The following is a 56,392-nucleotide window of genomic DNA, read 5'->3' as shown; positions in this document are numbered from 1 at the left end:
CGCCGATCGCGCCTGGTCACGACCACGGCGCTGCCGGCCACGGCCGCGCTGGCCGCTCTCCCTGCCGGACTCCTCGGTGGTCTCGGTCGCCGTGGACGATGCCGAATCGGCCGCGTTCGTGGCGGCGGGCGCGGAATCGGCGGGGGCCGTCTTCGCCGGGGCGGGAGCCTCGGTGGGCGCGGCCGAAGCCGCGGGCGTCACGTCGAGGGTCGCCTGCTCGGCCTTGGCCGGCGCCGCGGAAGCGGCGGACTTGGCGGGGGCATCGGCTTTGGCGGGGGTGTCGGCCTTGGCGGTTACCGCGGACTTGGCCTCGCTCTTGGCGGGCTTTTCCGCCTTGGCTGCCGCCGCCCTTCCGGCGGCCTGATTCTCCTTGATGGCGGCGATGAGATCGCCCTTGCGCATCCCGGAGGTGCCTCGGATACCGAGCTCCCCCGCAAGCGCGCGCAACTGCGGCAACAACATTCCAGTCAGCCCCGATCGTGCGACGTCGGTGTGTTCGCTCATCTTCGAAATCTGTCCGGATTCACTTTCGCGGTCGCCCGTCGGGTTCGATTCCACGCCGGGTGTCGCGAGCAGGTCCGTATCTGTCACGGAAATCCTTTCCTTCCCTCGATCGCCGTGTGCTGTTTCGAGGGTTCGTCCCGCAGCCCGGGCATTCTGCCGGACTGGGATGCGTCCGTCCGGGCGCTGTGTGCCGTATCACCTGCTCCGCCGGACCGGCGGCTTCTCCACCATTGGTGAAAGGTGGGGAGAGATCATTCCAGTTGCGCAGCTACGCAGCACCCCCATGGCCTGGAGGCTCGAGCCTGGAGCCTGCTGGAGCGATTGCCCTGATGAAGCACCGGCGTCTGATGCGCACGATGTACGGACTTGCCCAGGATAGCTGTCCATTGCGAATCTCGGCAAGACAGACTCGCCGTCAGTCGACCAGGACACCTTCGGCGATTCCCGGCTCCACCACGCGCAGGCCGTCGGCCGCCGCCAGTTCGCGCAGTTCCGCTGGAAATTCGCTGGTACCCAGGGCCAGGATGGTCGGGCCCGCCCCGGAGACGGTGGCCGCGATCCCCGCCGTGCGCAGGCGGGTGATCCAGGCCGTGGTCAGCGGTAGCGCGGGGGCACGCTGGGCCTGGTGCAGACGGTCCGCGGTGGCCGGCATCAGCAGGTCGGGACGCTGCGTCAGCGCCACCACGGCCAGCGCGGCGCGGCTGACGTTGAACGCGGCGTCGCCGTGCGGCACGACGTCGGGCAGCAGGCCGCGGGTGTGCGCGGTGGACGAGCGCTCCTCGGGGATCAGCACGATCGGACGCACCGCGGGATGGGCCTCGAGCCGCACCGCGCGGTAGGTGCGGCCGTGGTATTCGGTGCCCGGAGCCTCGTCCGCCGGACGCTCGCTCTCGGTCCACGAGACCACGATCCCGCCGAGCACACTGGCCGCCGCGTTGTCCGGATGACCCTCGAATTCCGCGGCCAGCTGGACCATTCGGTCGGCCGGTGTGGCCAGCGCCGGGTCCAGTTTCGCGGCGAGGGCGCACCCCGCGGCGAGTCCGCCGACCACCGCCGAGGCCGAGGAGCCCAGCCCGCGCGAATGTGGAATCACGTTGCGGCACACCACATCGAGGCCGTCGGCCCACACACCGGCCGACTCCAGGCCGCGCTCGATCGCGCGGACCACGAGATGTGAAGGGCCCCATGGCACATCGTCGGCGCCCTCGCCCTCGACCCGGACGGTGAGCCCGGAATCGGTGGTGCGCACCTGGATCTCGTCGTAGATCCCCAATGCCATACCGAGCGAGTCGAACCCGGGACCGAGGTTCGCTGTGGACGCGGGTACCCGCGCGGTCACGGTCAGACCGGCGGGCAGCGTCGCGCTCATGAGCTGGCTCTCGCGCGAATTCAACTCAGGCCAGCTCTAGTTCGGCGGCGACCGCGACCGGGTCGACCGAGATCGGCTGCACCTGCGGCATGCCCGACAGCGCGGTGTCGGGGTCCTTCAGGCCGTTGCCGGTCACGGTGCACACCACGGTGAGCCCGGAGTCCAGCCAGCCCTCCTTGCGGGCGGCGAGCACACCGGCCACACCGGCCGCCGACGCGGGCTCGACGAACACGCCCTCGGTGGCCGCGACGAGGCGGTACGCGTCGAGGATCTCCTCGTCGGTGGCGGCGCGGAACGCGCCACCCGACTGCTCCTTGGCCTCGACGGCGCCGTTCCAGGAGGCGGGCGCGCCGATCCGGATCGCGGTCGCGATGGTCTCGGGGTCCTTCACCGGTGCGCCGTTGACCAGCGGGGCAGCGCCCGCGGCCTGCACGCCGAGCATGCGCGGCAGCGCGCCGGTGACGCCGTCGGCGTAGTACTCCCGGTAGCCACGCCAGTACGCGGTGATGTTGCCCGCGTTGCCCACGGGAAGGGCGTGCACGTCGGGCGCCTTGCCGAGCACGTCGCAGATCTCGAAGGCCGCGGTCTTCTGGCCCTCGATGCGCGCCGGGTTCACCGAGTTCACCAGGCCGACGCTGGGGAAATCGGCGGTGACCTTGCGGGCGAGTTCGAGGCAGTCGTCGAAGTTGCCCTGCACCTGGATGATCTTCGCGCCGAGCATGACCGCCTGGGCCAGCTTGCCCATCGCGATCTTGCCCTGCGGGATCAGCACGGCGCAGCTCATGCCCGCGCGGGTGGCGTACGCTGCGGCGGATGCCGAGGTGTTGCCCGTGGACGCGCACAGCACCGCTTGCTGGCCGCGGTACTTGGCGTCGGTCATCGCCATCGTCATGCCGCGGTCCTTGAACGAACCGGTCGGGTTCAGGCCCTCGACCTTGAGGTACACGTCGCACCCGGTGATTTCGGACAGGTGCGGCGCGGGCACCAGGGGCGTGCCGCCCTCGAACAACGTGACCGGCTCCCAGTCGGCCGCGCCCGCGAGCCGGTCGCGGTAAGCCGCGATCAGGCCCGGCCAGCGGGAATGCACTCCTGCCTGGGGCGCGACGCCCGTCGTACGGCCCCCCGGCTCCCGGCCGCCACCCCTCATGGAGTCGCTGCGCGACGCTGTGGTCATTCTTCGGTGCCTTCCAATCTCAGAACGCTGGTCACAGATGTGACGGATGCCATTTCCGCCAGGGCGGCCACGGTGTCCGCGAGCGCCGACTCCACTGCGTGGTGGGTCACCACGACGAGGCGCGCACCCGAGCCGTGCCCTTCTTGACGGACGGTCGAGATGCTCACCCCGTGATTGGCGAATTCGCCCGCCACCGCCGCCAGAACCCCGGGACGGTCCTCGACCTGGAGGTTGACGTGATAGCGGGTGGGCGTATCGCCGATCGGCGCGATCGGTAGCTCAGCATAAACCGATTCGCCGGGAGCGCGACCCCCGTAGAACTTGTTCCGGGCCGCCATCACCAGATCGCCGAGGACGGCGGAAGCGGTCGGAGCGCCGCCTGCGCCCTGCCCGTAGAACATCAGCCGCCCGGCGTTCTCCGCCTCGACGACGACCGCGTTGAAGGCTCCGGTCACCGCGGCAAGCGGGTGCTTGCGCGGAATGAGCGCGGGGTAGACGCGCACCGAGACGCGCTCTTTGCCGCCGTCCTCCGGTCCCGGCTCGCCGGGACCCGCGTCCACCCGCTCGCAGATGGCCAGCAGTTTGACCGTGCAGTCGAGCGCCGAGGCGGTCTCCAGATCCTCGGCGGAGATCCGCGAGATCCCCTCGCGGTACACGTCGGCGGCGGTGACCCGGGTGTGGAAGGCCAGCGAGGCGAGGATCGCGGCCTTGGCCGCGGCGTCGTAGCCCTCCACGTCGGCGGTCGGATCGGCCTCCGCGTAGCCCAGCCGGGTGGCCTCGGCCAGCGTCGCCGAGTAGTCGGCGCCGGTCTCGTCCATCGCGGAGAGGATGAAGTTGGTGGTGCCGTTGACGATGCCGACGACCCGGTTCACCCGGTCGCCCGCCAGCGACTGGATCAACGGGCGCACCACGGGGATGGCGCCCGCGACGGCGGCCTCGAAGTACAGGTCGGCGCGGCTGCGCTCGGCGGCGGCGGCGAGTTCACCGGTGTAGTCGGCCAGCAGGGCCTTGTTCGCGGTCACCACAGATTTGCCCGCGTTCAGCGCGGCCAGGATCAACCGGCGCGGCGGATCGATGCCGCCGATCACCTCCACCACCAGGTCGACGTCGTCCCGGGCGACCAGTGCGTCGGCGTCGGTGGTCAGCAGACCCGCGGGAAGACCGCGGTCGGTGTCGAGGTTGCGGACCGCCACACCGCGTAGCACTACGGGGGCGCCGACGCGGGAACGCAGGTCCTCGGCGTGCTCGCGCAGGATGCGCACGACCTCGGTGCCGACATTGCCCATGCCCAGGACCGCGACACCGATCGGGCGATCGGTCCCCCACGCACCCTTGTTCGCGTTCGCCGTCACGCTTCCACCTCCAAGCTGAGCAGGTCCGCCACCGTCTCCCGGCGAAGGATCAGGCGTGGCTGTCCGTCCCGCACCGCGACGACCGCGGGACGGGTCAACTGGTTGTACCGGCTGGACATCGAGTAGCAGTACGCGCCGGTGGCGGCGACGGCGACCAGGTCGCCGGGGCCGACATCGGCGGGCATCCAGGTGTCCCGGATGACGATGTCGCCGCTCTCGCAATGCTTTCCGACGACGCGCGCGACCACCGGCCCGGCCTGCGACGACCGCGAGACCAGGCGGCAGTCGTAGTCGGCCTGATACAGCGCGGGCCGGATGTTGTCGCTCATACCGCCGTCGACGCTCACGTAGCGGCGGCGCAGGCCACCGTCCAGCGAGACGTCCTTGATGGTGCCGACCTCGTAGAGCGTCACCGTGCCGGGCCCCGCGATGGCACGGCCGGGCTCCACCGCGATCACCGGCGTGGGCAGGCCCGCGCGTTCGGCTTCGGCCGCGACCAGCTCGCGCAGGTTCGCGGCGAACCGGTCCAGCGGCGGCGGGTCGTCCGACGGCAGATACGAGATCCCCAGTCCGCCACCGAGATCCAGCGTCGCGATCTGCGCGGTGCGCTCGACGCCGAACTTGTCGATGGCCTCCCGCAGCAGGCCGAGCATGCGCCGCGCGGCGATCTCGAAGCCGTCGATCTCGAAGATCTGCGAGCCGATGTGGCTGTGCAGGCCGACCAGGCGCAGGTTGTCGGCGTCGAAGACGCGCGCGAGCGCCTCCATCGCGTCGCCGCCCGCGATCGAGAAGCCGAATTTCTGGTCCTCGTGCGCGGTCGAGATGTATTCGTGGGTATGGGCTTCCACCCCGACGGTGACCCGGACCAGCACGTCCTGCACCACGCCGGCGCGGATCGCGACGGCTTCCAGGCGCTCGATCTCGATGAGCGAGTCGACCACCACGTGGCCGACACCGGCGGACACCGCCGCTTCCAGCTCCTCGACGGATTTATTGTTGCCGTGCAACGCGATTCGCTCCGCGGGGAAGCCCGCGTGCAACGCGATGGCCAGTTCGCCGCCGGAGCAGACGTCCAGCGCCAGGCCCTCGTCCCGGATCCAGCGGGCGACCTCGCCGCACAGGAACGCCTTGGACGCGTAGTGGACTCGCGCGTTCGCCCCGAAGGCGCGGACCATGTCACGGCAGCGGGAACGGAAGTCGTCCTCGTCGACCACGAACAGCGGAGTGCCGAACCGCTCGGCCAGCTCGTACACCGGCACGCCCGCCAAGTGCACGATGCCGGCCTCGTCGCGAGTGGCGTTGCGCGGCCATACGTTGGCGGGCAGGTCGATCATCTGCTTCGGATCGCTCGGACGCTCCGGCAGGTTCGGCGCGTGCGGAATCTCGGCATGCCGTGGACCGGCGGGATGCGCGCTCATTCTCCCACCTCGCTGTGCTCGCTCACTGAGCCTTCCTTCCTCGCTGTGGTCGACCGGCCGGTCACATGCGCTCCGGCGCGCCGACGCCGAGCAGGGCCAAGCCGTTGGCCAGGACCTGGCGGGTCGCGTTGACCAGAGCGAGCCGGGCCGCGTTCGTCGGGGAGACGGGGTCGTCGCCCAGCGGCAGGACGCGCAGGTTCTTGTTGGTCTGGAAACGGTGGTACGCGCCGGCCAGCTCCTCCAGGTAGCGGGCCACCCGGTGCGGTTCACGCAGGCTCGCCGCACCGGCCACCACGCGCGGGTACTCGCCGAGGGTGCGGATCAGCTCGCCCTCCTCCTCCGCCGACAGCAGCGCGAGGTCGGCGGTGACGGAGTCGTAGTCGAACTCGGCGGCGTTGCGGGCGATGGACGCGGTCCGCGCGTGCGCGTACTGCACGTAGTAGACCGGGTTCTCGTTGCTCTGGCTGGCCCACAGATTCAGGTCGATGTCGATGCTCGAGTTCACCGACGAGCGCACCAGCGAGTAGCGCGCCGCGTCCACGCCGATCGCCTCGACCAGGTCGTCGAGCGTCACCACGGTGCCCGCCCGCTTGCTCATCTTCACCGCGACGCCGTCGCGCAGCAGGTTCACCATCTGCCCGATCAGCACCTCGACGGTCGCCGGATCGTCGCCGAAAGCGGCCGCGGCGGCCTTCAGCCTGCCGATGTAACCGTGGTGGTCGGCGCCGAGCATGTAGATGCACAAGTCGAAGCCGCGGGAGCGCTTGTCCTGGAAGTAGGCGATGTCGCCTGCGATGTAGGCGGCTTTGCCATCGCTCTTGAGGACCACCCGGTCCTGGTCGTCACCGTATTCCGAGCTGGCGATCCACCAGGCGCCGTCCTTCTCGTACAGGTCGCCGGAGTTCTTCAGCCGCTCCACGGCCTGCTCGACCGCGCCGGAGGCGAACAGCGAGCTCTCGTTGAAGTAGACGTCGAAGTCGGTGCCGAACTCGTGCAGCGACTCCCTGATGTGCGCGAACATCAGCTCGACGCCCTCGGCCCTGAACACCTCGAGGCGCTCGGCCTCCGGCTTGCTCAGCGCGTCCGGGTGCGCGGCCAGGATCTTGTCGGCGATCTCGCCGATATAGGCGCCCGCGTATCCGTTCTCCGGGGTCGGCGCGCCGGTGGCGGCCGCGACCAGCGAGGCGGCGAACCGATCGATCTGCGCCCCGTGGTCGTTGAAGTAGTACTCGCGCACCACGTCGGCGCCCTGCGCGGCCAGAATGCGGCCCAGCGCGTCGCCGACCGAAGCCCACCGAGTGCCGCCCAGATGCACGGGACCGGTCGGGTTGGCCGAGACGAACTCGAGGTTGATCCGGGTGCCCTTCAGCGTCTCCGCGGTGCCGTACGCGGCGCCGGCGGCGAGTATCCGCTCGATGATCGCGCCCTGCGCGGAGGCCGCGAGGCGGATGTTCAGGAACCCGGGCCCGGCGACTTCGGCGGCGGCGACGCCGTCGGCCTCGGCCAGCGCGTCGGCCAGCCAGGTGGCCAGGTCACGCGGCTTGGTTCCGGCGCGCTTGGCCACCTGCATCGCGACATTCGTGGCATAGTCGCCGTGTTCGGGGTTGCGGGGGCGTTCCACGGTGACCTCGTCGGGCAGGACCGCAGGGTCCAGTCCACGTTCGACAAGCACCTTCGCCGCTGTCGAGCGAAGGAGATCTGCAAGGTCAGCTGGAGTCACGAGTCTCTATCCTATGGTCTTGGCGGGTGTACACCTCGGGGTGGGCACTGCGCAGCCAGCGGATCCATCAACGTCGAAAGAGCACACTGAGCGATGCCTAGCAGTCCCAGCGCCAAATCGGCCAAGGCCGCCAAGGCCGCGGCGAAGTTGTCAGATCCCCGCAAGCGAGGCAGACAAGGACAGCTTCCGAAGAAAACCCGGCAGATCCCCTGGCCGGCCATCGGCGCGGCCGTAGTAATCATCGCATTGATCGGCGCACTGGCTTACAACCTGGTCCCCAAGTACCGGGAAAAGGCCGACCTGGACAAGTACACGCCGAGCGCGCAGAAGAAGGACCCCTCCGACGGGATCGCGGGTGTGGTGAAGAAGGAATACCCCGCCGGTCTGCACATCGCGTCCAACCAGCGCGTGGCCTACGACCAGGCGCCGCCGTTCGGCGGTCCGCACGACCAGTCCTGGGCGACCTGCACCGGCATCGTCTACAGCAAGCCGATCCGGGTGGAGAACGCGGTGCACTCCCTCGAACACGGCGCGGTGTGGATCGCCTACAACCCGGACAAGGTGAACGCCGACGGCATCGCGACGCTGAAGGCGAAGGTCGAGGGCAAGCCGTACACGATGATGTCGCCTTACCCCGGCCTCGATTCCGCCGTCTCGCTGCAGTCCTGGGGTCATCAGCTGAAGCTGGACAGCCCGGACGACAAGCGCGTCGGCCAGTTCATCACCGCGCTGCGGCTGAACAACTACGCCTACCCCGAAGTGGGCGCCGACTGCTCGACCATCGTCTTCGACACCGACAACCCGCCGCCGTTCGACCCGACGCCGCCCGGACCGGACGCGGTGCCGATGGACGGCAAGGGCCTACAGCAGGACCAGTCCGAACTCGGTGGTGTGCCCGGCGGCCTGCCCGGTGTGCCCGGCGTTCCCGGTCTTCCCGGCCTGCCGGGTATGCCCGGCGCTCCGGTGCCCGCGCCGCCCGCCCCTGCCCAGCCCGCCCCCGGCGCGGGGCAGTAGTGGCCGACGATCGGAATCGCGGAGCTTCGGCTGCGCCCGGTGATCCCGATGCCACCGGCTCGGACCGAGGCGAAGCCGCGAGGTCCGGTGGTGACGAAGCCACCGGATCCGGCGACCGCGCGGCGTCGACCGAACCCGGCACTCGTGCGGTGGCCGGGACCGGTGGTAGCGAAGTCATCGGGTCCGGCACTTCCGAAACCGTCGGCTCCGGCAGTTCGGAAAGCACCGAATCCGGCACTCGTGAGGTCACCAGGCCGGACAGCCGCGAATCCACCGGCTCCGGCACTCCCGAATCCACCGGCTCCGGCACTCCCGAATCCACCGGATCCGGCACTCGTGAGGTCACCGGATCGGGCGGTCGCGACGTCACCGGATCCAACGAACGCGCAGGTCGCGACGCGTCGCGCGAAAGCACCGGGGTCGCCAAGGAGGCTCACATTTCGGTCGACAAAGCACCTATCGGGTCCGGCACGGGCGAAGCACCAGCCGGATCCCACGATCGCGAAGCGACCGGTTCAGATGCCCGCGAAGCACCGGCCGGGTCCGGCATCGGGGGCCAGTTCCGCCGACAGCGCACCGCGCTGCTGACCCTCGGCATCATCGGGGCCATTCTCATCGGCTTCGCGATCGGCGTCCTGGCCCGGATTCCGCTGGACAGGTCCCCGGAACCGGATCCGGACCCGGTCGACGTCGGTTTCAGCCAGGACATGTCGGCGCATCACGCGCAAGCGGTCGAAATGGCGGGCGTGGTGCTGGTTCGTTCCACCGACACCGAGGTGCGCCGTCTGGCCTACGACATCCTCACCACCCAGCAGAGCCAGATCGGGCGCATGCAGGGGTGGTTGCAGCTGTGGGGCGAACCCGCGCAGGGCCTGGACGGGTTCATGGGCTGGATGACCGAACCGATGGGCGGCCACGACCACGCCGGGGCGGACATGCCGCATCACTCCGGCCCGGTGTCCGCCATGCCCGGCATGGCCACGCCCGCCGAACTCGCGGCGCTGCGCCAGGCCACCGGCCCCGCCCTGGACACCAAGTTCCTCCAGCTCATGCTGCGCCACCATCAGGGTGGGCTGTCGATGATCGACTACGCCGCCCAGCACGCAGCCACCACAGCGGTGCGCACCCTCGCCGAAACCATGGCCACCACCCAGCGCGGCGAATCCGATCTGATGACCACCATGGTCACCGCCCGAGGCGCCGCCCCCCTCCCCTGACCCGAAACCACACCGCCGCCCGCGCTTTTTGGCGGACGGCCACCGATACGATAGGCTGACCCAGCCCGATCGGACCGCCTCCCCGGCCCCGACCGAGTCCTATCCCGCCCTCGTAGCTCAGGGGATAGAGCGTCTGCCTCCGGAGCAGAAGGCCGCAGGTTCGAATCCTGCCGAGGGCACGCGACGCAATGGCTCCCGACCAGATTCTTCTGGTCGGGAGCCATTGTCGTTCATGCCTTCGTTGCGCTGCGCTCAGCTGCTGCCGAACACGCCATGCGGTATGAAGCTGTGGAACAGACGCCACAGCGGATCGTTGCCGCGACCACGGTCGTGATCCCCCGGCCAATCTTTGCCTTGGAAGTCGGGACGGTCGTCCCATCGGTCATGCCCGATTTCCGTACCGACGGCAGGGGGCGTCGCCGGAGCGGCCGAGGCCGGAATCGTCGATATCGTCAGGGGAACGGCGGCGATCGTTCCAGCGACGAGTGCGCGGGCCAATATCCGACGCGCAGCGGTGGATGTGGTTGCCGAGAACACCGGCAGATCCTTTCTAGCGACAGTGAAGCATGCACCCATCCGCCTCGATCGAGGCGACAGGAGCAGGCCGAAGATCGACAGCGCCCGGGTACGGGTGTCGAGGCACCGGCCCGGGTCGACCGTACCCCGATCTTGTTACAGGGGAACCGCACGGGGCGAAACGCCTACTCCCCGGCTATGCCGTCGGTGCCGCGTCAGTCCAGTAGGCGGTGGCAGACGCTCGCATCCGCGCCACGGCCGTATGCCCGTTCGAAGTCCGCGTAGTCCGGATCTATTTTGTCGTCCAAGTAGTACGGGACGAGAGCCGCCTCGACACTGTTGCACACCCATGCCTCACCAGATCCGCTGTTTCGCAGCTGGAAGGTGATCCAGTGGTGGCCGGTGAGAGGAGCGCCCGCCGAGGCCGTGCATTCGCGACCTTTGACGGAGCCGAACTGAGGTAGGTCGATCGTGTAGCCGCAGGTGTAGGTCGGCAGAGTTCGGGCCTGCGCGGCGGGGGCGGTCACCAGACCGGCGGTGGCGGCCAGCAGGAATATCGGCAGCCCGAGTCGGGCCGGGCGGGTCGTTTTCATCACGGGTTCCTGTTCGAAAGAGAAATCAGTACTTCTCGGCACTCATAAGCAGCTGTCGCGCGCGCGTCGCGGTCAGATCGGGCGACAGTTGCTCGCGTCCACACCGGCGTTGAGCACCGCCTCCGCCTCGTAAGATCCCATTTCCGGATGGATCGGCTTGCCGAGGTACGGGAACGCGCCACCGCACTCCCATTTCTCACCGGTGACGCTGTTCTCCATCCTGACCGGATAGAAGTAGTTGCCGTCCAGCGGAGCGCCCGGAGACGCCGCGCACCTGCGCGCTCGCATCGAGCTGAATACCGCGAGGTAGCTGGTGATGGGCGTGAATTTGCAGGTGTAGGTCGGCAGCGGGGGCTGCGCCACGGCAGTCGGTGCCGTCGCCAGACCAGCAGTCGCGGCCAGCACGAGCGCGGGAAGTCCCAGGAGGGTCAGACGGGCTGTGATCATCAAGGCTCCTACGCGAGAAGGGAATCACTGTCGCGCGACCCTCACAGGACGGCCTGAAGGAATCCTTAACGACTGGTAAGCACGGGCGGGTCGACCGGCCGCGGCTTCCGCGCCGGACCGGCCGCTGGAGTGTCCGGACCGTCCCGCTGGGATCGGATACCTCGACCGACCGCGGAACAGAGACGCACTGCGCGCCGACGTCGCCGCTGGGCGAAGTGCCCGTTCGCCAGGTCGCGGTAGCCCTATGCCCGGTCGAACCTGCCACGGACGACGCCGATGGTGAAGGTGTCCCATGCGCCGGGCGTGAAGATCAGCGCCGGGCCGGTCGGGTTCTTCGAGTCACGAACGCCGACCGTGCCTCCGGCGAGGTGGGCGACCTCGACACAGTCGGCTCCGCCTTGGCTGTGGCTCGATTTGAACCAGCGCGCTCCGGACAAGTCAGCGTTCACGATCGAACTCCCTCGCAATCTCTCGCAACAGGTCACGGCTCGGTCGGGCGTCCGGGCCTGCCTGTTGAAGCATCGCGAACGCCTCACGGAATCTGAGCACATCCGCTCGCCTTTCAAGGTACGCGGCGCCAGTGTAGTTCTCGCAGTAGATGACCGGAGGCTCCACCGTCTTGCCGCGCCCGTCGCGAACGAAATCCAAAATGGTGAACGGTGGCAGAGCTGCTCCGAGCGGAATTCCGGCGTGGAACGGCAGGATTCGGATATCTATGTTGGCGAGAGTGCTCATGTCCGCCAGGTGCCTGGACTGGGCAGCCATGACACGTCGGCTTCCGACCACAGTTCGCAAGACGGATTCGTGAAGCACGAACGACGCTCTTGTCGGGTTGCGAGACCGGGTGAGGATGCGTTGCCGCTGAGCACGAACCTGAATACGGCGTTCCAACTCCTCCTCTGTGTCTTCGGTGAAGTAACGCCGGTCGATGGCTCGCGTGTAGTCCGGTGTCTGTAGCAGTCCGGGTATGAGCAATGGCTGATAACTCGCCAATTCTGTCGCGCTGGCTTCCAATCCGACATACAGGTTGAACCAGGCCGGGATCAAGTCGCCATAGGTATGCCACCACGACTTCGCCGGTGTCTGTTCGGCGAGCACCTTGGCGACAGCCGTGTGCTCGTCACTCAATCCATAGATCTCACAAAGCCCGGAAACATCCCGAACTCTGACCTTTTCGGTCAAACCGCGCTCCAGGCGGCTCAAAGTCGATTTGTTCCACTCCATGAGGGACGCGGCTCGCTCCAGGGTGAACCCGGCCCCCTCCCGAGCCTCTTTCAGATACCTGCCGAGCTGCCGACGCGGCAGTGTGCTGCCCGTTTCCTCCGCGCGGTCGTCTGCCATGCACGCCTCCCCTGCCGTTGCATTCCGCGATCTCTGTTTGTTGCGGTCCGCGCCGATCGTAGGGGGCCTTGCACAACCGGAGCTGCCAATTTGCGCGAATTTGTGCACGTAATCCATTGCCGGAACCGGCTATCCGCACTTCGCACATCCTTTGCCGCATGCCACCGGACATCCGACTCAGCAGAACCCAGGCCGACGTGCTGTCGGCACTCGAGCCGGGCGGAATCTTGTCCGTCGACGCGCTGGTGAAGACGGTGAACCTGGCCGGATGGCAGGTCCGCCGCACGTTGCCACAGCTCCAGTCGGCGGGGCTGATCATGCATGCCGGGCTGATCAGCCGTCGCGGATACCAGATCACCGCCCTCGGCAGGCGGGCGCTCGCCACCTACGGCGGGATCGACGCCACGCGAGGGAGGCCCGATGTTGCGCCGCACGACATGTGGTGATCACACCGTCCTCTGGCGGATCATCCGAGGGTCACGGATCGCGATCGAATCACTGATCGACGACGCCGCGACGACCCCGGCCTACCGGATGAGAATGGACGGCTCCATTGTCGATATCCCGAACGGCGACCCCGGCGTGGTCCTTTTCGGCGAGGGCGACCACCGCCCCGACCTCGCCCAAGTCCGCGAGTGGTTCCCCAGACACTTCCACCTCTGGAATGCGGTGAAATCCGACTACTGGAACGCCGTAGCGCCCCGTCGATAACGCGAGTGGCACACCACCGAGAGGTCTACTCGACGTTTGCCTCAGCCAGGTGCCACCCGTCGATTCGGCCGCCGGAAGGCGATGCGCCGGTCGGGGGGACGGTTTGCGTTGTCGGGGAGCCTACTATGACACCGCGTGTGGTTGTTGGCGCTGGTCATCGTAGGCGTGCGCGATGCGGTGCGGCGGGGTGTGTTTACTCGGAGGAGGGTGAACAGTATTGGCTGACGGTTGGATTCGGCGCGGTACGGTACTGCGCTGGATCATGGCGGGGATCTTGGTGACGGGCGCGGGGCTCGGGATCGTGCTGCTGGCCGAGATCACCGGAAGTCGGCCGCCTTTCGATCCGGACGCGGTTCCGGGGACGCAAGTCGTTTGGGTGACGGCCCCGGCAGGCGCCGATCGAGGGACGTTGGAATTGTGGCAGCGGAACCGGTTTCGACGGTGGGAGCGCACGTTGGCGGTACCCGCCTGGGTGGGCTCGGCGGGGATTTCACGGGAGGCCAGAGAAGGGGCGGCGTACACGCCGGAAGGGACGTTCACGTTGACCGAAGGGTTCGGTCGATTGCCCGGTGCAGACGCGAAGCTTCCCTATCGGGCAGTGGATGAGTCCATGTGGTGGGTGTCCGATACGGAGAGTCCGCTGTACAACCAGGAATATCGGTGCGCCGAGGGCGAATGTCCGTTCGACACCACGCTCAGTGAGAATCTCGGCCGGACCGACCCGCAATACAATTACGCGCTGGTCATCGACTACAACCGTTTTCCGGTCGTGCCGAAGCGGGGCTCGGCTTTCTTCGTCCATGTGGAGGTCGGCAGGCCGACGGCAGGATGCGTCGCGGTCGGTGACGACGTCATGCGTACCTTGCTGGCCACCCTCGAGCCGTCGCGGAAGCCTGTTATCGGCATCTACGCGATCTGAATCCGTTGCCGCGCCCCCTCGATGGCGATGCACGGTTACTCCGGCGAGCGGAGCGACTCCGCTTCGCGCCGCGCGGCCACCGGCGGCACGTAGCCCGCCGACAGTTGCGAACGTCGATCGACCGACCGACGGCGTTGGATACGTCGACGAGGGGTTTCTCGAATGCCGCCGTGATATGAGCGAAGGGCCCCGGAAGCCGGAGCCCTTCTCGAATGGTGGGGTGTCGCCTGCGATCAGAGGGTCACGACAGAGGTTCGGTGGGCTTGGCGGCGGACGTGAGGACGCCTGCGTTGGTGAGGTAGGTGAAAGCGGGGGCCGTCAGACCAGGCTCGAGGAAGTAGAAATGAGCCTTGGTGACGGTGCCGTTCTCGGTGGCGTCGCAGAGGGCGTGCAGGGCGGTGGGGTCGACGGTGAGGGCGGTGAGCTTGCCCGCCTCGTAGTCCATCTCCACCCACTTCGCGTGGATGGCGGCGCTCATGACGCTGCCGGTGAAGCTCTCCCGGTCGGAAGCGGCGCTCAGGCCCATTTCGAGACCGTCGTCGAGGTCGGTCGGCGTGTGCTGCCAGCGGCCGAACTCCCACCAGCGCACGAAGCTGACCGGGCCGTCGACGCCGCCGGGCAGCTTTGCCGTCGGTTCCACCGAGCGCACCCAGGCGGGCGCCGCGGCGAGCGGATCGTAGGAGGTCCCGGCGACCTCGTTGTCCTCGTCCCGCCCGAATAGCAGCGCGCGGTCGCCGGGATATCTGACCAGCGAGTACCAGTTGCCCTCGCCGTCGTCGCTGATCAGCCGGCCACCTTCCACTCCGGCCGTCTGCCCGATCTCCTGTCCGCTCGCGACCCGATCCGTGCGAGTGGCGGCGGTGATCACGTCCAAGACGGTCACGCGCGCCCACAGCACCTCGGGATGCGGCAACTGAAATCCCATGCCGGGCAACGTATCACCGGCCCCCTACGGCGACAACCGATCGGCAACCGGCCGGACAACCCGCCTGGTCGCGCGCCCCCGCCCTGGCAAACAGAGGCGAACCGGGCACTCACAGGGGTCTCGCAAACCCGGAGACGAAGGGCAAATCGGTAGCTATGACGGACTACCCGATCAGGCGGACTCCGGTTCGGATCGCTCGGTGCGCCGGGGGCGCAGCGCGTAGGCCGGGACCAGTTGGTCGCGCACGTGCAGGTCGGGGCGACCGTCGGCGAACTGGATGCTGTAGGTCACCCGTCCCATCCAGTCCCCGTCGACGGTGGGGAACCAGTGCGTCAAGGTGCCGGGGCGCTCGCCGCGCATGACGACTCCCGCGCCGTTCACGTGCCGCGGGGTGCCGGGGTCGCGGACCAGGATCGCGTCCAGCCGCACCCACACCGGGCGCGGCGGGTAGGTCAGTGTCCGGTAGTAGTGGCCGGTCCTGTTCGGGTAGACCAGCTCCGGTCCCGTGCCTTCGGTTCGCGGCGTTTCATCGCTTATCGAACCCATGTTCGAATGTTAGCCGGACATATGCGGCAAGCACCAGGCAACCCGGTCTCGAATCGGACGACATGACTCCGGCCACACGACTATGGCAGTCGCGCCCGAGACGTTCTAATATGATCGTTCTAGAACAATCACTTTAGAAGGAGACGGACATGTCCGTGAAGAGCGAGGTCGTCAAGGGTTTCTACACCGCTACGCAGACGGGTGACGGACCGGCGATCCTGGCCCTGCTACATCCGGAATTCGAAGTGCGCACCGCCCCGGGCATGCCGTGCGGCGCGGGCGGCGCCTTCCACGGCCCGCTGGCGGCCATGGCGCGGATCTGGGGCGCGGTTGCCAGGGACTTCGACACCGCACCGTTCGACGAGACCTGGCAGGAGACCACGGACGGCACCGTCGTGGTGACAGGTCACTATCGCGGCGCGGCCCGCGCGACCGGCCGCGAGTACGAGGCCGAGTTCGTGCACCTGTGGCAGGTCGACGACGAAGGTCGCATCACGCGACTGCACCAGTACACCGACACCGCGCGCTGGCACGCCGCATTGGCCGCCTGACGTCGCGGAAACCGTTCGCCGCGCGTCCGACCACCGCACCTCGGCGACATCGCCCGTCGCCCCGCCCGAACGATCACACCCGTTTGGTTTCCGCTACCCCGGGCACGCCTTGGCGTAAAGATCCAGGCACCGGGGGCAGACCGGAGGACGAGATGACTTATCCGCCGGGCGGGCAACCGCCGGATGATCGACCGCCCCACCCGCAACAGCCCGAGCCCGGCTATCCTCCGCCCGAACAAGGGCAGCCTCCTTCGGGCCCGGGTAATCCACCCCCCGGGCCTGGTCAGCCACCATCGGGTCAGCCACCCTCGGGCCCGAGTAACCCGCCCCCCGAACCCGGGCAGCCACCATCGGGTCAGCCACCCTCGGGCCCGAGTAACCCGCCCCCCGAACCCGGGCAGCCACCCTGGGACTCTGGTTATCCACCCCCCGGACCCGGCCAGCCACCCTCGGCCCCTGGTTATCCACCACCCGGCTACCCGCCCTGGGGATATCCGCCGCCGCCCGAGAAGAGCCACACCGGCTTGATCGCCGGCTTGGTGGCGATAGTCGCTCTGGTGATCGCGGGCGCGGTGATCGCGGGGGTGTTCCTTACCTCGCAGGGCAGAGGTCCGCTCGCCTCGGACGAGAAGCGGATCGAACTCGCGATTCGCGACTTCTACGAGACCCTCGACACCCGCGGCTTCCGCGCGGCGGCCGAGCAGGCGTGCGCGCACGAACGCGCCGCGTTCGAGGCGATGACCGAGAGCGAGAAGAGTGAATTCGACAGCACCTCGATCTCGGTCACCATCGATAGGATCGAGGACATCGTCGTCACCGGAGACACTGCGACCGCGAAGGTCACCGGCAAGCTCACCGTCGCGGTGCCCGGCCGGCAGCCCGATACCGAATCCAGCACCACCGAGCATCTGACGAAAGAAGACGGCAAGTGGAAGGTCTGCTCCGCGGAGGGCACGCGCTGATCGCATGCACCCACGCATGAGTTGTTGCGGACCGAACCGCAGAACCGTTCTCGGGGCACTCGGCCTCACCGCACTCCTCCCCTTCGCCGGTCGAACGAGAGCTCGGGCACTGCCGGACACGGCCGTCGCCACCGATCTGGAAGTCGTGACGATCACCGACACCACGGTGATCCTCACCTGGACCACGCTCGCCCCCGACCCGGCCGGACGGCTGATACCCGTCGACGCCGACACCCACGTACGGATCGGTCCCGCCGACTCGGCGCGCGCGCCGGTGCCGGTCTTCGCCGACGACCACCCGACGCCGTTCCACTATGCCGAGATCGGCGGGCTGGAACCGGGCCGCGCCTACCGCTTCGAAGCCTGGTCGGCGGGTCTGCGTGCCACGCCCGCACTATCGCTCACCACGTCCGATCCCGCCGCGCCGGAAGCACGCGGCGAGTTCACCACCCTGGTTCCGCCGCCGGGCCGCAGGCTGCGCACCCTGGCGCTGGCCAACGATGTGCACTTCGGCGAGCAGGTCAGCGGGCTGATCGCCGGTGACCTGCCGCCCGGCTTCCGGCAGGGCCCCGGCCTCGCGCCCTATCCCGAGGTGATGCTGGCCGCGGTACTGGACGACCTGCGCCGTCCCGACCGGGGAGCCGAACTGCTACTGCTCGCGGGCGACCTGACCGCCGAAGCCTCCGAGCTCGACACCCGCACGGTGCGGGCCCGGCTCGACGGGTGGGGTGCGCTCGGCCGCGACTACCTCGCCGTGCGCGGCAATCACGACCGGCCGCACACGGGCGGCGAGTACGCCGGTTGCGCCCCCGCGCCCGCCGATCACCGTGACTGCTGGGCCGATGTCTTCTCCGCGCGCCAGCAACTCGTCGAGCACGAGGTGGGCGGTCTGCGCGTGCTCGGCTTGGATACCAGCAGCCTGGACGGCGCGGGCGGGTCCATCGAGCGCATGCAGTTCGATCATCTCGCCGAACGTCTGCGCGCCGATCCGGATCGGCCGACCCTGCTGTTCGGCCACCACCCGGTCACGACCGAGTCCGGGCTGACCAACCTCGCCGGACCGGGTTTCGTGCTCGACGGACGCGACAGCGGCGAACTGCAAGCGCTCTACACCCGCTCTCCCGGCGTCTTCCTACAGCACAGCGGCCACACCCACCGCAACCGTCGCACCAGGCCGGACGTGCCGTGCGCGGTGGAGTTCCTCGAGGTCGCCGCGGTCAAGGAGTATCCGGGCGGCTACAGCCTGCTGCGCCTCTACGAGGGCGGCTACATGGTCAACTTCTACAAGACCCGCACCGAGGACGCGCGGCGCTGGAGCGCGCTCACCCGCGGCGAGTACTTCGGACTGCTTCCGGATTACACGCTGGGCACCTGCGCCGATCGCAATCACGTTGTGCCGCGCGATTTCTCGGGTCTGCGGTAGCGGGCGCGCGGGCTCGCCGCATCCGGGAAACGTTTACGCACGTCGGACGCTGTATCTTCCTTAGGTAAGGCTCAACATATGCAACGGGGAACGCGGTCGGAAGGACGAGGATGAAGCCGGTCAGATGGAAGACGATTGCCGCTGGATTGGTCCTCGCGATGACGGCGCTCGGCAGCACGGCTTGCTCGAATTCCTCCGACGACGCGAACGAGATCACCGTCTACAACGCGCAGCACGAGTCGCTCACCAAAGAATGGGCCGACGCGTTCACCAAGGAAACCGGCATCAAGGTGACGTTGCGCCAGGGCGGTGACACGGCGCTGGGCAACCAGCTGGTCGCCGAGGGCGCTGCCTCGCCCGCCGACGTCTTCCTCACCGAGAACTCCCCCGCCATGGCGCTGGTGGAGAACGCGGGCCTGTTCGCCGACGTGAACGCCGAGACGCTGGCACAGGTGCCCGCGCAGTTCCGCCCGTCCACCGGCAAGTGGACCGGCGTGGCCGCGCGCTCGACGGTTTTCGTCTACAACAAGAACAAGGTCCAGCCCGGCCAATTGCCCGCCTCGCTGCTCGACCTGGCGCAACCACAGTGGAAGGGGCGCTGGGGCGCGGGCGTTTCCGGCGCCGACTTCCAGGCCATCGTCGCCGCCCTGCTCGCGCTGAAGGGCGAGGACGCCACCCGCGCCTGGCTGAAGGGCATGAAGGAGAACGCGACGCCGTTCCCGAACAACGTCGCCACCATGAAGGCGGTCAACTCCGGCAGCCCGGACGGCGGCGTCATCTACCACTACTACTGGTACCGCGACCAGGCGAATACGAAGGAGAGCAGCGGCGACACCGCCCTGCACTACTTCAGGAACCAGGACCCGGGCGCCTTCGTCAGCGTCTCCGGCGGCGGCGTGCTGAAGGCGAGCAAGAAGCAGGAGGCGGCGCAGAAGTTCCTGGCGTTCATCGTCGGCAAGGCGGGGCAAGAGGTGTTGCGTGACGGCACGTCGCTGGAATACCCGGTCGCCAGCGGGGTGGCCGCGAACCCGGCACTGCCGCCGCTGGCCGACTTGCAGGCTCCGGCGATCGACCCGTCGAAACTCGATTCGAAGAAGGTCACGCAGCTGATGACCGAAGCCGGTCTGCTGTAGCCGTGGCACTGCGGAACGTCGTCGCGGCGCCCCGGGTCGGCAGGCCGGGGCCGGTGGTCACGGGCGTCGCGCTGCTGCTGGTGGCGGCTACGTTCGTGCCGCTCGGGTACATCGTTTCGACCGTTTTCTCCACCGGTATCGATCAGGCGGCGGAACTGGTGTTCCGGCCCAGAGTCGGTGAGCTGCTGGGCAATACGGCCGCGCTGGTGGCGTGCACCGTGCCGATCTGCGTGGCGCTCGGCGTCGGGCTGGCCTGGGTGGTCGAGCGCACCGACGTGCCGGGGAAGTCGTGGTGGGGGCCGGTTTTCGCGGCTCCGCTGGCGGTGCCCGCCTTCGTCAACAGCTACGCCTGGGTCAGCGTCTTCCCGACCATGCACGGTCTTCGGGCGGGGGTGGTGATCTCCACGATGTCCTATTTCCCGCTGGTCTATCTGCCCGCCGCCGCCACGCTGCGCCGCCTGGATCCGGCGGTGGAGGAGTCGGCGCGGGCGCTGGGCTCGGGACCGGTCGCGGTGTTCGCGCGGATCGTGCTACCGCAGCTGCGCTTGGCCGTCCTCGGTGGCGGGCTGCTCATCGGACTGCATCTGCTCGCCGAGTACGGCGCCTTCGTGATGGTCCGGTTCGACACGTTCACCACGGCCATCTTCGAGCAGTACCAGTCCAGCTTCGCCGGTCCGGCGGGCAGCATGCTGGCCGGTGTGCTCGTGCTGTGCTGCCTGGCGCTGCTCGGGGCCGAGGCGGGACTGCGCGGCCGGGCGCGCTACGCGCGGATCGGCAGCGGGGCTCCGCGCGCCGCGGCCCGGATCCGGTTGGGCGCGGGCACGTTACCGGTTCTGGCCGTGCTCGTCGCGGTGACGGCGGCCGCGCTGGGCGTGCCGCTGTGGACCATCGGGCGCTGGCTGCGCATCGGCGGAGCGGCGGTATGGGATATCACCGACATCGGCAACGCGCTCGGTCAGACGGTCGGCCTCGCGGCCGTCGCCGCGCTGCTCACCACCCTGTGCGCCTTCCCGGTGGCGTGGATCGCGGTGCGTTCCACCTCGGCGTTCGCGCGGCTGGTCGAGGGCGCCAACTACGTCACCAGCTCGTTGCCCGGCATCGTGATCGCGCTGGCCATGGTGACCGTGACGATCCGGTGGGCGCCCGCGCTCTACCAGACGGCGGGCATGGTGATCGCCGCCTATCTGCTGCTGTTCCTGCCCCGTGCCCTGGTCAGTGTGCGGGCCGGGCTCGCCCAGGTACCGGTCGGCTTGGAGGAGGCGTCCCGTTCGCTGGGTAAATCGGCGCCGGCGACGTTCTTCCTGGTCACGCTGCGTCTCGCGGCGCCGGCCGCGGCCGCCGCGGCCGCACTGGTGTTCGTCGCGGTGGCGACCGAGCTGACCGCCACCCTCCTGCTGGCGCCCAACGGAACTCGCACGCTGGCGATGCGGTTCTGGGGCCTGTCCGGCGAATTGGATTACGCCGCCGCCGCTCCGTACGCCCTGATCATGATCGCCGCCGCCGTGCCCGTGACGTACTTGCTGTTCACCAACTCGCAGAAGGCGGCCGGGATATGAGTCGCGTTGTCGTCACCGATGTGTCGAAGACCTTCGGTCACACCCGGGTTCTCGGTGGCATCACCCTGGACGTGCCGAACCGCACCGCCACCGCCGTGGTCGGGTCGTCGGGATGCGGCAAGACCACGCTGCTGCGCGTGATCGCCGGATTCGAGTCACCGGACACGGGTTCGGTGTCGATCGGGGCGGAAACCGTTGTCGGCGAACGAGTCTCGGTGCCGCCGCAGCGTCGCAACATCGGCTACGTCGCCCAGGACGGGGCGCTGTTCCCCCATCTGACCGTCGGCCAGAACATCGCCTACGGCCTGCCCGGCTCGGCCCGCCGCAACCACCGGCGGGTGCGCGAACTGCTGGAGATGGTGTCGCTGCACGCGTCCTACGCCGACCGGCGGCCGCATCAGCTCTCCGGCGGCCAGCAGCAGCGCGTGGCCCTGGCCCGCGCACTGGCGCGCAAGCCGTCGGTGATGCTGCTGGACGAGCCGTTCAGCGCGCTGGACGCGGGCCTGCGCGCCACGACCAGGCAGGCCGTGGCCGACACGCTGCGCGAGGCGGGCATGACCAGCATCCTGGTGACCCACGACCAGGAGGAGGCGCTGAGTTTCGCCGAACAGGTCGCGGTGATGCGGGAGGGGCGCTTCACCCAGGTCGGGACGCCGGAGGAGGTCTACGCCACGCCGAAGGACCTGTTCACCGCCCGGTTCCTCGGCGATTGCGTGCTGCTGGAGGCGGTGGTCGAGGGCGATGTGGCCAAGTGCGCACTGGGCCGGATTCCGGTGCAGCGCAACGCCGCGAGCGGACCGGCCACCGTCATGCTGCGACCGGAACAGCTCGTGGCCGATATCGCTTCGGAGAACGAGGCGGAGAGCGGCCGGATCAGCGCCGTCGACTTCCGCGGCGCCGACGTCATCCTGACCATCGACCTGGACGGCGCGAGCACTCCCATCCGGGTACGCCGCGCCAGCGTCGCCGCCCCTGTCACCGGGCAGCGGGTGCGCCTCGACGTGGTCGGCACGGCCGTGGCGTACGCAGAACCGAACGACGCCGTCTGACGCGGAACGCTGCGTGGGAACCCGGGCATACCGGGTAGCGGCGTGCCTCGAAATGCCCGGCTCGGCGATGACGCGCACCGAGCCGAGCACCGAGGACACTTGGAGCGAGCGGCGGGAATTGAACCCGCGTAAACGGCTTTGCAGACCGTTGCCTAAACCACTCAGCCACGCCCGCCTCGCCTTAGATAGTGCCCCCGGCAGGTAGGCCCGGCCTACCATTGCGCTCACGGTGATCCGAAGCCTGGCCGGATGTCCCCGTCCGGACCTGGCGGCATGGAATGATCGGAACATGTCTCGGCCACGCCCGCTTCCGAACGACCCGATCGAGGAGGCCCACCGCCAGTGGGTCGGCCACGGCTGGGGAGATGTCGCCGACGGCATGGCCGCGGTGACGTCGCTGGTGCGGGCTCAGCAAATCGTGATGGCGCGGGTGGACGAGGCGCTCAAACCCACCGGCTTGACCTTCTCCCGCTACGAGCTGCTCATGCTGCTCAATTTCAGCAAAACCGGTGCGCTGCCGATGGCGAAGGCCAGCGCGCGCTTGCAGGTGCACCCCACCAGCGTCACCAACACCGTGGACCGGCTGGAGGCGGCGAAGCTCGTCGAGCGCGTACCGCATCCCAGCGACCGGCGCGCTACCCTGATCGAAATCACCGACGCGGGACGGGAATTGGTGGCGAAGGCGACCGAGGAACTCAACGCGAAGGTTTTCGCGCTCCCCGGACTCCCCCCGGAACGACTGCACACTCTGCTGCAACTGCTCGCCGAATTCCGACATGCCGCGGGCGACTTCGACACCGCAGAGGGAACGGCGCGCTGGTCGGCCACGGCCACAGACTGATTCGACGTACCGGTCGGTCGCATACCCGGTGCGACCGACCGTCGGGTGACGATCGGGCATCCAACCGGCGAATTGCCGGGCATGCCGTCTTGGCAGCGGAAGCGAAAGGGTCCACCATGTAAATCATGGTGCTGGTCTTGGGGGTATCGGCGGGCGCTGGCGGCGCCCATGCGATGCTGACACACTCCGATCAGCCACACCTACCCCCGATCGATCGCTGCGAAGTGCCGCGCCGGGCGGGCGGCGGTGTCGAGGAATCGGTCTTCGAGGCGATCCGCCGGATGAACGGCGCCGCCGACCGGCGTGACGAGCTGATCTCGGGCACGGCGGTGACCTGCCGCTGTCCGCTGCACGCCGACGCCATCCGCGCGGGCGTGCGCGGTCGCCGCGTGACCATCGTCGACGAACCCCTCGCCCAGCTGCGCTATCTGCGCTTCACCGGGCAACTGCCGGACAGCGGCTCGGTGATCCTCTACGACCTGGGCAGCTCGGGGCTGACCATCACGCATGTCGATTGCCGCACCGACGCGATCCTGTCCAGCAAGCGCAGCACGGTGCTCGGTGGCGACGGCTACGACGCGCTGCTGCGCTGGCGGCTGGCCCGCGACGGCGTGCTCACCGACACGCCGACCATCCGGCGTCACCGCGAGGAACTGAGTGAGGCGCGGGTGGTCACCGCCATCGACGACGGCACCGGCGAACGGGCCGTCGTCACCCGCAGCGATCTGGCCGAATTGTGCGCGGCGGGCATCCATCACTCGGTGTCGTTCGTCCGGCAGATCATCGACGAGACCGGTGTGCGGCCGGAAGCCATGGTGCTGCTCGGCGGCTGCACGCGCAGCCCGAGCATTCGCGCCGAACTGGCCGAACTGGTCGACCTGCCGATCGTCTACGACCCCGAACCCGAGTTCGTCTCCGCGCGCGGCGCCGTGCTGCTCGCCGCCGAACGAAGGGGCGGCGACGTGCGGATGGCCCGGCTGCGCGCCGGAGCCACCCTCGTCCCGGTCGCCGTCGACCGGCGCAAACTCATCGCGGCGGCCGCGGTCACCGTCGCACTGGGCGCCACGATCGCCGGACTGCTCGCCGCGGAGAAGGACGCGCCCACGCCCGAGGGCACCAAGGTGCCCACGCCCGCGCAGATCGTCGCGCCCACATCGGGACCCTTCGGATAACTCGCGACGAACCCGCCCGGCCGGGGGAATCGGCCGGGCGGGCCGGACGTCAGCGGTTGGTGAACTTCGCCGGACGCTTCTCGACGAAGGCGCTCATGCCTTCCTTCTGATCCTCGATCGCGAACAGCGAGTGGAACACTCGGCGTTCGAAGCGCAGGCCCTCGGCGAGCGTGGTCTCGAACGAGCGGTTCACCGCTTCCTTGGCGATCATGGCGACCGGCAGCGACATGGACGCGATGGTCTCGGCGACCTCGGCCGCGGTGTCGAGCAGCTCCGCCGCGGGCACGATGCGCGAGACCAGCCCCGCCCGCTCGGCCTCCTCGGCGTCCATGTTGCGGCCGGTGAGCACCAGATCCATGGCCTTGGCCTTGCCGATCGCGCGGGTCAGGCGCTGCGAGCCGCCGATGCCGGGGATGACGCCCAGCTTGATCTCCGGCTGCCCGAACTTCGCGGTGTCCGCCGCGAGCAGGACGTCGCAGATCATGGCCAGCTCACAGCCGCCGCCCAGCGCGTAGCCCGCCACCGCGGCGATGGTGGGCTTGCGGAACTGCGCCAGCCGGTCCCAGCGGGCGAAGTAGTCGTCCATGAACATGTCCATGTACGACTTGGGCTGCATCTCCTTGATGTCGGCGCCCGCCGCGAAAGCCCGCTCCGAGCCGGTGATCACGATGGCACCGATCTCGTCGTCGTGTTCGAGTTCGTCGAGCGCGGCGATGACGTCGTCGAGGACCTGCGCGTTCAGCGCGTTCAGCGCCTTCGGGCGGTTCAGCGTGATCCAGCCGACCCGGCCCTTGCGTTCCAGCAGAATCGTCTCGAAGTCGGCCCCACCCGTCGCCCGGCCGCCGCCGCCCACGGAATCGCTCTGCGATGCGTTCATCCTTCTGCACCCTCTTGGTCGGATCGGTCACGGATATCGGTGACGATAGCCGAGAAGTCCCGTCCGGCATCCGTCTGGTTGAAGCGGTCGTAGATCGCGGCGGCCAGCAATCCGAGTTGCCCGTCGATGTTGTTCTCGCGCAGTGCGTTCGCGGCCAGACCCAGGTCCTTCGCCATCAGGGCGGTGGCGAAACCCGGTCGGTAGTCGTTGTTGGCCGGGCTGGTCGGCACCGGGCCCGGAACCGGGCAGTAGCTGGTCAGCGCCCAGCTCTGGCCGGAGGCGGTGGAGACCACGTCGAAGAACGACTGATGGCTCAGGCCCAGCTTCTCGCCCAGCACCAGCGACTCCGACAGCGCGATCATCGACACGCCCAGCAGCATGTTGTTGCAGATCTTCGCCGCCTGACCGACGCCGGAGCCGCCGCAGTGCACGACCTTGCCGCCCATCACCTCGAGCACCGGAAGGGCGGCGGCGAAGTCCTCGGCGGCCCCGCCGACCATGAAGGTCAGCGTGCCCGCCGCCGCGCCCGCGACACCGCCGGAAACCGGGGCGTCCAGGGCACGGTGCCCGGCGGCGGTGGCGCGTTCGGCCGCGGTCTTCGCGTCGGCCACGTCGATGGTGGAGCAGTCGATGAACAAGGTGCCCGGTGCCGCGGCCGGGAGCAGTTCGGCGTACACGTCGAGGACGAGTTTGCCGTTGGGCAGCATGGTGATCACGGTGTCGGCCGCGGCGGCCTCGGTGGCCGTGCCGACCGCGATCGCGCCGTCGCGCTCGGCCTGTTCGCGCGCCGCGGGCACCGGGTCGAAGGCGAGCACCTCGTAGCCCGCGCGCACCAGGTTGGCCGCCATCGGCGCGCCCATGTGGCCGAGGCCGAGGAAACCGATTCGCTTACTCATCACGCCACCTCCCGGGTCGCCAGACCCAGCTCTCGATCGCCCAGCTCGGCGAAGTATGCGTCCACCTGCGCGTCCGTGACCGCCTCGAGCGTCGCGGGCGACCACCGGGGGTTGCGGTCCTTGTCGATCACCTGCGCGCGAATGCCCTCGACCAGGTCGTGCGACGACAGCGACGCGATGGACACCCGGTACTCCTCGTTCAGCACCGCCTCCAGGCTCGGCGCGGTGCGGGCCGCGCGCAGCGAACGCAGCGTGACCTTCAGCGCCACCGGGGATTTGGCCAGGATCTCGTTGGCCGCCGCCCGCGCGTCGGGTGCCTCGTGTGCCCGCAACCGCGCGACGATCTCCTCCACGGAGTCGGCTCCGTAGCAGTCATCGATCCAGTCCTGCGCGGCGGCCAGCGCGGAATCCGGCGCGTCCGTGGCGAACTTGGCGATCGCGATGTCGGCGCTCTCCGTGCGCAGCGTCTCCAGCAGCGCGGGCAGATGCTCGGAGGCGACGAAATAGTCCGCGAAGTTCGCGACGATGGCGTCACCAGCGCTCATCCGCGCGGTGGTGAGCCCGACGTGCGTGCCGATCTCGCCCGGGGTGCGCGCGAGCAGATAGGTGCCGCCGACGTCCGGGACGAAGCCGATGCCCACCTCGGGCATGCCGATCTTGGACCGCTCGGTGACGATGCGGTGGCTGCCGTGCCCGGAGAGCCCGACGCCGCCGCCCATCACGATGCCGTCCATGATCACCACGTACGGCTTCGGGTAGCGGCCGATCAGGGCGTTGAGGATGTACTCGTCGCGCCAGAACCGTCCGGTCGCCGAATCGGCGCTGGTGGCACCGCTTTTCGCGTCGGCGTGGATGGCGACGATGTCACCGCCCGCGCACAGGCCGCGCTCGCCCGCGCCGGTGACGACCACGGTGCGCACCGCGTCGTCCTCGGCCCAGGTGCGCAGCGCGTCGGTGATGGCGAGGGCCATCGAGTGATTCAGCGCGTTGATGGCCTTGGGCCGGTTCAGCGTGATCAGGCCCAGCCCGTCGCGCTGTTCGAGAAGAACCTCGGGTTCACTCGTGGTCTGTCCGCTCATGCCGCTCCTACCAGTGCGCGGGCGACGACCACCCGCATGATTTCGTTGGTGCCCTCGAGGATCTGGTGCACCCGCAGATCCCGGACGATCTTCTCCACGCCGTACTCGGTGAGGTAGCCGTAGCCGCCGTGCAGTTGCAGGGCTTTGTTGGCCACCTCGAAGCCGGCGTCGGTGGCGAAACGCTTCGCCATCGCGCACAGCTCCACCTTGTCCGGCGCGTCGGCGTCCAGCGCCGCGGCGGCGCGCCACAGCAGCGTGCGGGCGGCCTCCAATTCGATGCGCATATCGGCGAGGTCGAATTGCAGCGCCTGGTTGCGCAGCAGCGGCTTGCCGAACGCCTCCCGCTCGGCCAGATACGGCACCGTCTTGTCCAGCGCCGCCTGCGCGCCGCCCACCGAGCACGCGGCGATGTTGAGCCTGCCGCCGTTGAGGCCGTTCATCGCGATGCGGAAGCCGTCGCCCTCCGCGCCGAGCCGGTTGGCCGCCGGGACCCTGGCGTCGGAGAAGATCACCTGGCGGGTCGGCTGGGCGTTCCAGCCCATCTTCTTCTCGTTGGCGCCGACGGAGATGCCGGGGGTGTCGGCGGGCACGATGAACGCCGAGATCCCGCGCGCACCGTCGTCGCCGGTCCGGGCCATGACGACGTAGACATCGGTGGAGCCCGCGCCGGAGATGAACTGCTTGGCGCCGTTGAAGATGTAGTCGTCACCGTCGCGAACGGCCTTGGTGCTCAACGCCGCCGCGTCGGAGCCGACCCCTGGCTCGGTGAGCGCGTAGCTGGCCAGCAGTTCCATCGCGGTCAGCCGGGGCAGCCAGCGATTGCGCTGCTCGTCGTCGCCGTAGCGGTCGACCATCCACGTCGCCATGTTGTGGATGGAGATGTAGGCGGCGATGGCGGGGCAGCCGGTGGCCAGTTGCTCGAAGATGCGCACGGCGTCGAGCCTGCGCAGGCCCGAACCGCCCACGTCCTCGCGCACGTAGATGCCGCCGAGACCGAGCGGGCCCGCCTTACGCAGCACGTCCACCGGGAAATGTTTCTGCTCGTCCCACTCCAGCGCGTTCGGGGCGAGGAATTCGTCGGCGAAGCCGCGCGCGGTGTCGCGGATCGCCTTCTCGTCGTCGTCGAGGATGAACATCCGGGTCAGTCCATCGTCGGGATGACGAACGCGTTGCTCTCCTTGAGCCCGGCGGGCCAGCGCTGCGTCACCGTCTTGGTCTTGGTGTAGAAACGGATCGAATCCGGGCCGTGCTGGTTCAGGTCGCCGAAGCCGGAACGCTTCCATCCGCCGAAGGTGTAGTAGGCGATCGGCACCGGGATCGGCACGTTGATGCCGACCATGCCGACCTGCACGCGCGCGGCGAAGTCACGGGCGGTGTCGCCGTCGCGGGTGAAGATCGCCACGCCGTTGCCGTACTCGTGCTCGTTGGCCAGCCGCAAACCCTCCTCGTAGTCCTTGGCGCGGACCACGGTGAGCACCGGACCGAAGATCTCCTCGCGGTAGATCCGCATCTGCGGCGTCACCTTGTCGAACAGCGTCGCGCCGACGAAGTAGCCGTCCTCGGCGCCTTCCACGACCAGGCCGCGTCCGTCCACCACCAGCTCGGCGCCCTCGTCGACACCGATCTGGACGTAGTTGTTCACGCGGTTCACGCCGTCCTGGCCGACCAGCGGCCCGTAATCGGCGCCCGGGTCGTCGGAACGGCCGACGTTGAGCTTGTGCACCCGCTCGGTCAGCTTGGCCACCAGGCGGTCGGCGGTCTCCTCGCCGACCGGGACGGCCACCGAAATGGCCATGCAACGCTCGCCCGCCGACCCGTAGCCCGCGCCGATCAACTGGTCGGCGACGTCGTCGAGATCGGCGTCCGGCATGACGATCGCGTGGTTCTTCGCGCCGCCGAAGCACTGGGCGCGCTTGCCGTTCGCGGTCGCGGTCTCGTAGATGTACTGCGCGATGGGGGTGGAGCCGACGAAGCCGACGGCCTTGACGCGCGGATCGTGCAGCAGCGTGTCGACGGCTTCCTTGTCACCGTTGACCACGTTGAACACACCGGGGGGCAGACCGGCCTCGAGGAACAGCTCGGCCAGCCGCAGCGGCACCGAGGGGTCGCGCTCGGAGGGCTTGAGCACGAACGCGTTGCCGGTGGCCAGCGCGGGACCGGCCTTCCACAGCGGGATCATGGCCGGGAAGTTGAACGGGGTGATGCCCGCGACGACGCCGAGCGGCTGGCGCATCGAGTACACGTCGATGCCGGTGCCCGCGCCCTCGGTGTATTCGCCCTTGAGCAGGTGCGGGATACCGACGGCGAACTCGATCACCTCGAGACCGCGCTGGATGTCGCCCTTGGCGTCGGCGATGGTCTTGCCGTGCTCGGAGGACAGCAGCGCCGCCAGCGAATCCATCTCGTCCTGCACCAGGGTCAGGAACTTCATGAGAACGCGAGCCCGCTTCTGCGGGTTGAACGCGGCCCATATCGGCTGCGCGGCCTCCGCGTTCGCGATGACCGCCTCGACCTCGGATTTGCTCGCCAGCGGCACCCGCGCCTGCACCTGGCCGAGGTTGGGGTCGAAGACGTCGCCGAACTTGCCGGAAGCGCCCGACACATGCTGTCCGCCGATGAAATGGGTGAGTTCGCGAACCATGCCAGTCCTGTTCTCGTAGCGATCGGGACACCGCGGTGCGGTATGCGGTCATCCTATAGTTGGACGTCCAAGTATCAGCAATGTCCGGGGGCAGATGTGATTCATCCCACGCCTTCCCCAGGTGAGGGCTCGGTCAGCCCACCTACGGCTTCGGCAGGGGAACGGCCGGATCGGCTTCCTTCTCTCGCCGCGGGCGCACCAACCGGAACGCGCCCAACCCGAGCGTGACCGCGCCGATCGCTACGACCACCGCCGCCGCGCCGAGCGAATCGCCGGTCCATTCCGAGACCGCCTCCCCCGCCGCCACCGCGATGGCCACACCGCCCCCGACGACCAGCACCGCCGACCGCTGGGTCGCGTACAGCGCGAAGCAGACCACGGCGATCAGCGCCGTGATCCCGTAGGCCCAGATCCGGCCATCGATGTCGAGACTCTGCGCGGCCGCGACGGACGTGACGATCGCGATCAGGTATCCGATCCGGAGGTCCGCGAGGGCGCCGATCCTGGTCAGCGCGAACCACACGCCACCGAGTAGCAGTACCGCCGCGCTGCCCCAGGTGTCGTCGAGACCGATCACTTCGGTGATGATCCCCGCGACGGCCGCGGGCACGAAGCAGGCGCAGACCAGCAGTCCGATCACCGACGGCAGCGCGAGGTAACCGAGTACGGCGATCACCGCTCCCGCCGCACAGGCGAAAACCCACGCGGCATCGGTGCTCGCGTTCTCGAGCGCGGTGCCGACGGACCCGGCGAGCGCGACGGACCCGAGCGCGAAGAGCACGGCCGCCAGCCTCGCGCGGGCACTGTTCGCGCTCGTGCGGCCGGTCGGCACCCCGGCGAGCAGAACGCCCCCGAACAGCAGACCCGCCGACACGACGGCGAGCACGCCGACTCGCACCGGCCGGTCGAGCGTGTCCCAGGACGAGGCCGCCACCAGGGCGATTCCGCCGAACAGCAGACCCGCTCCGACGTAGGAGGCGATCTCGGCGAGCACCTTCCCGCGCGCCACCACCGCCGCCCGCTCGACGGCGAGCGCCGCGAGCACCGCGTCGGCCTGGTCGCGGGTCAGCACACGCTCGGCGACCAGCCGCCCTACCGCGGCTTCCGCCCTGTCGTCGCTCACCATGGGCCCAGTATGTCCGAGTCGGCCGCCCTGACAACACAATCGGCCGGAGCGGGGTATCGCCCACGGTCACCGCCGTCCGATCCATCCGTCCCGCGACGATCCCCGCCGAAATGCCCGCAGTCACGATGTCCAGCGCCGTGGCCTGCCGCGACGGCTGCGCGAAACACCCCGCGATCGAACCCGTCGACCGCCACCGAATCCGCCGGCCGCCGACCCGGAACCGGCACGGCGGCAGCGACGCGGACAACCCGGGCGGCGACGCTGGCGATGTGATCGCAGTCACCGTACGATTAGTTTGACGTCCTAGTATCGGGCGACAATGGAATCCCGAGAGGAATCCCGTGGCCGACAGCAGCGCGCTCTACGCGCCCACCCACCCCGTTCGCTTCGTCACCTCGGCGGCCCTGTTCGACGGGCACGACGCGGCGATCAACATCATGCGCCGCATCCTGCAGAGCCAGGGCGCGGAGGTGATCCACCTCGGCCACAACCGCTCGGTCAGCGAGGTGGTCGACGCCGTGCTCACCGAGGACGCCCAGGGCGTCGCGGTCAGCTCCTACCAGGGTGGCCACGTCGAGTACTTCGAATACCTCGCCGACGCCCTGAAGAAGGCCGGAGCCGAGCACGTGCGGATCTTCGGCGGCGGCGGTGGCGTGATCGTGGCGGAGGAGATCGCGCGACTGGCCGCGTCCGGCGTGACCATCTTCTCGCCAGAGGACGGACAGCGACTCGGCCTGCCCGGCATGATCAATCAGTTGATCCGCGCCTGCGACGTCGACCTCGCGACCGAGCCGCCGGTGCCGGACGCGGTGCTCTCCGGCGAGCGCGCCGCCTTGGCGCGCGCCATCACCTGCCTGCAAGCGGACGCGCTGCCGGACGCCGACCGGCGGAAGCTGGCCGAGGCCGCGGCGGCGCGGACCGTGCCGGTGCTCGGCATCACCGGCACGGGCGGCTCCGGAAAGTCCTCGCTCACCGACGAATTGGTGCGCAGGCTCCGTTCGGATCAGCAGGACAAGGTGCGGGTGGCGATTCTCGCGGTGGACCCGACCCGGCGGCGCGGGGGTGGCGCATTGCTCGGCGACCGCATCCGGATGAACGCCCTCGACGGCGAGCACGTCTTCTTCCGTTCGCTGGCCACCCGGGGTGGACGCGAACTGCCGGACAATATCGATCTGATCGTGACCGCCTGCAAGGCAGCGGGTTACGACCTGGTCGTCCTGGAGACCCCCGGCATCGGACAGGGCGACGCCGCGGTGACCGACCACGTCGACGTGTCGATGTACGTGATGACGCCCGAGTTCGGCGCCGCCTCCCAGCTGGAGAAGATCGACATGCTGGACTACGCGGACGTGGTGGCGATCAACAAGTTCGAGCGTCGCGGCGCCGCGGACGCGCTGCGTGACGTGGCCAGGCAGTTGATCCGCAACCGCGAGGAGTTCCATGCCGCGCCCGAGGACATGCCGGTCTTCGGCACCAGCGCGGCGACGTTCAACGACGACGGGGTGACCGCGCTCTACCAGCACCTGACGGGCCTGCTGGCCGGTCACGGCCTGCGGCTGGAGCCCGGCGCGCTGCCCCGGGTGGACACCCGCGTGTCCACGCGCTTCGCCCAGCTCATCCCGCCCGCGCGGGTGCGCTATCCGGCCGAGATCGCCGAGACCGTGCGCGGCTATCACGCCGAGACCGCGGCGCAGGTCGCCGCCGCGCAACGGCTGCAACGCCTCGAGCAGGTGGCGGCCGAACTGCCCGGGGACACGGCCGTCGCCGAACTGGCCGAACGCGCCCGCGCCGACCTGACGCCCGCGAACGCCGCACTGCTGGCCGAGTGGCCAGCCCTCGCCGAGTCCTATCGCGGGGAGGAACAAGTGGTCCGGGTGCGCGACCGGGAGATCCGCACCCCGCTGCGCCGGGAGACTCTGTCCGGCAACTCCATTCCGCGCGTGGCCCTACCTCGTTTCACCGATCACGGCGAGCTGCTGCGCTTCCTGCGCGCCGAGCACCTGCCCGGGCGGTTCCCGTTCACCGCAGGGGTTTTCCCGTTCAAACGGGACAACGAGGATCCGGCGCGCATGTTCGCGGGCGAGGGCGACCCGTTCCGCACCAACCGCCGGTTCAAAGTGCTCAGCGAGCATTCCGACGCGAAAAGGCTGTCCACGGCCTTCGATTCGGTGACGCTCTACGGCCACGATCCCGCCGAGCGCCCCGACATCTACGGCAAGGTCGGCACGTCCGGCGTGTCGATCGCCTCGCTCGACGACATGAAGGTGCTCTACGACGGTTTCGATCTGACCGCGCCGACCACCTCGGTATCGATGACGATCAACGGCCCCGCGCCGACCATCCTGGCCTACTTCCTGAACACCGCGATCGATCAGGCGCTGGACCGCTTCGCGGCGGAGCAGGGCCGCCCGCCGACCGGCACCGAGGCCGCCGACCTGCGCGCCCGCACCCTGGCCACGGTGCGCGGCACGGTGCAGGCCGACATCCTCAAGGAGGACCAGGGCCAGAACACCTGCATCTTCTCCACCGAGTTCAGCCTGCGCATGATGGCCGACATCCAGGACTGGTTCGTGCGCAACGGCGTGCGCAATTTCTACTCGGTGTCGATCTCCGGCTACCACATCGCCGAGGCGGGGGCGAACCCGATCAGCCAGCTGGCTTTCACCCTGGCCAACGGTTTCACCTATGTGGAGGCGTATCTCGCGCGCGGCATGCACATAGACGACTTCGCGCCGAACCTGTCCTTCTTCTTCTCCAACGGGATGGACCCGGAGTATTCGGTGATCGGCCGGGTGGCCCGCCGCATCTGGGCCGTCGCCATGCGGGACCGCTACGGCGCCGACGAGCGGTCGCAGAAGCTGAAGTACCACATCCAGACCTCCGGCCGGTCGCTGCACGCGCAGGAGATGAACTTCAACGACATCCGCACCACGCTGCAGGCGCTGATCGCGATCTACGACAACTGCAACAGCCTGCACACCAACGCCTACGACGAGGCGGTCACCACCCCGACCGAGGAATCGGTGCGCCGCGCCCTGGCCATCCAGCTCATCATCAACCGGGAGTGGGGGGTCGCGATGAACGAGAACCCGCTGCAGGGCAGCTTCCTGGTCGACGAGCTCACCGATCTGGTCGAGGAGGCCGTGCTGGCCGAGTTCGAGCGGATCAGCGAACGCGGCGGCGTGCTCGGCGCGATGGAGACCGGCTACCAGCGCGGCAAGATCCAGGACGAATCGATGCGCTACGAACAGCGCAAGCACGACGGTTCGCTGCCGATCATCGGGGTGAACACCTTCCGCAACTCCCACGACGAGCCGCACCGGGAGCTGGAGCTGGCGCGCGGCACCGAAGCGGAGAAGCAGTCGCAGCTGCGGCGGGTGCGCGAGTTCCAGCAGCGCAACCGGGACGGCGCCCATGCCGCACTCGCCCGGCTCGAAGCGGTCGCCCGCACCGACGACAATATTTTCGAGGTGCTGATGGAGGCCGCCCGGGTGTGCACGTTGCAGCAGATCACCGACACGTTCTTCACCGTCGGCGGGCAGTACCGCCGCAACGTGTGAGCCGGTCGCCGCGCGCACCTCGAGCAGCCGGTGCGCCCCCATCGGCCGGTGGGCCCGGCTCGCGCGAGGAAGCCGGGCGGGCACCGTGAATCCGGCCGCGGCCGCCGCGCGGGGCGGCTCCCGTGGATTACGGGCCCGCCGTGTGCGGGGCATGTGACAATCGCCGAGCAAACCTTCGGCGCGGTTGGGATGGCAGACATGGAGCTCTCGGGTATTCGGATCATCGACGCACACATCCACCAGTGGGACCCGTTCACCACACCGCGAGATTTCAGCGCCTTGGCGAAACTGTTCCGGCTGCTGCCGGTCCCGGTGGACGCGGCAAAGCGCCTCGCACCGCGGCGCGACCGTGAGTTCGTCGGAGATCCGGTCGCCTACCTGCGGCCCTACCTCCCGTTCGACTACCGCGCCGACGCGGGCAACGCGCCCATCGAGGTGGTCGCGCACATCGAAGTCGAATGGTCGCAGCGGGGACCGCTGGGGAAGGCCGGGGAAACCGCCTGGGTGGCCGGGCTGCCACTGGAGGCGGCCCCGCGGCTCGGCGCGATCCTCGCGGGCGGCGACCCGGCCGACCCGGCGTTCGCGGAGCTGCTCGACGCGCACGCGGCCGCGTCACCGCTGCTGCGCGGTGTCCGCACCATGGTCGCCCACCATCCCGATCCCGGCGTGCGATCGTTCACCGACGCGCCCGGCAAGCTCACCACCAAGGAATTCCTGGACGGCTTCGCGCGGCTGGCCGAGCGCGGCCTCTCGTTCGAAGCGTGGGTGTACTCGCACGCCATTCCCGACGTCACGGCGCTGGCCGAACGCTATCCCGAGGTGCCGATCGTGCTGAACCACCTCGGCACCCCCGCGGGGATCTTCGGCGCGGTCGGCAAACACACCGGTACCAATCCCGGCCTGCGCAGGCAGCTGCTGGTGCGGTGGCGCGACGATCTCGCCGAACTGGCCGCGCGCCCGAACGTGGTCGCGAAGGTGAGCGGGCTGATGATGCCGATCCTGGGCCACCCGATCCCGCCGCGGGGCACGCCGACACCCGTGGGGGATCTGCTCGACCGGATCGGCCCGCTGGTCGAGCACGCGCTGGACGTCTTCGGCGCGGACCGTCTCATCTGGGGCTCGAACTTCCCCGTGGACAAGCCGGTCACCAGCATCGGCAACAGCATCGAGGCGATCGCGACCGCCGTCACCGGCCACGGCGGCGGAAGGACGGAATTGGAGCAGGTCTTCCGGACCACCGCGCAGCGCGTCTACCGGATCGCGGACTGAACCAGGACCCGGCGCCCGGGACGGTCGATCATGTCGGTGCCGGTGGTTACCATCGGCCGCGTGAAAGCTACCGGCACCTTCTCTGTGAGCAATTTCGTCCCGACCGAGGTGGTGCCCGATCCCACCATCGCTACCGCGTTGCCGGTCGGCGTCGCCCTCATCACCAAGCAGTTCGCCGGCGCGATCGACGGCCGCTCCTCCACGATCTTCACCGCCGCGTTCGACCAGGCCACGGGCGTGGGAAGCTACACGGCGATGGAGTCGTTCGAGGGCGCGCTCGACGGTGTCGCGGGGACCTTCAACTTCCTGCACGTCGCGAGCACCAGCGGCACGGACCGCACGAACGAGTTCTGCGTGATCGTCCCGCACAGCGGCACCGGTGACCTCGCCGGCATCACGGGCACGGGCGGAATCGGCGTGGACGCCGACGGCACGCACCACATCTGGTTCGACTACGACCTGGGTTGAGCCGCCCGGGCGAGCTGCGCGGTGAGCGTCCCGCGCGCGGTCGCCAGGGACGGCCCGTACCAGGTGAGGGCCCGGCCCTCCACCAGCGCGACCGGGATATCCGGAAACGCCTCGGGCCCATCGTCTTCGGTGAAGACATACGGCTCGTCGGGCAGCACCGCGAGGTCGACGCCCACGGTCAGCTCGGCCTCGGTGAGACGCGGGTAGCGATCGGGCCGATCGGCATGCACCAGCCGCAGGCCCAGACGGTGCGCGATATCTCCGGTGAACGTGTTGCGGCCGACCACCATCCACGGATCGCGCCAGACCGGAATGACGGCGGCCCGGGCCGGTTCCGGCGGCGGTGGCGCCCAGGCGGATTCGGCTTCGGCCAGCCATGCCGGAACACCGGCGCCGAGCACCTCCACGCAGAGCCGGGTGAGCGAGACCATGGCCTCGTCGACCGTCTCCACCTCGGTGACCCACACCGCGACCCCGGCCGCGCGCAGCCGCTCGACATCGATGCGGCGGTTCTCCTCTTTGTTGCACAGCACCAGGTCCGGGGCGAGTTCGATGATGCGCCGCACGTCCGGGTTCTTGGTCCCGCGGACCCGTTCGACCGCCAGATCGGCGGGGTGCGTGCACCATTGCGTGGCGGCGACCAGGACTTCCGGGCAGGTGTGCGCCACCGCCTCGGTCAGCGACGGAACGAGCGACACCACCCGGCGCGGGGGTGTGCGGAGGTCCACGGGGGTACCGAGGTCGTCGCGAGGCAACCCGCACGCTGGGCTCTTCCCTGCCACACGGTCAGCCTATAACAGGAGATCTACGCTGCTCGGCGCTCTTTTCCGGCTGGAAGAGGCCGGGTGCGACCGTTGAGCAAGTTCGGCGCAAGGGCAGCGTCCGGGCGTCACTGGGGCAGTTCCGTGCCGAGTTCCGCTGCGCGAGACTGGATAGCGGCACCCGGTGTCGGGAAGTCTCCGGTCCCTTCGCTCCGCCGGTATCGATCCCGCCCCGACAGACCGGCGGTAACCGACAGCCCCGACGCTGGGTGCCCACCAACGTCAGCGGTCGAACAGCCGATAGAGCGCGGTGAGTTCACGCAGGCCGGTCGCGGCGGTCGTCTCCTCGGCCGAGGTCATCCGCAGCGCCTTGCGCAGCAGCATCGGATCCAGATCCTCCGAGGCCGGGCGGAATTCGACGGCGGGCAGGTCCGGCAGTGGAGTGTGCTCACCGTAGGGGTCATCGGAAGCAGGCGGTCGCGGCTCGCGTTCGATGCCGCCGATCAGGGTGTCCAGGTCGAGCCCGCGGAGGGTCAGGATCTCGCGCGGGTGTTCGTCGAGCCGCTCGGCCAGCAGGTAGCAGACCGCGGCCACGTGCTTGCACGGCCAGCCCGGGTCCGGGCAAGTGCAGGTGAAATCCAGCTCCGCAGCGGTGCTCGGCAGCAGCACCGGTCCCAGCCCGCTCGGCAACGCTCCCGAGGCGATCTCGGCGAGCATGCCCGGGGCCGAGCGGATGGTCTCGATGAGTTCCTCGAGTTCATCCTCGCGCAACGGGCGCACGGTGAACACCGCGGTGAAGGGTCGCGGTTGGCTGCCCTGCACTTCCGCCGTCACCGCCCCCGGCTCGATCCGGTAGTTCACCACCTGACCGGACCTGGCGTAATTTCGGCCGCGCGCCAGCCGGCCGGGCTCCGCCATCCGCTCCACCGATTCCACCAGCGCCTTGCCCCACCAGGTGCGCCCGAAGCCGCCGCGCCTGCTGCGAGCTTCCACGCCACCGCGCACCGGCAGCTTCTTGCCGTACTCCGAGTAGTCGACGAAAGGACTCATTCGCCCACCGCCGCCGCGCCGAGGGTGAACAGGTCGCGCAGTTCGTCGGTGCTCAGCTCGGTGATCCAGTTCTCGCCCGCGCCCACGGCCAGGTCGGCGAGTTGCCGCTTGCCGTTGATCATCTCGTCGATCCGCTCCTCGATCGTGTCCACGCAGACCAGCTTGCGCACCTGCACATTGCGCCGCTGGCCGATCCGGAAGGCGCGGTCGGTGGCCTGGTTCTCCACCGCGGGATTCCACCAGCGGTCCAGGTGCACCACGTGATTGGCGGCGGTGAGGTTGAGCCCGGTGCCGCCGGCTTTGAGCGACAGCAGCATCAGCGGCGGGCCCTCCGGCGCCTGGAATCCGGTGACCATCGCGTCGCGCTTCTTCTTCGGCACGCCGCCGTGCAGGAACGGGATCGCGGTGCCGAACCGTTCGGCCAGGTAGGGCGCGACCAGTTCGCCGAATTCCCGGAATTGCGTGAACAGCAGCGCCTTCTCGCCGTCGGCCAGCACCGCGTCCACGACGTCCTCGACGAGGGCGAGTTTGCCGGAACGGTGCGCGCCGCGGTGCAGCACACCCGACCCGTCGCCCAGGAAATGCGCCGGATGGTTGCACACCTGCTTGAGCCGGGTGAGCGCACCGAGCACGGCGCCTTTGCGCGCCATGCCCTTGGCGTCCTTGATCTTGGCCATCATGTCGTCCACGACCGCCTGGTACAGGGCGGCCTGCTCGACGGTGAGGTTGGCCCGAACGGTCATCTCGAGCTTCTCCGGCAGGTCGCTGATCACCGTCGGGTCGGTCTTCACCCGGCGCAGCACGAACGGCTGGGTGAGCCAGCGCAGGCGGCTGATCGCGTTCTGGTCGCGTTCGCGTTCGATGGGCACCGCGAAGCGGGCGCGGAACGACTGGGCGCTGCCGAGCACCTTCGGCATCGCGAAATCCATGATGGAGCGCAGTTCTTCCAACCGGTTCTCCACCGGAGTGCCGGTCAGCGCCAGCCGATGCCGCGCCGGCAGCGACCGCGCCGCCCGCGCCTGTCGCGTTCCCGCGTTCTTGATGTGCTGCGCTTCGTCCAAGACCACGCGGTCCCAATCCTGCCTGCCGAGTTCCTCGGCGTCGCGCGCGAGCAGCGCGTAGGTGGTGACTACCAGATCCGCGGCGGCGACCGTCTCGTCGAGGTCGGCGCCTGCCCGCCGTCCCGCGCCGTGGTGCACCCACACCCGCAGGTCGGGCGCGAACCGTTCCGCCTCGCGCTGCCAGTTGCCGACCACCGACATCGGGCACACCAGCAAGGTCGGGCCGGGCCGCTCCGGCTCGGAGGCGGTCTCGCGCTCGTGGACCAGCAGGGCGAGCACCTGGACCGTCTTGCCCAGGCCCATATCGTCGGCCAGGATCGCGCCGCACCCCATCCTGCTCATGGTGGCCAGCCAGGCCAGGCCGCGTTCCTGGTAGGGGCGCAGCTGGGCCTTCAGCCCGACGGGCGGGGCGAGGGCTTCGGGCTCGCGCGTGCGATCGAGCAGGTCCTCCACCCATCCCGAGGCCGTGACCTCGGTGATCGGCACCTGCGGCACCCGGGAGACCGCGATCTCGCCGAGCATGTCCGCGAAGGTGACCGGAGAGTCGTCGGCATGCGCGGCGACATACCGGGCCGCGGCGGCCAGCGCTTTGTGATCGGCTTGCACCCACTGGCCGCGCAGCTGGACCAGATCGGACTTGCCGCGCACCAGGCGTTCCATCTCGGCCCGGGTCAGCACCATGTCGCCCAGCGCCAACTCCCAGCGGTAGGACACCAGGCCGCGCAGACCGACCGTGCTCTGCGCGGCGGGCACCGCGCTGTCCACCCGCAGCCGCATGCTCGGCTCCGCGACACTCCAGGCGCGCGGCAGCAGCAACCGCACCCCCGCGGCGTGCAGGGCGTTCGCACCGTGCGCGACCAGATCGAGCACCACTTCGGTGGGCAACAGCAGATCCATGCTGCGCGGATCGCTCGGCAGATCACGCAATCTCGGATACGCGCGCTTGGCCGCCCCGAGCTTGTCCCCCGCGATCCGCACCAGACTCGGATCTTCGTGCAGCGGGATCGTTCTGGGCGCCTCACCGGTCAGGCGCAGGCAGACCTCCAGCCGCCACAGCGCCACCGACTCGTCGGCGAGGCCGAGTTCACCGTCCGGTTCCAGCAGCCGCAGCACCAGTTCCGGCTCGTCGCCGGTCAGGCTGGCCCGCCAGCGCTCCAGCACCTCGGCGACCTGATAGCTGCCGTTGTCCAGCGGAGTGTCGCCGACCAAGGCGGCCACCAGGGGATGCGGCGAGTCCGGCGGATCGGCCAGTGACCGGGCGATCGGATCGGTGAGTTCGGTGACCATGTCGTCGAGCAGCGCGGCCGGACGCCCGGCCACCCGCAGCGCCTCTGGCATGGCGACCGCCAGTTCGGCCAGCCAGGCCCGTTGCCGCTCCCCGCCGACCAGCCGCCAGCGCACCCACCACTGGCCGTCCTCCCTGCGCAGATCCGGCACGACACGCCCGGCGCGCACCCAGCGTTCGATGCCACGGGCGACGTGCGCGAGGTAACGCAGATCCCCGGACACCAGCTCGACGGGCAGCCGCTGCCGGAGGGCCTGCGCCGCCGCGACCGGGGCCAGCGCGTGCGCCCGGACCCGCTCGGTACCGGCGACGCCGTTCGCGACCACCAGGACCTCGGCACGGTGCCGGAACTTCGACGCCCGCAGCACGCGGCCCAGCGGATCGGGAAGCTCCGCGGATGTCGCGGCGACCGGTGCGTCGTGCCAGAGCAGCAACCCGGATCCCGGCGACCACAGTCCGTGCAGCATCACCCCATCAAAGCAGGCGGCTCCGACACGGCCGCGCACACCGCGGCCCGAGCGTTGTGGATTTCTGCGCGATACCGGAACATACTGGGATATCCGCAGGTCATCGCAGAATAATCGCAGCTCGGCGTCAACGAAGCGGAGGAAGCAGCATGACGATTCTGCTCCAGGTTCTCGAGCAGAGCTTCACACCGACGACCGCGTGGGAACGGCGCAAATTCACCTTCGTGCATGCCGACAAGATCGTCGGCATGCGGCTGGACGGGCAGTGCGGCGTGTGGCTGGACCTGTCGCGCCCCGGCGAATCCCAGCGGCTGGCCCGCACCGCCGACCCGCGCGAGGCGATCACGTTCCTGCTCACCACCTTCGCCAAGCTCGCCGAATGCGAGGAGCGCGGCGGCTCGTGGGTGATCGGGCACGACGGAACGCATATCGAGTCGATCGCGGCCACCCGGTTCCCGCCGCGAGCCAGCGAGGTCACCGACGACGACCTCCTGGCGCGCGCCTGGCTGTAGGGGCCTTTACAGCGGCGGGTCAGCTACCTGTCGCTACCGGCCGTTTCGGATCGTTCGACCACTGCGACCACGACCCGGGATACAACGCCGCCTCCACACCCACGATGGCGAGCGCCGCCACCTGGTGCGCCGCTGTGACGCCGGAACCGCAGTACACGGCCACCGGCCCGGATCCGAACCCGGCGAAACGGTCGCGCAGTTCCGGTACCGCGCGGAAGCGTCCCTCGGCGTCGAGATTGTCGGCGGTCGGGGCGCTGAGCGCACCGGGGATGTGCCCGGCGCGGGGGTCGATCGGCTCCACGTCACCGCGGAAGCGCTCGCTCGCGCGGGCATCCAGCAGGACGCCCTTCCAGCGAGCGGCCGCGTCGGCGTCGATCACGGGCAGGTGGCCGGGGCTCAATTCGACATCTCCGGGCTCCGGGTCGGGCTCGGCGCCGGTCGCGACGGGGCCGCCCGCGTCCACCCAGGCGGGCAGCCCGCCGTCGAGGATGCGCACGTCCGCTACTCCCGCCCAGCGCAGCAGCCACCAGGCGCGTGCGGCGGCCATGCCGCCGGTGGCGTCGTAGACGACCACCGGATCGCCCTGGCGCAGACCCCAGCTGCGCGCGCACTTCTCCAGCTGCGCGAGATCCGGCAGCGGATGCCTGCCGCGCGCCGGCGACGGCGGCGCGGCCAGTTCGGTCTCCAGGTCGACGAACACCGCACCGGGGATGTGACCGTCGAGATAGTGCTGCGGGCCGTCCGGGTCGCCCAGTGCCCATCGGACATCCAGCAGCCGAAGCCGCTTGTCCGCCAAGGCTTCCCGAAGCTTTCCCGGTGAGATCAGTACCGCGCTCAACTCAGCTCCTCGTCCCGAATGACGTCCTCGCGCACCGACTCCCCCACCCTACGCACCGGATGTGCCGATGTCGCCGTACTCTCGCCGCGCGTGCCACCGGCCGGTCCAAGTCAGTCCAGTTTCGCGGCACTGGCAGGCGACACACCCTCGTGACCAGCGGCAATATCCGACCGATGTCGAACGTTTCCGCCGAAGTCACCGCGACACCGGCGCCCGAGCGGCCGTCGGCCGGACCGGCGCCGGCGATCGGCGCGGGCATGGTGACCGCGCTGGTCGGTTTCACCAGCTCGTTCGCCGTGGTGCTGAGCGGGTTGACCGCGGTGGGCGCGAGCCCCGCGCAAGCCGCGTCCGGCCTGCTCGCGCTGTGCGTCACGCTGGCGATCGGCATGATGGCCCTGAGCTACCGCTACCGGATGCCGATCACGCTGGCCTGGTCCACGCCGGGCGCGGCGCTGCTGGCCGGGGCGGGCGCGGTGGAAGGTGGCTGGCCCGCCGCGATCGGGGCGTTCGTGCTGGCGGGAGCGCTGATCGTGGTCACCGGACGGTGGCAGCGGCTGGGCGGGCTGGTCGCGGCGATCCCCGTGGAGATAGCGCAGGCCATGCTGGCCGGGGTGCTGCTGCCGCTGTGCCTGGCTCCGGTCCGGGCGGTGCAGACGAGTCCGGCGGTGGTGGCGCCGGTGATCCTGGTCTGGCTCGTGTTGCAACGGTATGCCCAGCGGTGGGCCGTGATCGCCGCCTTCGTGACCGCCGCGGCCGGAGCCGCGATCAGCATCGTGGCCGGGCACCGGCACCTCGACGTCGGCGCGATGGCGCCGCGGCTGGAACTGACGCTGCCGCACTGGAGCTGGCAGGCGCTGATCGGCGTCGCGATCCCGCTCTACATCGTCACCATGGCGTCGCAGAACATCCCGGGCACCGCGGTGCTGGCCTCGTTCGACTACCGGGTGCCCTGGCGCGCGGCGATGACCGTCACCGGACTCGGCACCGTCATCGGTGCGCCCGCGGGCGGGCACGCGATCAATCTCGCCGCCATCAGCGCCGCGCTCTCGGCGGCCCCCGCGGCGCATCCGGACCCGAAGCGGCGCTGGATCGCCGCGTTCACCGCGGGCGCGTCGTATCTGCTGCTCGCGCTGGGCTCGGCCGCGCTGGTCACGCTGATCGCGACCGCTCCGGCGGGCACGCTGGAGACCGTCGCCGGTCTCGCGCTGCTGGCGACCCTGGCCGCGGCGCTCGGGGCGGCACTGCGCTCCGAGCACCGCGAGGCGGGCGTCGTGACGTTCCTGATCGCCGCCTCCGGGGTCGGCTTCGCCAGCATCGGCGCCGCCTTCTGGGCGTTGCTCGCGGGGTTGATCGTGCGAAAGGTGCTGCGCTAGGGCGCGCTACTCGGTGAGGGCGGCCTGGAAGCGGCGCATTCCGTCGAGCCAGCGATCGTAGTCGGAACCCTTGTGGCGGTACATCTTCAGCACCTCGGGATGCGGGAGGATCAGGAAGCGCTCGTCGGCCACCCCGGCGAGCACGATCTCGGCGACCTCCTCCGGGGACAGCACCGCGCCCGCGCTGGTGACGGCCTTCACCGCGAGTTCCGCCTCGGCGGCGTGCTCCGGCGGAACGAGGCCGCCGTGCAGCAGCCGCGTGTCCACGCCCATCGGGCACACGCAGCTCACCCTGACCCCGCGGTCGCCGTAGGTGACCGAAAGCCATTCCGCGAAACCGACGGCCGCGTGCTTGGACACCGCGTAGGGCGCCGATCCGAGCTGGGTGAGCAATCCCGCAGCCGACGCCGTGGCGACGAAGTAGCCGCCGCCCCGCGCCAGCCATCCGGGCACCAGCAGCCGCGCGGCGCGCACGTGGGCCATGACGTTGACCTCCAGCGCCGCCGCCCACTGCCCGTCGGTGCTGTCCAGCCCCGCACCTCCGCCGATGCCCGCGTTCGCGAAATACACGTCGACCGGGCCGAACTCCGCTTCGGCGCGATCGATCAGAGTGCGGATCACCGTCTCATCCGTCACATCCCCGCCGACCGCGACCGCGCCGGCCCCGAGAGACTCCGCGACCCGCACCGCACTCGCCTCGTCGAGGTCGGCGAGCACCACGCGCGCACCGGCGGCGACGAGCCGGGCGGCCAACGCCGCCCCGATCCCCGCGCCCGCCCCCGTGACAATGGCAACTTTGCCCGAAATCTCCATTCCCGCACCCTAGCGGGACGTCATCGGCTCCCCGCCGGGAATCCGGCGGCCAACCTGGTACAGCTGCGGATGCGCGGTGGCGAAGGACGACTCGGCGGCAAGACGCTGCCGACACCGGACGCTCGGCAGACCTCGATCATTCGAGGGTGAGCGTCTCAGCTCGAATTCGCCAGGCGGTCCAGCAGCGGAGCGGTGCGCGGGCCCACCAGTTCGCGCATCACCAGCGCCATATTGGTCCGCTCGACGCCGGGGATCTTGAGGATCTGCCCGGCGATGCGATACAAGTCGTCGGCGTCCCTGGCGACCACCCGCACGGTGAGATCGGTGAGCCCGGTCATGCCGCACACCTCGGTCACCTCGGGCACCTCGGCGAGTTCGTCCACCACGGAGTCGAGGCGGTGCTGGTCGACGACGACCGCGACGAACGCCGCCAGCGGATAGCCGAGCGCGCGCGGCTCGACGCGCCGCTCGAAGCTGCCCAGCACGCCCCCGGCCTCCCAGCGGGACAACCGGGCCTGCACTGTGTTGCGGGACAGGCCGAGCCGCGTGGCCAGCTCCACGCCCGTCGCCCGGGGGTTGGCGACCAGTTCCAGTAACAGCCTGGCGTCGGTGGCGTCCAGGCTCACGCCGGCGTTTTCTCTGGTCATACCACGCAGTATGACATCCGGCCGCCGGTCGCAATTGAGCATTCTGCTCATCGACCGGTCGGCCACTTGCGCAGTTCGCATTCCGGGGGATGCTGTGAGGTAGGACACATCATCGATGTGGCGACCACCTGGTGAGGAGGCGAACGCCATGCCGGGCAAGCCCGAGTTTCCGGTGCAGTTGGTGCAGCCGGACGGCCGCCGCGTCCTCGATCGCGAGCACGCGGCGCTGGTCGCCGACGTCGGGACCGACGAGTTGCGGGCGCTGTACGAGGACATGGTGGTCGCCCGCCGGATCGACGTCGAGGCCACCACGCTGCAACGCCAAGGCCAGCTCGGCCTGTGGGCGCCCATGCTCGGACAGGAGGCCGCCCAGGTCGGCTCCGCGCACGCGCTGCGTCCCGACGACTACGTCTTCTCCAGCTATCGGGAGACGGCGGTGGCCTACTGCCGAGGCGTGCCGCCCACCGATCTCACCCGCCTGTGGCGCGGCGTATCCCACCATTGCTGGGATCCGCACGCGGTGAACATGACCAACCCCAATATCGTGGTCGGCTCCCAGGGCCTGCACGCGACCGGTTACGCGTTCGCGGCGCACCTGGACGGCGCCGAGATAGCCACCATCGCCTACTTCGGCGACGGCGCCAGCAGCCAGGGCGATTTGGCCGAAGCGCTCGGCTTCGCCGCGACCTGGAGCGCGCCCGTCGTGTTCTTCTGCCAGAACAACCAGTGGGCGATCAGTGCCCCGGTGCGGGTGCAGAGCGCGACGCCGATCGCCCGCCGCGCCTACGGCTACGGCATGCCGGGCAGGCAGGTCGACGGCAACGACGTGCTCGCCGTACTCGCCGTCACCAGGCAGGCGGTGGCCAGGGCGCGCTCCGGCGGCGGCCCGTCGTTCATCGAGGCGCTCACCTACCGGATGGGTCCGCACACCACGGCAGACGATCCCACCCGGTACCGCTCGGCCGCCGAGACCGAGCAGTGGGCGCGGCGCGATCCGATCGACCGGATGCGCAGGCTGCTCGAGCGCGAGGGCCACTGGGACGACGCGTTCGCGAGCCGGGTCGCCGAGCGGTCGGACGCGGTGGCCCGAGCGGTGCGCGCCGCGACAATCGACACACCCGATCCCGCGCCGAGCGAGCTGTTCGAGCACGTCTACACCACCCCGCATCCGCTGATCACCGAACAGCGGAGGGCGTACACGGAGTACCTGGCCGGCGATCCCGGCGGGGCCTCCGCACGAGGAGAAGGAGTCCCGCGATGATCACCACCTTCGCCGCCGCGCTCAACACCGGCTTGCGCCGCGCGCTGGAGGACGATCCGAAAGTCTTGCTGATGGGCGAGGACATCGGCCGCCTCGGCGGGGTGTTCCGGGTGACCGACACGTTGCAGAAGGACTTCGGCGACAACCGCGTCATCGATACGCCGCTGGCCGAATCCGGCATCATCGGAACGGCTTTCGGCATGGCGCTGCGCGGATACCGGCCGGTGTGCGAGATCCAGTTCGACGGTTTCGTCTATCCCGCCTTCGATCAGATCGTCTCGCACGTCGCCAAGATCAACTATCGAACGCAGGGAAAAGTCCACGCTCCCTTGACGATTCGCATCCCGTTCGGCGGCGGCATCGGTTCGGTGGAGCACCACTCCGAATCACCAGAGGCCTATTTCGCGCATACCGCCGGGTTGCGCGTGGTGACCCCGAGCAACCCGGCCGACGCGTACGCGATGATCCGCCGGGCGATCGCACTGGACGATCCGGTGATCTTCTTCGAGCCCAAGCGCAGGTACTGGGACAAGGCCGACGTCGACTTCGCCGCGCTCGACCGCGACGGCGGCCTGCCGCTGGATCGCGCGCGCGTGTGCGCCACGGGATCGGACGCGACCGTCGTCGCCTACGGCGGGACCGTGGCCACCGCGCTGTCGGCCGCGGGAATCGCCGCGCGGGAGGGCCACTCGCTCGAGGTGATCGACCTGCGCAGCCTGTCGCCGATCGACTTCGACACCATCGAGGAGTCGGTCGCGAAGACCGGGCGGCTGATCGTCACGCACGAGGCGCCGGTATTCGCGGGGCTCGGCGCCGAGATCGCCGCGCGGATCACCGAACGCTGCTTCTACCACCTGGAAGCGCCCGTACTGCGCGTGGGCGGATTCGACATCCCCTACCCCCCGGCTAAGCTCGAGAAGCACCATCTGCCCGATCCCGACCGCATTCTCGACGCGGTCGACCGCTCCCTCGCCGCGTGAGGCGGGGTTCGCCGTAGTGAGAGGTGCCGCGTGGAAAACCCTGCCCGCCAAGACCTTCCGTCGTCCGTGCTGGAGTTCCGGCTGCCGGACCTCGGCGAAGGCCTGGCCGACGCCGAACTGGTGTCGTGGGCGGTGGCCGTGGGTGACATCGTCGAGTTGAACCAGCCGATCGCCGACGTGGAGACGGCCAAGGCGGTCGTCTCGTTGCCGTCGCCGTTCGCCGGCCGGGTGGTCGAATTGCTGGCGCGGCCGGGCGACACCGTCGCGGTCGGCGCGCCGCTCATTCGCGTGCGGGCAGCCGGGGCGGACGACGCGGCGAGCGACACGGGCCGCACTTCCGTCCTGGTCGGCTACGGCCCCGAAGCGGAGGCGACGTCACGGCGGCGCCCCGTCGAGCCGCCCTCGCACAGCGTTTCACCGCCCGGCGAGGCGGACGCCGAGCCGCGACCGGGTAACGCGGCAGCGACACCCGCCGCGCGAAAGCTGGCGCGCGAACTCGGCTTGGATCTGTGGTTCATCGCGGGCTCCGGGCCGGGCGGCGCGGTCACCGTCGAGGACGTGCGCGGCGCGGTGCCCGTCTCACAGCCGCATCCGGCCGCACCGCCCACCGTGCCCGGCGCGGACAGCGCGGCGGTCCGCCCGCCCGTGCGCGAGGAACGCACTCCGATCAGCGGCATTCGCAAGCGCACCGCGGCGGCGATGTCGAACAGCGCGCGCACCATTCCGCAGGCCGCCGCGTTCGTCACCGTCGACTGCACCGCCTCGATGGAACTCCTCGATCATCTGCGCAGCACAAAATCCTTCGCGGGCCTGACCTTGACGCCGCTGGCGCTGGTCGCCAAGGCGGCACTGGCCGCGCTCGCGGACTTTCCCGGTATGAACGTCTGCTGGGACGAGGCCGCTCAGGAGATCGTCACCAAGCACTACGTCAACCTGGGCATCGCGGTGGCCACCGAGCGCGGCCTGCTGGTCCCGAACCTCAAAGAGGCGCAAACGCTGAGCCTGCGCGACCTGGCCCGCGAGATCGCCTGGCTGGCCGAGACCGCACGCGCGGGCGGCGCGACGACCGCCGAACTGCGCGGCGGCACGTTCACCATCACCAACATCGGCGTCTTCGGCGTGGACACCGGCGTCCCGCTGGTCAACCCGGGCGAGTCCGCGATCCTGTGTCTCGGTTCGATCCGCAAGCAGCCGTGGGTCGTACGCGACGAGATCGCGATCAGGTGGGTGACCACCCTCGGCGTCGGCTTCGACCATCGCATGATCGACGGCGAGCAGGCGGCCCGCTTCCTGGCCACCACCGCGGGATTCCTGGAGGACCCGCTCACCCTGCTCGGCCGGGCGTGACCCGGCGTTCAGTCGGTGACGAGCGCCTTCGCGGCGGTGCGGATGACCTCTGGGATCTCGACCGGTTTGCGGGTCTCGGCGTCCACATAGACGTGCACGAAGACACCGGTGGCGGACAGTTCCAGCCCGCCGTCGGCCTCCCGGAAGATGGCCAGATCGTAGGTGATGCTGGAGCGGCCGAGCCGGGAGATGCGCAAGCCGACCTGCAACTGGTCCGGGAAGCTGATCGAGCCTTGGTACGAGCAGGAAGTCTGCGCCACCACGCCGAGCGCGGGCAGTTCGCGGATGTCGGTTCCGGTGGCGTGCATCAACCACGCGTTGACCGCGGTGTCGAAGTACGAGTAGTAGGTCACGTTGTTCACGTGCCCGTAGTGGTCGTTGTCGGCCCACCGGGTCGGCACCGGCCAGAGCACCGGATACTGCTGCGTCACCCGGCCGACGATAGCTCAGTGGGACTGAGCGGTATCCATCGCGCCGCGTGCGGGGCCCTACGTGGCTACACGCGCTCCCTCCTCCGGGCCCGACCGCACGCGACTGTGCCGGTGGTCGCGCGGAGAGACGCCGAAGTGCCGTTTGAACGCCGTGCTCAGCGCGAAGGCGCTGCCGTACCCGACCTGACGGGCGATGGCCTCGATAGTGGCGTCCGACGCCTGGAGCAGGTCGGCGGCCAGTGCCAGCCGCCATTCGGTGAGGAACGCCATCGGCGGCTCGCCCACCAGATCGGTGAACCGGCGCGCCAGCGCGGCCCGCGACACACCCACCGCCTCGGCCAGGCCCGCGACCGTCCAGCCGTGCGCCGGATTGTGCTGGAGCAGGCGCAGGGCCTTGCCGACCAGCGGGTCGCCGTAGGCGTGGTACCAGGCGGGAGCGTCGTTGCGGGCGAACCAGGCGCGCAGCGCGGCGATCAGCACCAGGTCCAGCAGGCGGTCCAGCACCGCGCTCTGCGCGGGCTCGTCCTTGGTCACCTCGTCGACCAGGATGTCCAGCACCCGGCTGTCGAACTCACCGCGCCGCAACACCAGCACCGACGGGAGCGCGCGCAGCAGCCGCTGGCCGGCCGCGCCCGCGGACTCGTAGGTTCCGGTGACCATCAGGGTCGCCCCGTCCGGGTCGGTCCCCCACTGCCGAACACCCAGGCTGAGTGTCTCGCAGAGGATCTCACCCTGCGGTGTCTTCGTCACCTGACCGGGATGGATGACGATCTGCGGTTCGGTCGCCGGGTCGTCGGCCACGGTGTACGGGGCGGGCCCGCGGAAGATCGCGACGTCGCCCGCGCTCAGCTGCCGCGGCTCGCCCTCGTCGGTGACGATCCACGCCTTGCCGCGGATCATCGACAACACGGTCAGCGGGGCCTCGTCCTGGATGCGCAGCGACCACGGCGGATTCAGCAGAGAACACATCAGGAACGCGCCGCGGGCGCGGGGGCCTTCGAGCAGACTTGCGAGCGCATCCACCCGTCCAGAGTAGACGATGGCGCATGATTTTTAGCTGCCCAACCAAGATCCGTCTCTGCCTCGACGGCGTACTCGAGCGGTGGCGGGAGAGCGCCATCTGCGGAAATCCGGAATGTCACAGCCGCTCGAGACGTTGACAATGTAAACAGGCCCGCTCGCGGACGTGACGCGCAGAGCCGAGCGTCACGCACGGTCGCACGACCAGGTCAACGGCGCCCTGGGCCGCCGCCGCGGGCGGGGCTGGCCAGATCGGACGATCCGTCGGTACCGTCGAAATGGTGTTGAGCCCGACGGTCGATCGTCCGATCCGCGTCGCGCGCGCCGCGGTGTTCACGGTCTTCGCGTTGAACGGCTTCTTGCTCGCCATGTGGGTCGTGCACATTCCGGTCATCACCGACCGCACGGGCGTCTCGAAATCCATGCTGGGCATGTTCATCCTGCTGATGTCCGGTGCGGGCATCGCCGGAATGCGGCTGGCGGGTCCGCTCGCCGATCGGTTCGGCAGCAGGACGCTGGTCGGCGCGGCCGCGTGCATCGCGTCGGTGGCGGTGATCGGCCCCGGCCTCGCCACCGGACCGTTCACCTTGGCACTCGCCCTGGCCTGTTTCGGTTTCGGCAACGGCGCGCTGGACGTGTCGATGAATACCCAAGCGGTGCTGGTGGAACGGGCCTACCGGCGTCCGATCATGGCCGCTTTCCACGCGCTGTTCTCCGGCGGCGGCCTGTTCGGTTCACTGCTCGGAGCCGCCACACTGCGGGCTGGATGGGATATCAGGGTGACGCTGGTCCTCGCCGCGGCTAGTTGCGTCGCGCTGACCCTCACGCTGGTGCCGCGGTTGCTGCGCGAAACCAAGTCGGGCGCGGAGGCGGCGACGCTCCACGGCGTCGCGTCCGTGCGCGCGACCGACCTCGACGAGACATCGCCGGACCACGGCGCGACATCGTATGCGACCGCGTCGTCCCGGCACGACGTCATGGCGTCGGATCAGCCCGGCCACGACCGGATGACGCGCGATCACGTGACGACGCCCCTCGACGCCCGTGATCGCGGCCGAAAGGTGTTCGCGCTGGCCGCGATCGCTTTCGCACTGTTGCTGGCCGAAGGGGTGGCCGCCGACTGGAGCGCCTTGCAGCTGCGCGAGCATCTGCACGCGGACGCGGCGACCGCGGCGCTCGCCTTCGGAGCCTTCTCCACCACGATGACGATCGGGCGTTTCGGCGCCGACCGGGTCAGCCACGCCTTCGGCCGGGTCGCGGTGGTGCGGTACGGCTCGCTCGTCGCGGCCGCAGGCCTGGCGGTGATAGTCGTCTCGCCGTGGATTCCGCTGACACTGCTGGGCTGGACCATGGCCGGGCTCGGACTCGCGGGCGGGATTCCGCAGATCTTCACCGCGGCGGGGAATCTCGGCTCCGCCAGGGCCGCTACCGACATGTCGCGGGTATTCAGCATCGGTTATCTCGGACTGCTCGCCGGTCCCACGGTCATCGGCTGGCTCACCGCCGTGATGTCACTGACCACGGCGATGGTCGTGCCGATGATCGCGATCCTGCTCTGCTGCCGGTACGCGAGCGTCGTCGCCACGCCGCGGGCCGACTGACCGGATCAACGATCCATCGTCAGCTCGACCATCGGCACCTCGTCGATGCCCGCACCCGTGGCTTCCTCGACTATCCGGCCGAGACTCCGGTATGCCCGCGGATGGTCGCGCCGATAGCCCTCGAGGACGGCGGCGGACTCGTCCGGGCTCAGCACCCTGGCCAGGGCCGGGGCTCTGAAGCGCACGCCGATACTCACGTGACAGCGCGGATCGGCGGCGAGATTGCGCAACCACTGCGCCTGTGTGCCGAAGCCGGAAGCGATCACCACGCGGTCGCGGCTCGGCCGCGCCACCGTCTCCAGCACCACATAGCGTGGACGGCCCGAGCTGCGGCCGATGTGCTCCAGCAGCAGGAGCCGCCCGCCGAACAGGAAGCCGAGCCGGGCGCGGAACATCGAGATCGGCGCACGCACGAACCATCTGGTCCGCAGCAACCGCGCGCCGACGCTCGTCATCGTTCCAGGCTAGCCGCGCACTACTTGGGCGGCACCAGGCACAGGGTGATCGGCTCCGGCTTGGGGTAGACGATCGTGTCGTTCTCGGTCGCCTTCGCCCCGCACGCGGATTTGTCCGCGGTGCCGCGCACGATCCGGCCGATCTTGAAGTCCGCCGTCGACCCACAGGCCACCTTGGTGCTGGCGCCGAGGAAACCGCCGTCGATGCAGTCGCCCTCCTTGACGTTCAGCCGCAGGCACAGCGTGTATTCGTTGCTGCCGGTCTGGTAGTAGCTGGCGTAGTCCTTGGTGGCGCAGTCCGCGTTCGCGCCGTCGAGCCGTTGCGCCACCACGTAATTGGCTTCGGCATCGGAGCATTCCTTGGTTTCGAACTCCGCTTTGACGGTCGTGCCCGACAGTTTCGCGCACTGACCGATATCGATCTTCTCGCCGTCCGACCGGAACACGGTGCGACCGCCGATGACCAGCAGGCCGATCACCACGACGACACCCAGCACGGCGAGGATCTTGCCCACTCCGCCACCGCCGCTCCGGTTCTGCTGAGGTGGCGGTCCCGGCGGCGGGAAACCCCCACCGGGGTAGCCCGGCTGCTGCGGGAACCCTCCCTGTGGCGGGTAGCCCGGCTGGCCGGGGTAGCCGGGCTGGGGCTGCGGCTGACCGGGATAGCCCTGCTGCCCTGGAAAGCCCTGCGGCGCACCGGCAGGCGGTTGCTGCGGGTAGCCGGGCTGGCCTGGCGGTGGATAGCCGGGCTGCCCTGGCTGCGGATGGTTCGGTGGTGTTGTCATGGATCCCCTCCCCGGGTCTCGCGTGGTTCCGTGCGCACAGGCGACGGGCGAACCCATGGAATCTAGCTGATCACCGCGAGCCCCGCCGGACCGGTGAACCGCCGCAACGGCTTCGGCGCACGCCGGTTCTCACAGATACAGTCCCGGATTGACCGCATCCCGCGCGACGGCATCGATCCTGGCCTCGCCGTCGCGCACCGCCACGAGCTCGGCCAAGGTCGCGCCGTCCGGATAAGCGCCTGCCTCGCGCCGCTGCTCCCGGTCCAGCCAGGCCGCCGCCTCCGCGCCGGACAGCCGTCCGATCTCGATCCGCGCCAGGCACCGGCCCGGCCGCGTCACCGCCGGGTGCAGGCGCGACAGGTCCTCGTTGGTGGTGATGGCGACGAGCACGTCCCGGCCCTGGCCGAGCATGCCGTCGGTCAGGTTCAACAGCCGCGAGAGTCCCTGCCCGGCCGCCTCCTTGGCTTCGCCACGGATCAGCTCGTCGCAGTCCTCCAGGACCAGCATCCGCCAGCGGGGCGCGCCCTCGTCGGCATTGTCGACGCCCGCGGCCACGTCCATCAGGTAGCCGGGCTTACCGAACATCACCTCGGGATCGAGCACGCAATCGAATTGGCACCAGGCTCCCCAGGCACGCGCCAGCGCGCGCAGCGCCGTTGTCTTCCCCGTTCCGGGAGGTCCGTGCAGCAGCACCAGGCGGCCGCGGACGTCGGCGGCGGTGAGCGACATCAGGCGATCCATCGCGGTGGCGACCTCGCCCGTGTAGTTACCCCGGATCGACGACCACTCGGGCGCCGAGATCGAGCGCGCACGCCGCTGCGGGCCGTGGGTGTGCATGTGCCAGAAGCCCATCTCCACGCTGTCGCCCACCTCCGGCGGCGCCGCCGCGTCCCGGATGGCCTCGGCGAGCAGTTCGTCCGCGAGCGTCTCGCTGACGGCGGTGACCTCGACCATCGCCGAACCGCCCGACCAGCGCACCGACCGCAGCGACCAGCCGGGGCCCACCACCAGCGTCGCCCCGCTGTCGTTGTCGCGCACCGTACGCACCACGCGGCCGCGGCCGGGACGCAGCGGCGCTTCCGGTCGCACCCGCTCCAGATGCGCGGTGCGCGCGCACGGCTGATCGCCGCGCAGGAACGGACCGAGCGCGAGGGCATCGATCGCGTCGCGGATCGAGTACGTGGAATCGACTACGACGGTCCACGGCAGCCGCTCGGCGGGATCGGCCGAGGGCTCTCCGGGACCGATCAACCGAAGAGGCTCATGACGTGCGGACACCCGGAGAATGATCCGGGCGGCCTGCCGCGATGTCCATCGAATTACGAAAGCGCCCCTCCACCGAAGGTGAAGGGGCGCTTCGCGAGAACCTCCGGCCTACAGCGCCTTCAGTTCCTCGGTGACCGCTCCGACGGACTTCTTGGCGTCGCCGAACAGCATGGAGGTGTGGTCGGCATAGAACAGCGGGTTGTCAATACCGGCGAAACCACTGTTCATCGACCGCTTGAGCACGATGACGCTCTTGGCCTGGTCGACGTTGAGCACGGGCATGCCGTAGATCGGGCTGGAGGCGTCCTCGCGGGCCGCGGGGTTGGTGACGTCGTTGGCGCCGATCACCAGGGCGACATCGGTGCGATTGAATTCGCCGTTGATGTCGTCCATTTCCTTGAGCGCGTCATAGGACACCTCGGCCTCGGCCAGCAGCACGTTCATGTGACCGGGCATCCGACCGGCGACCGGATGGATGGCGTATTTGACCTCCACCCCCTTGGCCTCCAGCAGCGAAGCCATCTCCTTGACCGCATGCTGTGCCTGCGCCACCGCCATACCGTAACCGGGTACCACGATCACCTGATTGGCGTACGCCATCTGGATCGCGGCATCCGCGGCGGAAGTGGCCTTGGCCTGCTTCTGCTCACCACCCGCACCACCGGGCGCTGTCCCGCCGCCACCGAAGCCGCCCGCGACGATCGCCGGGATGGACCGGTTCATCGCCTTGGCCATCAGGTTGGTCAGGATGGTGCCGGACGCGCCGACGATCATGCCCGCGACGATCATCGCGGTGTTGTTCAACGCCAGACCCGCCGCGGCGGCCGACAATCCGGTCAGCGCGTTGAGCAGCGAGATGACCACCGGCATGTCCGCGCCGCCGATCGGCAGCACCACCATCAACCCGAGCACACCCGCTGCCACCAGCACCGCGATCATCCACAGCTGCGACACACCGTCACCCGTGGCGCCGACGCCGATCACCACCGCCGCGGCGACCGCGCCGAGCAGCAGCAGCAGGTTCAACGGTTGCTGCAATCTGCCGATCCCGATCGGGCGGCCGGGCAGGATCTCCTGCAACTTCCCGAACGCGATCAGCGAACCCCAGAACGACACCGAGCCGATGATCGCCGCGAACAGCGACCCGATCACGATGTGCACGGTCGGTTCCTCGTCGAAGTGCGAGAAACCCTGGGAGTTGATGAATTCCGACCACGCGATCAACGCGACCGTGCCACCGCCGACACCGTTGAACGCGGCTACCAGCTGCGGCATCGCGGTCATCTTGGTGTACTTCGCGGGCGGCACGCCCAGCACGACACCGACCACCAGACCGGCGACGATGAGAATCCAGTTGTCGGTGTGCCGGATCGAGATCAGCGTCGCGACCACCGCCAGCGCCATGCCCACCGCGGCGATCAAGTTGCCGCGCACCGCGGTCTTCGGGCCGGTCAAGCCCATCAAACCGTAGATGAACATGCCGAAGGCAATGATGTAGAGACCGTTCACCAGATAGGTGACGTTGTCGAAGGTGTGCATCACTCACCCGCCTTCGCCGAGTTCCCAGCCGCGGCCGGTGCTTTTTTGCCCTTGAACATCCCCAACATCCGGTCGGTCACAACGAAACCACCGATCACGTTCAGGGTTCCGAATACCACGGCGACGAACAGGATGATCTGGGTCAGGATCGAGGGATCCTGCACGTTACCCAAGGTGACCAGCGCGCCCAGCACCACGATGCCGTGAATAGCGTTGGTGCCCGACATCAACGGCGTGTGCAGCGTGTTCGGGACCTTGGAGATCACGGCGAAACCGACGAACCCGGACAGCACCAGGATCGCGATATTCGCCAGCAATTCGGTATACATCAGTTCTCCACCTTCGCCTCGGTCGTCTCCGACACAGCCGCTGCCTCGGCGGGCTCCGCTGCCCCCGTCGCCTCGGCAGGCGTCTCGGGCGCGTCCGGCTCACGCGTGACGCAGGAATCCGCCAGCACCTGGTCGCTGAAGTCGGGCGCGAGCTTGCCGTCGACCAGCATCAGCTCCAGCAGCGCCGCGATGTTCTTCGAGT

Annotated in this window: 55 protein-coding genes and 2 tRNA genes (2 of these 57 only partly in view); 23 read left to right on the top strand and 34 right to left on the bottom strand. The window is 69.4% G+C overall.

The annotated features are described in order from the left end of the window. The 6 genes from rho to argS all read right to left on the bottom strand — a co-directional run. Positions 1–504, bottom strand: the start of a protein-coding gene (rho, locus tag ABZ803_RS32260) for a transcription termination factor Rho (protein WP_357045151.1). 1,491 nt of this gene lie to the left of the window's left edge; 504 of the gene's 1,995 nt are visible here — the first part of the coding sequence; its start codon is at positions 502–504; the stop codon falls past the left edge of the window. A 415-nt stretch (positions 505–919) separates the two neighbouring features. Beyond that, entirely contained in the window at positions 920–1,873 is a 954-nt protein-coding gene (thrB, locus tag ABZ803_RS32255) for a homoserine kinase (protein ID WP_040865176.1), read from the bottom strand. Between the two features lie 25 nt (positions 1,874–1,898). Continuing rightward, positions 1,899–3,020, bottom strand: coding sequence for a threonine synthase (thrC, locus tag ABZ803_RS32250; RefSeq protein ID WP_357045180.1), 1,122 nt, complete (start codon positions 3,018–3,020; stop codon positions 1,899–1,901). Positions 3,021–3,043: 23 nt separating this feature from the next. Beyond that, positions 3,044–4,399, bottom strand: coding sequence for a homoserine dehydrogenase (locus ABZ803_RS32245; RefSeq protein WP_083863263.1), 1,356 nt, complete (start codon positions 4,397–4,399; stop codon positions 3,044–3,046). Continuing rightward, positions 4,396–5,817: a diaminopimelate decarboxylase gene (gene lysA / locus ABZ803_RS32240; RefSeq protein ID WP_357045149.1), complete on the bottom strand. Its 1,422-nt coding sequence runs from the start codon at positions 5,815–5,817 to the stop codon at positions 4,396–4,398. The genes ABZ803_RS32245 and lysA overlap by 4 nt, the downstream gene beginning before the upstream one ends. A gap of 61 nt (positions 5,818–5,878) precedes the next feature. After that, positions 5,879–7,537 carry an arginine--tRNA ligase gene (gene argS, locus ABZ803_RS32235; protein ID WP_357045147.1) on the bottom strand — a complete coding sequence of 553 codons (1,659 nt, stop codon included), beginning with the start codon at positions 7,535–7,537 and terminating at the stop codon, positions 5,879–5,881. A gap of 93 nt (positions 7,538–7,630) precedes the next feature. Between argS and ABZ803_RS32230 the strand changes: the two genes are divergently transcribed. From ABZ803_RS32230 to ABZ803_RS32220, 3 genes are all read left to right on the top strand, one after another. After that, positions 7,631–8,551: a DUF3105 domain-containing protein gene (locus ABZ803_RS32230; RefSeq protein ID WP_357045145.1), complete on the top strand. Its 921-nt coding sequence runs from the start codon at positions 7,631–7,633 to the stop codon at positions 8,549–8,551. Between the two features lie 548 nt (positions 8,552–9,099). Further along, positions 9,100–9,768 (top strand): DUF305 domain-containing protein, encoded by a 669-nt coding sequence (locus tag ABZ803_RS32225; protein WP_357045178.1) that lies wholly within the window; start codon positions 9,100–9,102, stop codon positions 9,766–9,768. A 106-nt stretch (positions 9,769–9,874) separates the two neighbouring features. Continuing rightward, positions 9,875–9,947: transfer RNA gene (locus ABZ803_RS32220), tRNA-Arg, on the top strand. Between the two features lie 73 nt (positions 9,948–10,020). Here the strand turns inward: ABZ803_RS32220 and ABZ803_RS32215 are convergent. The 5 genes from ABZ803_RS32215 to ABZ803_RS32195 all read right to left on the bottom strand — a co-directional run bounded on the left by ABZ803_RS32215 (position 10,021) and on the right by ABZ803_RS32195 (position 12,665). Beyond that, entirely contained in the window at positions 10,021–10,305 is a 285-nt protein-coding gene (locus ABZ803_RS32215) for a hypothetical protein (RefSeq protein WP_357045143.1), read from the bottom strand. A 194-nt stretch (positions 10,306–10,499) separates the two neighbouring features. Then, entirely contained in the window at positions 10,500–10,877 is a 378-nt protein-coding gene (locus tag ABZ803_RS32210; RefSeq protein ID WP_357045141.1) for a hypothetical protein, read from the bottom strand. A gap of 72 nt (positions 10,878–10,949) precedes the next feature. After that, a complete protein-coding gene (locus ABZ803_RS32205) occupies positions 10,950–11,324 on the bottom strand; it encodes a hypothetical protein (protein ID WP_357045139.1) in 375 nt (124 codons plus the stop codon). A gap of 242 nt (positions 11,325–11,566) precedes the next feature. Further along, the gene (locus ABZ803_RS32200; protein ID WP_357045137.1) at positions 11,567–11,773 is read right to left on the bottom strand and encodes a DUF397 domain-containing protein; all 207 of its coding nucleotides are present in this window, start codon (positions 11,771–11,773) and stop codon (positions 11,567–11,569) included. Beyond that, on the bottom strand, positions 11,763–12,665 hold the full coding sequence (locus tag ABZ803_RS32195; RefSeq protein ID WP_357045135.1) for a helix-turn-helix transcriptional regulator: 903 nt from the start codon (positions 12,663–12,665) through the stop codon (positions 11,763–11,765). Before ABZ803_RS32195 ends, ABZ803_RS32200 begins: the two co-directional genes overlap by 11 nt. 158 nt (positions 12,666–12,823) lie before the next feature. Here ABZ803_RS32195 and ABZ803_RS32190 point away from each other — a divergent pair, with 158 nt between their 5' ends. The 3 genes from ABZ803_RS32190 (at position 12,824) to ABZ803_RS32180 (ending at position 14,295) form a co-directional block, all read left to right on the top strand. Further along, positions 12,824–13,111: a hypothetical protein gene (locus ABZ803_RS32190; protein ID WP_357045133.1), complete on the top strand. Its 288-nt coding sequence runs from the start codon at positions 12,824–12,826 to the stop codon at positions 13,109–13,111. Further along, on the top strand, positions 13,086–13,376 hold the full coding sequence (locus ABZ803_RS32185; RefSeq protein ID WP_357045131.1) for a hypothetical protein: 291 nt from the start codon (positions 13,086–13,088) through the stop codon (positions 13,374–13,376). The genes ABZ803_RS32190 and ABZ803_RS32185 overlap by 26 nt, the downstream gene beginning before the upstream one ends. Before the next feature lie 301 nt (positions 13,377–13,677). Next, positions 13,678–14,295 carry a L,D-transpeptidase family protein gene (locus ABZ803_RS32180; RefSeq protein ID WP_357045129.1) on the top strand — a complete coding sequence of 206 codons (618 nt, stop codon included), beginning with the start codon at positions 13,678–13,680 and terminating at the stop codon, positions 14,293–14,295. Between the two features lie 241 nt (positions 14,296–14,536). Here the strand turns inward: ABZ803_RS32180 and ABZ803_RS32175 are convergent, their stop codons facing one another. Continuing rightward, positions 14,537–15,220 carry a hypothetical protein gene (locus ABZ803_RS32175; RefSeq protein WP_357045127.1) on the bottom strand — a complete coding sequence of 228 codons (684 nt, stop codon included), beginning with the start codon at positions 15,218–15,220 and terminating at the stop codon, positions 14,537–14,539. Between the two features lie 171 nt (positions 15,221–15,391). Then, positions 15,392–15,766: a hypothetical protein gene (locus tag ABZ803_RS32170; protein ID WP_040865145.1), complete on the bottom strand. Its 375-nt coding sequence runs from the start codon at positions 15,764–15,766 to the stop codon at positions 15,392–15,394. Between the two features lie 149 nt (positions 15,767–15,915). Here ABZ803_RS32170 and ABZ803_RS32165 point away from each other — a divergent pair, with 149 nt between their 5' ends. The 6 genes from ABZ803_RS32165 to ABZ803_RS32140 all read left to right on the top strand — a co-directional run bounded on the left by ABZ803_RS32165 (position 15,916) and on the right by ABZ803_RS32140 (position 22,440). After that, positions 15,916–16,317 (top strand): nuclear transport factor 2 family protein, encoded by a 402-nt coding sequence (locus tag ABZ803_RS32165; protein WP_357045124.1) that lies wholly within the window; start codon positions 15,916–15,918, stop codon positions 16,315–16,317. A 539-nt stretch (positions 16,318–16,856) separates the two neighbouring features. Further along, a complete protein-coding gene (locus ABZ803_RS32160) occupies positions 16,857–17,279 on the top strand; it encodes a hypothetical protein (protein WP_357045122.1) in 423 nt (140 codons plus the stop codon). 145 nt (positions 17,280–17,424) lie between these two features. Beyond that, positions 17,425–18,702, top strand: coding sequence for a metallophosphoesterase (locus ABZ803_RS32155; protein ID WP_357045121.1), 1,278 nt, complete (start codon positions 17,425–17,427; stop codon positions 18,700–18,702). Positions 18,703–18,812: 110 nt separating this feature from the next. Next, positions 18,813–19,835 (top strand): iron ABC transporter substrate-binding protein, encoded by a 1,023-nt coding sequence (locus tag ABZ803_RS32150; RefSeq protein WP_357045119.1) that lies wholly within the window; start codon positions 18,813–18,815, stop codon positions 19,833–19,835. Between the two features lie 2 nt (positions 19,836–19,837). Then, complete coding sequence (locus tag ABZ803_RS32145; RefSeq protein ID WP_357045117.1) at positions 19,838–21,391, top strand: iron ABC transporter permease; 1,554 nt, start codon at positions 19,838–19,840, stop codon at positions 21,389–21,391. Then, positions 21,388–22,440: an ABC transporter ATP-binding protein gene (locus ABZ803_RS32140; RefSeq protein WP_357045115.1), complete on the top strand. Its 1,053-nt coding sequence runs from the start codon at positions 21,388–21,390 to the stop codon at positions 22,438–22,440. Before ABZ803_RS32145 ends, ABZ803_RS32140 begins: the two co-directional genes overlap by 4 nt. Before the next feature lie 100 nt (positions 22,441–22,540). Here the strand turns inward: ABZ803_RS32140 and ABZ803_RS32135 are convergent. Beyond that, positions 22,541–22,615, bottom strand: a tRNA-Cys gene (locus ABZ803_RS32135). A 114-nt stretch (positions 22,616–22,729) separates the two neighbouring features. On the opposite strand from ABZ803_RS32135, the gene ABZ803_RS32130 reads away from it, so the two are divergent. Both ABZ803_RS32130 and ABZ803_RS32125 read left to right on the top strand, forming a co-directional pair. After that, entirely contained in the window at positions 22,730–23,281 is a 552-nt protein-coding gene (locus tag ABZ803_RS32130; protein ID WP_040865121.1) for a MarR family transcriptional regulator, read from the top strand. A gap of 125 nt (positions 23,282–23,406) precedes the next feature. Next, a complete protein-coding gene (locus ABZ803_RS32125) occupies positions 23,407–24,453 on the top strand; it encodes an Hsp70 family protein (RefSeq protein ID WP_357045112.1) in 1,047 nt (348 codons plus the stop codon). 49 nt (positions 24,454–24,502) lie between these two features. Here ABZ803_RS32125 and ABZ803_RS32120 read toward each other — a convergent pair whose 3' ends face one another. The 6 genes from ABZ803_RS32120 to ABZ803_RS32095 all read right to left on the bottom strand — a co-directional run bounded on the left by ABZ803_RS32120 (position 24,503) and on the right by ABZ803_RS32095 (position 31,072). Continuing rightward, positions 24,503–25,330: an enoyl-CoA hydratase gene (locus tag ABZ803_RS32120; RefSeq protein WP_051174905.1), complete on the bottom strand. Its 828-nt coding sequence runs from the start codon at positions 25,328–25,330 to the stop codon at positions 24,503–24,505. Further along, positions 25,327–26,226 (bottom strand): 3-hydroxyisobutyrate dehydrogenase, encoded by a 900-nt coding sequence (gene mmsB / locus ABZ803_RS32115; RefSeq protein ID WP_040865119.1) that lies wholly within the window; start codon positions 26,224–26,226, stop codon positions 25,327–25,329. The genes ABZ803_RS32120 and mmsB overlap by 4 nt, the downstream gene beginning before the upstream one ends. Then, positions 26,226–27,305 carry an enoyl-CoA hydratase/isomerase family protein gene (locus tag ABZ803_RS32110; protein WP_357045110.1) on the bottom strand — a complete coding sequence of 360 codons (1,080 nt, stop codon included), beginning with the start codon at positions 27,303–27,305 and terminating at the stop codon, positions 26,226–26,228. The genes mmsB and ABZ803_RS32110 overlap by 1 nt, the downstream gene beginning before the upstream one ends. Further along, entirely contained in the window at positions 27,302–28,441 is a 1,140-nt protein-coding gene (locus ABZ803_RS32105; protein WP_357045108.1) for an acyl-CoA dehydrogenase family protein, read from the bottom strand. The genes ABZ803_RS32110 and ABZ803_RS32105 overlap by 4 nt, the downstream gene beginning before the upstream one ends. A gap of 5 nt (positions 28,442–28,446) precedes the next feature. Then, complete coding sequence (locus tag ABZ803_RS32100) at positions 28,447–29,946, bottom strand: CoA-acylating methylmalonate-semialdehyde dehydrogenase (RefSeq protein ID WP_357045106.1); 1,500 nt, start codon at positions 29,944–29,946, stop codon at positions 28,447–28,449. Positions 29,947–30,088: 142 nt separating this feature from the next. Further along, the gene (locus ABZ803_RS32095; RefSeq protein ID WP_357045104.1) at positions 30,089–31,072 is read right to left on the bottom strand and encodes a DUF2157 domain-containing protein; all 984 of its coding nucleotides are present in this window, start codon (positions 31,070–31,072) and stop codon (positions 30,089–30,091) included. 341 nt (positions 31,073–31,413) lie between these two features. On the opposite strand from ABZ803_RS32095, the gene icmF reads away from it, so the two are divergent. From icmF to ABZ803_RS32080, 3 genes are all read left to right on the top strand, one after another. After that, positions 31,414–34,632: a fused isobutyryl-CoA mutase/GTPase IcmF gene (icmF, locus tag ABZ803_RS32090; RefSeq protein WP_357045102.1), complete on the top strand. Its 3,219-nt coding sequence runs from the start codon at positions 31,414–31,416 to the stop codon at positions 34,630–34,632. A 198-nt stretch (positions 34,633–34,830) separates the two neighbouring features. After that, on the top strand, positions 34,831–35,901 hold the full coding sequence (locus ABZ803_RS32085) for an amidohydrolase family protein (protein WP_357045100.1): 1,071 nt from the start codon (positions 34,831–34,833) through the stop codon (positions 35,899–35,901). A 60-nt stretch (positions 35,902–35,961) separates the two neighbouring features. Then, positions 35,962–36,369 carry a DUF3224 domain-containing protein gene (locus ABZ803_RS32080; protein WP_357045098.1) on the top strand — a complete coding sequence of 136 codons (408 nt, stop codon included), beginning with the start codon at positions 35,962–35,964 and terminating at the stop codon, positions 36,367–36,369. Here the strand turns inward: ABZ803_RS32080 and ABZ803_RS32075 are convergent. From ABZ803_RS32075 to ABZ803_RS32065, 3 genes are all read right to left on the bottom strand, one after another. After that, positions 36,354–37,151, bottom strand: coding sequence for a helical backbone metal receptor (locus ABZ803_RS32075; protein WP_357045097.1), 798 nt, complete (start codon positions 37,149–37,151; stop codon positions 36,354–36,356). The two genes, ABZ803_RS32080 and ABZ803_RS32075, sit on opposite strands and share 16 nt — an antisense overlap. Before the next feature lie 261 nt (positions 37,152–37,412). After that, positions 37,413–38,180, bottom strand: a complete 768-nt coding sequence (locus tag ABZ803_RS32070; RefSeq protein ID WP_357045095.1) for an SWIM zinc finger family protein — start codon at positions 38,178–38,180, stop codon at positions 37,413–37,415. Further along, on the bottom strand, positions 38,177–40,993 hold the full coding sequence (locus ABZ803_RS32065; RefSeq protein WP_357045093.1) for a DEAD/DEAH box helicase: 2,817 nt from the start codon (positions 40,991–40,993) through the stop codon (positions 38,177–38,179). Before ABZ803_RS32065 ends, ABZ803_RS32070 begins: the two co-directional genes overlap by 4 nt. A gap of 149 nt (positions 40,994–41,142) precedes the next feature. On the opposite strand from ABZ803_RS32065, the gene ABZ803_RS32060 reads away from it, so the two are divergent. Further along, positions 41,143–41,505 carry a hypothetical protein gene (locus tag ABZ803_RS32060; RefSeq protein WP_040865109.1) on the top strand — a complete coding sequence of 121 codons (363 nt, stop codon included), beginning with the start codon at positions 41,143–41,145 and terminating at the stop codon, positions 41,503–41,505. Positions 41,506–41,524: 19 nt separating this feature from the next. On the opposite strand, the gene ABZ803_RS32055 is transcribed toward ABZ803_RS32060, so the two are convergent. Further along, positions 41,525–42,331: a sulfurtransferase gene (locus tag ABZ803_RS32055; RefSeq protein ID WP_357045176.1), complete on the bottom strand. Its 807-nt coding sequence runs from the start codon at positions 42,329–42,331 to the stop codon at positions 41,525–41,527. A gap of 185 nt (positions 42,332–42,516) precedes the next feature. Between ABZ803_RS32055 and ABZ803_RS32050 the strand changes: the two genes are divergently transcribed. Further along, on the top strand, positions 42,517–43,716 hold the full coding sequence (locus tag ABZ803_RS32050) for a benzoate/H(+) symporter BenE family transporter (RefSeq protein WP_357045090.1): 1,200 nt from the start codon (positions 42,517–42,519) through the stop codon (positions 43,714–43,716). Positions 43,717–43,722: 6 nt separating this feature from the next. Here ABZ803_RS32050 and ABZ803_RS32045 read toward each other — a convergent pair whose 3' ends face one another. Then, positions 43,723–44,529, bottom strand: a complete 807-nt coding sequence (locus ABZ803_RS32045; protein ID WP_357045088.1) for an SDR family oxidoreductase — start codon at positions 44,527–44,529, stop codon at positions 43,723–43,725. Between the two features lie 155 nt (positions 44,530–44,684). Continuing rightward, entirely contained in the window at positions 44,685–45,176 is a 492-nt protein-coding gene (locus ABZ803_RS32040) for an Lrp/AsnC family transcriptional regulator (protein ID WP_357045086.1), read from the bottom strand. A 148-nt stretch (positions 45,177–45,324) separates the two neighbouring features. Between ABZ803_RS32040 and pdhA the strand changes: the two genes are divergently transcribed. Genes pdhA through ABZ803_RS32025 form a run of 3 tightly spaced genes read left to right on the top strand, consistent with a single transcriptional unit; the run spans position 45,325 to position 48,764 of the window. Beyond that, a complete protein-coding gene (pdhA, locus tag ABZ803_RS32035) occupies positions 45,325–46,437 on the top strand; it encodes a pyruvate dehydrogenase (acetyl-transferring) E1 component subunit alpha (RefSeq protein ID WP_357045175.1) in 1,113 nt (370 codons plus the stop codon). Next, positions 46,434–47,417: an alpha-ketoacid dehydrogenase subunit beta gene (locus tag ABZ803_RS32030; RefSeq protein ID WP_040865105.1), complete on the top strand. Its 984-nt coding sequence runs from the start codon at positions 46,434–46,436 to the stop codon at positions 47,415–47,417. The genes pdhA and ABZ803_RS32030 overlap by 4 nt, the downstream gene beginning before the upstream one ends. 30 nt (positions 47,418–47,447) lie before the next feature. After that, positions 47,448–48,764 carry a dihydrolipoamide acetyltransferase family protein gene (locus tag ABZ803_RS32025; protein ID WP_357045084.1) on the top strand — a complete coding sequence of 439 codons (1,317 nt, stop codon included), beginning with the start codon at positions 47,448–47,450 and terminating at the stop codon, positions 48,762–48,764. Positions 48,765–48,772: 8 nt separating this feature from the next. Here the strand turns inward: ABZ803_RS32025 and ABZ803_RS32020 are convergent, their stop codons facing one another. Then, positions 48,773–49,195: a thioesterase family protein gene (locus ABZ803_RS32020; RefSeq protein ID WP_357045082.1), complete on the bottom strand. Its 423-nt coding sequence runs from the start codon at positions 49,193–49,195 to the stop codon at positions 48,773–48,775. A gap of 57 nt (positions 49,196–49,252) precedes the next feature. Further along, positions 49,253–50,218, bottom strand: coding sequence for an AraC family transcriptional regulator (locus ABZ803_RS32015; RefSeq protein WP_357045080.1), 966 nt, complete (start codon positions 50,216–50,218; stop codon positions 49,253–49,255). Between the two features lie 275 nt (positions 50,219–50,493). Between ABZ803_RS32015 and ABZ803_RS32010 the strand changes: the two genes are divergently transcribed. After that, positions 50,494–51,816 carry an MFS transporter gene (locus ABZ803_RS32010; protein WP_357045078.1) on the top strand — a complete coding sequence of 441 codons (1,323 nt, stop codon included), beginning with the start codon at positions 50,494–50,496 and terminating at the stop codon, positions 51,814–51,816. A 5-nt stretch (positions 51,817–51,821) separates the two neighbouring features. Here the strand turns inward: ABZ803_RS32010 and ABZ803_RS32005 are convergent, their stop codons facing one another. The 6 genes from ABZ803_RS32005 to ABZ803_RS31980 form a co-directional block, all read right to left on the bottom strand. After that, positions 51,822–52,271 (bottom strand): nitroreductase family deazaflavin-dependent oxidoreductase, encoded by a 450-nt coding sequence (locus ABZ803_RS32005; protein WP_357045076.1) that lies wholly within the window; start codon positions 52,269–52,271, stop codon positions 51,822–51,824. Between the two features lie 20 nt (positions 52,272–52,291). Continuing rightward, positions 52,292–53,056, bottom strand: a complete 765-nt coding sequence (locus ABZ803_RS32000) for a hypothetical protein (protein WP_174554914.1) — start codon at positions 53,054–53,056, stop codon at positions 52,292–52,294. A gap of 129 nt (positions 53,057–53,185) precedes the next feature. Next, positions 53,186–54,307, bottom strand: a complete 1,122-nt coding sequence (locus ABZ803_RS31995; RefSeq protein ID WP_357045074.1) for a DUF5925 domain-containing protein — start codon at positions 54,305–54,307, stop codon at positions 53,186–53,188. A gap of 123 nt (positions 54,308–54,430) precedes the next feature. Further along, a complete protein-coding gene (locus ABZ803_RS31990; RefSeq protein WP_357045072.1) occupies positions 54,431–55,861 on the bottom strand; it encodes an NAD(P)(+) transhydrogenase (Re/Si-specific) subunit beta in 1,431 nt (476 codons plus the stop codon). Then, the gene (locus tag ABZ803_RS31985) at positions 55,861–56,190 is read right to left on the bottom strand and encodes an NAD(P) transhydrogenase subunit alpha (RefSeq protein WP_357045070.1); all 330 of its coding nucleotides are present in this window, start codon (positions 56,188–56,190) and stop codon (positions 55,861–55,863) included. The genes ABZ803_RS31990 and ABZ803_RS31985 overlap by 1 nt, the downstream gene beginning before the upstream one ends. Continuing rightward, positions 56,190–56,392, bottom strand: the end of a protein-coding gene (locus ABZ803_RS31980; RefSeq protein ID WP_357045068.1) for a Re/Si-specific NAD(P)(+) transhydrogenase subunit alpha. It continues 1,003 nt past the right edge of the window; only the last 203 of its 1,206 coding nucleotides appear in the window; the start codon falls outside the window, past its right edge; the stop codon is at positions 56,190–56,192. The genes ABZ803_RS31985 and ABZ803_RS31980 overlap by 1 nt, the downstream gene beginning before the upstream one ends.

The sequence above is a fragment of the Nocardia sp. NPDC047648 genome, from assembly GCF_040642815.1.
Classification (GTDB): Bacteria; Actinomycetota; Actinomycetes; order Mycobacteriales; family Mycobacteriaceae; genus Nocardia; species Nocardia gamkensis.
The sequence above is the reverse complement of the archived record's forward strand: the minus strand, read 5'-3'. Positions and strand labels throughout refer to the sequence as shown.

Bases quoted from the DNA above. Each gene is read 5' to 3' on its own strand.
- ABZ803_RS32085 (WP_357045100.1), top strand. From the start codon at position 34,831: ATGGAGCTCTCGGGTATTCGGATCATCGACGCACACATCCACCAGTGG.
- ABZ803_RS32100 (WP_357045106.1), bottom strand. From the start codon at position 29,946: ATGGTTCGCGAACTCACCCATTTCATCGGCGGACAGCATGTGTCGGGC.
- ABZ803_RS32120 (WP_051174905.1), bottom strand. From the start codon at position 25,330: ATGAACGCATCGCAGAGCGATTCCGTGGGCGGCGGCGGCCGGGCGACG.
- ABZ803_RS32030 (WP_040865105.1), top strand. From the start codon at position 46,434: ATGATCACCACCTTCGCCGCCGCGCTCAACACCGGCTTGCGCCGCGCG.
- ABZ803_RS32095 (WP_357045104.1), bottom strand. From the start codon at position 31,072: ATGGTGAGCGACGACAGGGCGGAAGCCGCGGTAGGGCGGCTGGTCGCC.
- ABZ803_RS32170 (WP_040865145.1), bottom strand. From the start codon at position 15,766: ATGGGTTCGATAAGCGATGAAACGCCGCGAACCGAAGGCACGGGACCG.
- ABZ803_RS31990 (WP_357045072.1), bottom strand. From the start codon at position 55,861: ATGCACACCTTCGACAACGTCACCTATCTGGTGAACGGTCTCTACATC.
- ABZ803_RS32165 (WP_357045124.1), top strand. From the start codon at position 15,916: ATGTCCGTGAAGAGCGAGGTCGTCAAGGGTTTCTACACCGCTACGCAG.
- lysA (WP_357045149.1), bottom strand. From the start codon at position 5,817: ATGAGCGCGCATCCCGCCGGTCCACGGCATGCCGAGATTCCGCACGCG.
- ABZ803_RS32045 (WP_357045088.1), bottom strand. From the start codon at position 44,529: ATGGAGATTTCGGGCAAAGTTGCCATTGTCACGGGGGCGGGCGCGGGG.
- ABZ803_RS32140 (WP_357045115.1), top strand. From the start codon at position 21,388: ATGAGTCGCGTTGTCGTCACCGATGTGTCGAAGACCTTCGGTCACACC.
- ABZ803_RS32205 (WP_357045139.1), bottom strand. From the start codon at position 11,324: ATGATCACAGCCCGTCTGACCCTCCTGGGACTTCCCGCGCTCGTGCTG.
- ABZ803_RS32070 (WP_357045095.1), bottom strand. From the start codon at position 38,180: ATGAGTCCTTTCGTCGACTACTCGGAGTACGGCAAGAAGCTGCCGGTG.
- thrB (WP_040865176.1), bottom strand. From the start codon at position 1,873: ATGAGCGCGACGCTGCCCGCCGGTCTGACCGTGACCGCGCGGGTACCC.
- ABZ803_RS32005 (WP_357045076.1), bottom strand. From the start codon at position 52,271: ATGACGAGCGTCGGCGCGCGGTTGCTGCGGACCAGATGGTTCGTGCGT.
- ABZ803_RS32195 (WP_357045135.1), bottom strand. From the start codon at position 12,665: ATGGCAGACGACCGCGCGGAGGAAACGGGCAGCACACTGCCGCGTCGG.
- thrC (WP_357045180.1), bottom strand. From the start codon at position 3,020: ATGAGGGGTGGCGGCCGGGAGCCGGGGGGCCGTACGACGGGCGTCGCG.
- ABZ803_RS32065 (WP_357045093.1), bottom strand. From the start codon at position 40,993: ATGCTGCACGGACTGTGGTCGCCGGGATCCGGGTTGCTGCTCTGGCAC.
- ABZ803_RS32105 (WP_357045108.1), bottom strand. From the start codon at position 28,441: ATGTTCATCCTCGACGACGACGAGAAGGCGATCCGCGACACCGCGCGC.
- ABZ803_RS31985 (WP_357045070.1), bottom strand. From the start codon at position 56,190: ATGTATACCGAATTGCTGGCGAATATCGCGATCCTGGTGCTGTCCGGG.
- ABZ803_RS32060 (WP_040865109.1), top strand. From the start codon at position 41,143: ATGACGATTCTGCTCCAGGTTCTCGAGCAGAGCTTCACACCGACGACC.
- ABZ803_RS32110 (WP_357045110.1), bottom strand. From the start codon at position 27,305: ATGAGCGGACAGACCACGAGTGAACCCGAGGTTCTTCTCGAACAGCGC.
- ABZ803_RS32000 (WP_174554914.1), bottom strand. From the start codon at position 53,056: ATGACAACACCACCGAACCATCCGCAGCCAGGGCAGCCCGGCTATCCA.
- ABZ803_RS32130 (WP_040865121.1), top strand. From the start codon at position 22,730: ATGTCTCGGCCACGCCCGCTTCCGAACGACCCGATCGAGGAGGCCCAC.
- ABZ803_RS32040 (WP_357045086.1), bottom strand. From the start codon at position 45,176: ATGACCAGAGAAAACGCCGGCGTGAGCCTGGACGCCACCGACGCCAGG.
- ABZ803_RS32125 (WP_357045112.1), top strand. From the start codon at position 23,407: ATGGTGCTGGTCTTGGGGGTATCGGCGGGCGCTGGCGGCGCCCATGCG.
- ABZ803_RS32190 (WP_357045133.1), top strand. From the start codon at position 12,824: ATGCCACCGGACATCCGACTCAGCAGAACCCAGGCCGACGTGCTGTCG.
- ABZ803_RS32185 (WP_357045131.1), top strand. From the start codon at position 13,086: ATGTTGCGCCGCACGACATGTGGTGATCACACCGTCCTCTGGCGGATC.
- mmsB (WP_040865119.1), bottom strand. From the start codon at position 26,226: ATGAGTAAGCGAATCGGTTTCCTCGGCCTCGGCCACATGGGCGCGCCG.
- ABZ803_RS32230 (WP_357045145.1), top strand. From the start codon at position 7,631: ATGCCTAGCAGTCCCAGCGCCAAATCGGCCAAGGCCGCCAAGGCCGCG.
- ABZ803_RS32050 (WP_357045090.1), top strand. From the start codon at position 42,517: ATGTCGAACGTTTCCGCCGAAGTCACCGCGACACCGGCGCCCGAGCGG.
- pdhA (WP_357045175.1), top strand. From the start codon at position 45,325: ATGCCGGGCAAGCCCGAGTTTCCGGTGCAGTTGGTGCAGCCGGACGGC.
- ABZ803_RS32150 (WP_357045119.1), top strand. From the start codon at position 18,813: ATGAAGCCGGTCAGATGGAAGACGATTGCCGCTGGATTGGTCCTCGCG.
- ABZ803_RS32175 (WP_357045127.1), bottom strand. From the start codon at position 15,220: ATGGGATTTCAGTTGCCGCATCCCGAGGTGCTGTGGGCGCGCGTGACC.
- ABZ803_RS32010 (WP_357045078.1), top strand. From the start codon at position 50,494: ATGGTGTTGAGCCCGACGGTCGATCGTCCGATCCGCGTCGCGCGCGCC.
- ABZ803_RS32210 (WP_357045141.1), bottom strand. From the start codon at position 10,877: ATGAAAACGACCCGCCCGGCCCGACTCGGGCTGCCGATATTCCTGCTG.